The organism is Mangrovimonas sp. DI 80 (genome assembly GCF_001975575.1).
GTDB classification, from domain to species: domain Bacteria; phylum Bacteroidota; class Bacteroidia; order Flavobacteriales; family Flavobacteriaceae; genus Mangrovimonas_A; species Mangrovimonas_A xylaniphaga.
The window spans coordinates 1,153,431-1,211,101 of sequence record NZ_MSDT01000002.1 but is presented as its reverse complement, the minus strand read 5'-3'; the positions used below and the strand labels follow the sequence as shown (position 1 = coordinate 1,211,101).

The following is a 57,671-nucleotide window of genomic DNA, read 5'->3' as shown; positions in this document are numbered from 1 at the left end:
AACTAATGACCTTTTTAACCCTACTGCCTTTATTGTTAGCCTGTGGTGGTAACGACGACCAAAACGAATGCAATTACCTGCCCAATGTTGGTGTGAATGCGTCTTTGAATATGAACTTACCACAGTACAGCCAGTTGCAATTTCCAAGCAATCCTGTGTATGTGGGCAACCAAGGTGGTGTTGGAGGTTTTTTTGTGGTGAATACAGGTTTTGGATTTATGGCTTTTGATGCCGCCGACCCTAACCATGCTGTGAGCAATTGCTCCACTTTAAGTATTGATGGCATTGAAGGCGTTTGTGGCTGTACCGATGCCAACACCTATAGCTTAATTACAGGACAACCACTTTATAACTCCGAATTGCCCTGTGGCCTGAGGATGTATGTGGTAGAACAAAGTGGAAACATGCTGTACGTTTACAATTAAAATAATATCCTATCGAAATAAAAAAAGCCAAAACTGAAGTGTCGTTTTGGCTTTTTAGTTTTAAAAAGATACGTTTTTAGAATTTCAAGGTCATTCCCAACAAAAAGTTAGTGGTAGCCTGAGGATAATACCCAGCACCTTCAATGGTGGTTACTTGGTTTGGATCGGACCAAGTATCATCATAAGTGTAGTAATACCCATTAGACACATACTTTTCATTGAAAATATTGTTCACCAATCCCGTAAACAAAATAGATTCAAAGATTGATTTCGTTTTTAGCTCGTAAGTGATGTTGAAATCGTTTACAAAATAGCTGTCCAATTTTGAATTCTCAGCATCTGTATTCCCCATAAATTGTTCGCCTACGTATTTGCTCAATACAGACATTTGCAGGTTGGACATTGGTTGAAACACCAAAGCATTGGCCGCAATAAACTCTGGGGAGTAAGAGATGTTTGTTTTTCCTAAGTTGACCAATTCTCCATCTATGGAAGCAAAGGTTTCCTTGTTCTTATTGGAACTCAAAGTAAAGTTAGGCTGAATGGAAAACTTTTTAGACAAAGCCACCGCGGCTTCAACTTCCAATCCTAAACGATAACTATCCCCGCTATTGGTTCTGATTGGGTTCCCTACATCGTCCAAGTTACCCGTTAGTACCAATTGTTCGTTGTATAGCATATAATAAGCATTCACATTCAATCTCAGTTTTTGAGCGTCGTGTCTCCAACCCAATTCAAAATCGTTAAGCTGCTCAGGTTTTACAGTGGCATTGTTTTCAAAATCGTCTCTGTTAGGCTCTCTATTGGCTCTAGCATAAGAGAAATACAAGTTATTATAGTCATTCATCTTATAGGTCACTCCCGCTTTTGGATTGAAAAACGTATAATTTTCATCCACATTAAATGGAACTCTATCAGATGTCAAGCCCGATGTTGTGTAATCTACATTTCGAACTTGTAAATCTCCATAAAGGCTCAACTTCTCATTAAACCGATAGGTAGCCTTGGCAAACACACTAAAATCGCCTTTCTTTCCATTACCATCGTAATAATGGTCTCCTATCTCACTATCACTTGCATACTGTGCCCAAATAATTTCTCCAAAATGGTCACCATCGTAAAAACTATAAGACGTTCCCAAAGTCATATTTACAGCATCGTTTTTATAGTTGACATTGGCATTTACTACATAAAAATCATTATCCAACCAACGACGACGAATCAAATCTGTGGTATTGATGGTTTCACCTCCAATTTGAATTTCTGCCAAATCATAATCGGCAAAATCTTCGTCTTCCTTATATTGCTCAAAGAACCCGCGGCCATAAGTATAATTCAGTCCCAAGTTGGTAGACCAATGGTTATTGTAACGTTGGTTCCAATGCAGTTGGTAATGGTCTTGTTTGTAATCATCTACCTCATTGTCATAAAAATGCATGTTTCCATCGGCGTCAAAATACATTCCCGCCGTATTAAAGGTTCTGTCATTTTCCAATATGTCCAAATCCTCCAAACCATTCCAAGACTGGTAGGTTTTCTCCTTTCCTCCAAAAGCCAAGGCTTTAATCAAGGTATTCTCATCTACATAAGACCCTTGCAAAAAATAAGATTGCAAATCGGAAGAAGCTCTATCTATATATCCATCCGATTTAATTTTCGACAAACGCCCAGCAAACTCGAAGTGATCGTTCATCAATCCTGTGCTGAACTTCACCGTATGTTTGCGTGTGTTATAACTTCCGAAGGAATTGGAAATTTCTGCACTCGCTTCTTTCGAAACGGCATCGGTCAGCACGTTAATACTAGCTCCAAAAGCCCCAGAACCGTTGGTAGAAGTTCCAACGCCTCGTTGTAACTGTAAACTTTCTACTGAAGAAGCAAAATCTCCCAAATTCACCCAAAAGGTTCCCATCGATTCGGCATCATTATAAGGAATCCCGTTAATGGTCACGTTTGTAGATTGGGCATTGATACCACGTACACGAATATAGGTATATCCTATTCCGGCTCCTGCATCTGTAGACGTTACCACCGACGGCAAATAATTTAAGAGCACAGGAATGTCCTGACCTAAATTGCGCTTTTCAAGCTGCTCCTTGGTAACATTGGAGTGTGTGATTGGAGATGTAGCTTCTACCCTAACGGCCTTTACCAGAACCTCGTCCAGTTTTTCAACTTCGGTAGAATCTTTTGTTTGTTGTTGTGCTTTTCCGGTGACTGATAGCACCAAAAGTGTTAAAAAAAGAAATAGTTTTTTCATATCGATTAAAAAATCATAATCGAATAAAAAGAGGTCATTATTCTTTTGTTGTTTTACAATAGATTTTGAAGCAAATGCTTCTATTACCATACGTTAAAACTTAATACCTTACTAATGGTTAACCGGTACTAAATGCCTGCAGACATTTTTAACGCTTCATTCCTAAACAGCATTACCTGTTCTAGGTTCAATGGGTATGATCTCAGCCGATATTAGGCACCCCTTTTTGAGAACGCTGCAAATTTAGGGAAGAATAGAGAATTAACCTACCTAAACAGAATTATTTTCAATAGAGGTCTGGCGGTTTCCTAAAACTCTTTTTTTCAGACTGTTTTCGTTTGTCCTGAAGTCGCTTTTTCTTGACGCCTTTTGGAATTTTGGTCGGCACACGTTCCTTTTGCACCTCTAGAGCCTCCTCCATCAAGTTCAAAAACTTTTGGATGACAAGGTTTTTGTTTTTGAATTGACTCCGGCTGTCGTCACTATACAATACCAAAACCTGCCCCTTGTTTACCCTATTGGAAAGCGCTTCAAGCACACGCTGTTTTTCATCTTCCTCCAAAACCTTGGAGGCCATCACATCAAAAAATAGCTCCACTTTAGTAGCTACTTTATTAACGTGTTGCCCTCCCGATCCTGAACTACGAACCGCCTTAAAGGTCAGTTCTGAAATAAGTGCTTCCTGATTAATGTCCATTAAGAACTTGGTGTGGTGCTTTCAACAAATCGTTCACCGTTTTTACAGGGTTAAAGGTTATCAATGGCACCTCTACAAACACGGTGTTCCAATTGGCCATACTTCCATTCCAAAGTCCCGGAAGCTCCAATGCTTTAAGGTTTCTACCATTTTTGGTCTTTTCGGTAATAAAAGCCGCCGAAGGATCGACATATTTGGTCAAATTGAATTTTTCACCCTTATAATCCTTAACACTGCACACAATATCCACAGGGTTGAAATGAGTTGATTTCGTTAAAATGGATTTTTGAGCCTTGTCCTTCATATTGATTTGGGCAGATTCCACAATTTGAAGAGAAATTACCCCATCTTCATTCTTCACCCAAAAAGGCCCACCTCCAGGCTCTCCTTCATTTTTAACCATTCCGCAAATACGGATAGGACGGTTTAGTTTTTCCTGAAGGTACTCTATTTGATATTTAGACTTATATTTTTTGAATTCTGGAGAAATCTTGACATCCATTTTCTTGCTCAAGAATTTGGCAATTTCCTTAAGATCCTTCTCTTCTAGATTGTCTTCATCCAACTTTCTTAGGTAAGCAAAGGCCTGCTCCTGAAGCTCCATTAGAATTCCAGCTAACACCTTTTTATACTTAGCCACCTCTTCCTTGTATTTATAAACCACCACATTGTCAATATTCTTCATAAAAATGACGTCGGCTTCAAGGTCGTTTAGGTTTTCAATAAGAGCTCCATGCCCAGAAGGTCTGAACAACAAAGAGCCATCCTCTTCCCTAAACAATTTGTTTTTTGGGGTTACGGCAATGGTATCTGTAGACTCCTTTTGATATGAAAAGGAAATTTCAAACTTCACCCCTGTTTTAGTTTCTACCTTTTGTTGAATTCTCTCAAACTCACTTTTGAACTTGTCTTTATATTTTTCTGAAATGGTGAAGTGTAATTTTGCCTTACAATTATCAGACGAATACAGAGCGGTTTCAAACAAATGCTCTTCAAACGCTGTTGAAATCACCTTGTTTTTATACTCATGAAATGGCAACAGTCCCTTTGGATAGTTTCCGTAGTCCAACATATCCTCATCCAACATGGCCTTTACAAACAACCAAGCCTTTTCGTCTCTCGACTTTTTGTTGTAATCGGGATAAGTTTCCAAAAGCTTTGCCATGACCTCATCATAAAATGGGAACTTTTTAAGCCCGAGAAAAAACAGGGAAAGATCCTTTGCATCGGTATTGTTGATATAGGAATTTAAACTTTCAGTCTCAGGATCATAATCCTGCTGAAACTGAAATAAAAACTTGAACATTCTGGTAGCAGCTCCGGAAGCAGGCACAAACTTTAATAGCTCACTTGTATTCTTTTTATCTTCAAAAACCTTTATATAGGCCGCCTCTTCTTCTGCAGTAAGCTTAGTAATGCCCTTTCCAATAGTGGCCGCCGCAATAAGATGGGTAAACGGGAGTCCGTTTTTAAAAATTTTAATCTGTTGTTTTACTTTTTTAGGGGTGAGTCCCTTTTTTTCTATCTGTTCTAAATCTGCTTCAGAAAATTTCATCAAGTCTGTTTTAATAGATTATCAATATGCTTCACCGCAACGTTAAAGCGTTCCTCTTCAGAACCCTTAAGTAAAACATATGGTTTGTTATGTGTTCTTAAAGCCGTTTCAAAAGCTTGAAACATGTGCTCCCTTTCATTAGGTCTGTCACGAATGTCATCCGCTTCCCACGGTACATCAATATTAGTCAAAAAATAAAGATTATACTGATTCTTTCCAACTATTTTATTCAAAACTTCAGGACAAAAACCATCATAATACATTGAACTATAAACTTTTGTCTCCAATAAATCGGTATCGCAAATCAATAGTTTTTCCACCTTTGAAGTCAGTTCATTTTCTAGTTTTATTTGGCCAATAGCAATGGGAAGCACATCCTCTTCAGTGAGTTGTTCTCCCTTTTTCATTTTTTCTTCAGCATAACTTCTTGAAAATTCAGGAACCCAAAGCGTATCGTAATGCTTTGCCAAGCGTTGTGCCAACACCGTCTTCCCTGTAGATTCAGGCCCAAAAAGCACCACTTTTATGCAGTTTGAATCTTGTTGTCTAAGCTGCGCTTCCATTGGCGATATCCTTGAATTGCTAAAATTGTAAAAATGAGGTACTGTAACGATAACATCCCTAAACCTCTATAGGCATACAGCGGGACGGTAATTAGATCGGCGAATATCCAAAGGGTCCAATTTTCCAGTTTCTTGATAGCCATATACCACATTGCTGTAAAGAAAATTCCGGATGTAAAGATGTCTATATAATTGGGGAGCTCCAATTGGTAACCATAAGCCGTGTAGACCAAATAAGTTACCAACATTGTTAACAAAAACATACCAAGCCCAATAAGCTTCTCTTTTCTATTCGTTCTTGAAATTGCCACCACATGCTTGTCTTCCTTTTTTCTGGCCCAGTTCCACCAACCATAAATACTCATCACCGAATAGTAAAAATTCATCATCATGTCTCCCAAATACCCAGCCTTGTACAATAGAAAAACTGTGATTACCGTTGCCACCAAGCCTGTTGGATACACCAAGATATTTTCCTTTTGGGCATAATAAACACTTAAAATCCCGAAGACAAAGGCAATGGCCTCCAAGACAATGAACAGTGCAGGAGTACCCCGATAGGGATCTATGAAAAAATCAAAAATGTGGTTCATAGTCGTGACGGTCGGATTTCACAATTTTCATGTACAACAATCCTCTTTCTATCAACTCAAAAGCTTCCTTGATTTCGCTTGTCAGCAAGCCCATAACCTCATCATAATCGCCATACACTTGAGTGCTCAAAGGATTTTCCAGAACGGTAAGCCCTGAAGCTCGCAGTTTTTTTATAAAGTGAATAATAGCCGGTTCGTAGTTATCTTGAAGCGGTGTCAATGTTAGTTCTACTGAAATTTTCATGGTGTTTTAATTCCCTAATAGGATTTATTTAGAGTTATGTTTTTATTCAACCAAATCCGTTCAACGGTTTTGGTGTTTCTAGAATATTTTCTTTTTGCTGAAGTCTTTCAAAAAAGGTCTCATCTTGTTCGAAAGCTGTTCCAATCACTACCATATCGGCACCTGCATTATAGGCTTGAGTTAAGGCTTCCATATTTCTAATCCCTCCTCCAACAATCAAAGGAATCCTTAAATCCTCTTTTACTTTCTTGATAATATCGGCATCAATAGGATGTAAAGCGCCACTACCTGCTTCCAAATAGATCAATTTCATCCCCAACAATTCCCCTGCTTTGGCCGTATCTACAATACTCTGAACATCATTTTTTGACATTGGCAGAGTATGCGTCACGCGCTGAACGGCTGTTTCTTTCCCATTTTCAATAAGCAAATAGCCTGTAGGGATGATTTCCAAATTGGCCTCTCTCAACTTTTGAACCGCCTGCACTTGTTTCCCAATAAGGTAATCGGGGTTTCTTCCCGAAATTAAGGACAAAAACAAAAGGGCATCTGCCTGCTCTGAAATTTGGGAGACGTCACCTGGGAAAATAATTACAGGCAATAAAGTATGCTTCTTTATCTCTACCACCAAAATTGGCGTAACATGTTCATCAACTTCACTCCCGCCTACAAAAATATGGGTGGCGATAGATTTGTTAATCTTCTCCATCAAAGTGGCAACCCTATCCATTTGGAGTTTATCGGGGTCCAACAACACTGCCAACAATCGTTCGCCTGCGGCGCTTCTTCTTAAAATATCCTTATAAATCATCAGTTACGGAAGTGTATAAGCACAGGTAAATCCTTCAAACTCCAAAAACGCCACGTGATAGCGGCTCTTTTTGTTTTTATAATCAATCCAAGCCGTGGTTTCGCCGTCATTCATCATAAACGGAATCACCAAAGTGTGCTGCAAGAAACTCAATCCTGGGGTAGCAAAAAGCTTATACAAAGACTCTTTAACACACCAAATCACTGTAAGCTTATTGATATAATCGGCCTCGGTATTCTTCAAATACTTAAACTCATAATCCATAAACTTATGAGCTATCACCCCTATTTTTTCTCGTTGCTTTTCAATGTCAATCCCAACCACATCATCACTTACCACTACGGCAGAAAAGGTAAAAGAATGGGTTATAGAAATGTGCTTCCCATCTTTTAAATGAGGTTTCCCATTTTCATCATAAAATAAATCCTCATCAGTATAGCCAAACTCAGCTAGCAAATGACGAACGCTTAAAAAACCTCGCTGGTGCAATTCACTTTTCATGTTTTGTACACGCTGCAAACTTTCTGGTTTTAGGTTAACAGGCTGAAACAACTCCTGATAGGACTCTGTTATCTTCCAGATTTTAACAGAAGTTTGTGCACTAGGATTAAGGGTTTTATATAGAGGCATTTACTTTTCTGAAAGTTATTGATTATCTTTGCACCGCTTAAAAAGCAATGCCACTTTGGGTAAGCGAATTTAACCATTTTAGGGAGTATTGCCAAAGGTGTCATCTTATAACACTAGAAAAACATAAAACATGGATACAAAAACTGTGGCGTACGAGCCATTTAAGGTAAAAGACCTGTCATTGGCTGACTGGGGACGCAAAGAGATTGAATTGGCAGAAGCAGAAATGCCTGGATTGATGAGCTTACGTGAGGAATACAAAGAGTCTCAACCGCTTAAAGGTGCTCGTATTGCTGGATGTTTGCACATGACCATTCAAACGGCTGTTTTGATTGAAACCCTTCAAGCCCTTGGTGCCGAAGTTACCTGGAGTTCTTGCAACATTTTTTCTACCCAAGATCAAGCTGCTGCTGCTATTGCCGCTGCGGGAACGGCTGTTTATGCTTGGAAAAATATGACCGAAGAGGAGTTTGATTGGTGTATTGAGCAAACTTTATTTTTTGGTGAAGACCGCCAACCGCTTAATATGATTTTGGATGACGGCGGAGACCTTACCAATATGGTATTGGACCGTTACCCACATTTGGTTGAAGGCATCAACGGTTTAAGTGAAGAAACGACTACTGGAGTTCACAGATTGTACGAGCGTATGAAAGCCGGAACGTTGCCAATGCCTGCTATCAACGTGAATGATTCTGTAACCAAATCTAAATTCGACAACAAATACGGATGTCGCGAAAGTGCTGTTGACGCTATTCGTCGTGCTACCGATGTGATGTTGGCCGGAAAACGTGTTGTAGTTTGTGGTTATGGAGACGTAGGTAAAGGGACTGCCGCTTCTTTTAGAGGTGCCGGAAGTATTGTAACCGTGACTGAAATTGATCCTATTTGTGCTTTACAGGCAGCTATGGATGGATACGAAGTAAAACGTTTGGAAACTGTTGTTGGAAAGGCTGATATCGTAATCACTACAACTGGAAACAAAGACATCGTTCGTGGTGAGCACTTTGAAGCTATGAAAGATAAAACCATCGTATGTAACATTGGGCATTTTGACAACGAAATTGATGTTGCTTGGTTGAAAACAAATCATGGTGCAACAAAAGTTGAAATCAAGCCTCAGGTTGACAAATATACTATCAACGGAAATGATATTATCCTTTTAGCAGAAGGACGTTTGGTGAACCTTGGTTGTGCTACTGGACACCCGAGTTTTGTAATGAGTAACTCCTTTACTAACCAAACTTTGGCGCAAATTGAACTTTGGACCAACAAAGATGCTTACGAAAACAAAGTATATATGCTGCCTAAGCATTTAGATGAGAAAGTTGCCAAATTGCACCTTGCCAAAATTGGCGTGGAACTTACTGAGTTGAAACAAGACCAAGCCGATTATATCGGTGTACAAGTTGAAGGTCCTTTCAAACCAGAATACTACAGATACTAAGAGAATTCAAATTCTTATTAATAGAAATCCCAAGCCTCACGGTTTGGGATTTTTTTTGTTTTCTGCTGAAGTTTCAACTAAAAATATTTCCTGAAAAATCATTATATTCCTTAAACGTCATGGCATATCCAGAAGACAATATTAAAGTGCCTCGTTTTAGTGAGGAAGCAGGGTTTTACACCACTAAAAAACGCTCCAAGATTATGAGTCGTATTCGTGGTAAAAACACCAATCCAGAGCTGCGTTTCAGGAAAGCGCTTTGGCAAAAAAATGTCCGATATCGTGTGGATAGCAAAAGCCTACCTGGCAAACCAGATGTTTCCATTAAGAAGTATAACCTTGCTATTTTTATTGATGGGGAATTTTGGCATGGCTACAATTGGGACGAACGAAAAGATCAGATAAAAAGCAACCGCAAGTTTTGGATTCCCAAGATAGAACGCAATATGCAACGAGACTATCAAGTGAACCAAGCCTTGGAAGACATGGGATTTACCGTTTTCAGGTTTTGGGCACACGAAATCAAGACTAACCTGGACCAATGCATCAATGATGTTTTGGTCTATATCACTACAGGCCGGAATGATTGGTAGGCAAACTCAATAAATAAGACAAAAAAGCCCTTTCAAATTTGAAAGGGCTCATTATTAGTTTAGGTTTTGTTCTTGCTTGGGGTGGACCAAAGTCATTTCCTCAATTAAATGCGAGGCTCCCGCATATTTATCAATCACGAATAAAATGTAGCGCACATCCACCATAATGTTTCTACAAATTTCAGGACTGTAATAAATGTCACTCATGGTTCCTTCCCATACACGATCAAAATTCAAGCCTATCAAGTTGCCATGGGCATCCAAAGCCGGACTTCCTGAGTTTCCTCCTGTGGTATGGTTCGTCCCGATAAAACAAACTGGTAATTTTCCATTGGCATCGGCGTAATTTCCAAAGTCTTTTGTAGCATACAATTCCCGTAATCTTTCGGGAACATCAAACTCATAATCACCCGGCACATATTTTTCCATCACACCATCCAAATAGGTGATAGGATCATAATACACGGCATCCTTAGGTTCGTATCCTTTCACCTTTCCATAAGTTACACGAAGCGTACTATTGGCATCTGGAAAATAACGCTCATCCGGCATCACCTTCATCAAAGCTTTCATGTACAGTTTTTGATATTTATTGATTTCAGCATTCAAGGCATTAAAATCAGGATCTAAAGAGCTATAATATTCTTCAATAAAAGGTTTCGCATATTTATAGGCCTTGTCCTTATTCAGTTTTTTAATAACCTCCTTAGCATCTCCATCCAAAACTTTCATGGCCGATTTTAAATCGATGAAACTTGTGTTTTTATAAATGGATGCATCCACATTTTGGGCATACAAAGGCATGATGGCTTCAAAAACACCTTGATCTACATCTGCATTAAAATCCTTATAAATACTGATCAACTTATCTACAACAATATCTCTTGAACGATCAAAAGCTTCCTCACCTTTCGTTGCAGTGCGCTCCATTTGGTCCAATCTAAACATGATGTCCAAAAGCTCATTGTTACGCTTAAAAATCTCATTGAAATTCCCTCGCTTTACATTAACAGCTTCAATCTGCGCATATAATTGTTCCAACTGTGGCAAAACATTTCCATACTGTTCAACAAGGCCCTTCTCTTTTAAAAGACTTGTAAACTCTGCCTCCATATTGCGTTTAATGGCTACAGCATTACTCTTTTCCAAGCCTAGATTTTCTCCAATCCATTTTTTCCAATAGTTGGCAATTCTAGCTTGCTTTGAAGCATATTGAATTCTTATTTCGTCATTCTGTTTCATATACCCATCAATCACCTTTAATGCCGCTTCCCTAATAGCGATATTACTTGGGTTCACTTTTTTTACAATCTGCTCAACTGCCACTGCTGGTAAATACTCATTGGTGCGTCCTGGAAACCCAAATACCATAGTAAAATCATCTTCGGAAACCCCGTCCAAGGACACCGGTAAATAGTGTTTAGGCGTGTAAGGCACATTGTCTGCTGCGTATTTTGCCGGGCGATTATTTTGATCGGCGTAAATTCTGAACATAGAAAAATCACCAGTATGGCGGGGCCACACCCAATTGTCTGTATCGCTACCAAACTTCCCAATACTGTTTGGAGGCGTCCCCACCAAACGCACATCCTCGAAGCGCTCGGTTACAAACAAAAAGTACTGGTTTCCTTTATAAAAAGACTTGATTTTTGCTCTCTGCCAATCTTCTTTCTTCACGTCTTTGAGCACTTTGCTGCTGTTAGAATCGGTTAACGACTGTAATTCCTTGGCAGACATTTCTGCATTGGTTCCTGCCAAAACTTGCTCGGTCACATCATCAATTCTTACAATGAATTCTACATAAAGATCATTGTTTGGCAATTCTTCTTCCAAGCTCATAGCCCAAAATCCATTCTTTAAATAATCATTTTCCAAAGAAGAATGCACTTGAATTTGTCCATATCCGCAGTGGTGATTGGTCAAAATCAATCCTTTTGGGGAAATCACCTCAGCAGTACACCCGCCATTGAAATGCACCACGGCATCTTTTAAACTGGAATTGTTGACATCGTAAATATCCTGAGCCGTCAGTTTACTTCCTAAAGACTCCATTTCGGCTTCGTTCATTCCTTCCAAAAGTGACGGAATCCACATCCCACCTTGTTGGGCAGTGACTTGAAGCGTGATAAAGAGCAATAGTATCTTGAAATATTTCATAAGTAAGTTTTTAAGAGGCGCAAATTTAAGAAACCCTTTTGAAAACCAAGAGCTCTTTATCAAACCTTTAACGCAAGAACTCGCTTACAAAAAATAATAGCATTCACATTTATTTTAACTGAAAAAACAACAAAAACCTCGCATTGTTTTTTGGGCAGAATTATTACATTTACTGTATGCAGGACCAACTTAAAGTAGCTTTTATTCAACAGGAACTCTCTTGGGAAAATCCTAAGCAGAACCGCAAACGGTTTAAAGAAGCCATCGAAGGCATCAACCAAAAGGTAGACCTCATTTTACTACCGGAAATGTTCACCACCGGATTTACCATGAATGCCAAGGAACAGGCTGAAACCATGGATGGCAAATCTGTAGATTGGATGAAGAAACTGGCTTCAGAAAAAGATGCCGCCATTGTGGGCAGTCTGATTATTGAAGACAATTCCAAAATCTTCAATCGGCTATTGTTTGTTCACCCAAATGGAACAATTGAACATTACGATAAACGCCATACCTTTTCCTTGGCAGGAGAAGACAAAGTCTATGCTTCTGGAATGGAAAAACTTATTGTTGACTATCATGGTTGGAAAATTTGCCCTTTAATTTGCTACGACCTGCGCTTTCCTGTTTGGAGTCGCAACAAAGAAGATTACGATCTCCTCCTTTACGTTGCCAATTGGCCAAAACCCCGTATCGTGGCCTGGGATACTTTATTAAAGGCCAGAGCCATTGAAAATATGTGCTACACTGTGGGTGTGAACAGGGTTGGCGTGGACGAAAAGGACAATGAGTATTGCGGCCATTCTACAGCCTATGACATTTTAGGCAACAATATTTCTCCAATTAGACCAAATAAGGAATATGTTGGCATTATTACTTTAGAGCGTAACCACCTGAACTTTTACAGAAACAAACTGAAGTTTTTAAACGATAGGGATACGTTTTTAATCCAATAATGGAAACTCGATAATTGGATCCCAATTGGCCCTAGCATCCTTGATCAATTCAGGATAGTAACTGATACGTTCTGGTTGACGTTTTTGCAAATAACTCCCCGTATCCCATTTTTGGTTTCCGTTGGTATCAAAAATCACTCTTAAATAGTAATTCACCGGTTCAATAAACCTAAAGTCAAACACTCGGTTTTCGGTAGCGAATTGCTCATATTTCACCTCGCCCTTTTCGGTTGTTAACTGAACAATCACCGGGAACTTGGCATTCTGTAAAGTCACACGCATGTTGGAATAATCGGTGTAGTTTTTGGTCTTTACGTTGAAGTTTAGGGTATCATTAACATGACCAAAAAATCCCGTTAAGGCCTCTGGCAACATTTCAATGTTGTAATTGTTTGATTCTGTTTTATCAAACTTAAACGTATAGATATTTTTCAAGGTGTCGAATTCTGTTTTGTAAGCCACCTCCAAAGTATCCTTATCGGTAATTTTAATCTTTTGTTCATCAATATTCACAAAAGGCGTAGTGCCTTCAATGGCAAAATCCTCGTTAAAAGATATCGTTCCAGACTTCAGAGGCTTCACCTCCAGGCTGTCTCTTTCCAACTCTCTATATTTATGAATCAGGGTATCTGTATACTTGTCATTTCTAACCACAAATCGCGCCGAATCCATTTCCATTTTTGGTTTGTACCAATAATACAAGGTATCAGCTTTGGCATCTTTGGTGATTCTGGTTTCATAATCAGAAGGTGTTTCCTCCAATAGATCTATTTTCATGTTTTTGGCATTCCCCTCATAACCAAACGCTATTTTTTCACCAGCAATCTGCTTTGGTTTTATCGCTCTAAAATCCAATTCCTCAGAAAATAGTTTTAACGTATAAATGGTATCGTTTGGCACCTTTACAATCCCTCTATGAAATCCAATTTTATCAACCTTAGGTTCAAAGGTAAAGTTCCCATTTTTATCATTAAGGGCTACCATCATATACTCCCCTTCCTTAAGATTTTCCAAACTAAAAGTGGTTAAACTATCAAGTGTATTGGTGACATACTTAGGTTTCCTTTTATAGACTACAGAATCCGTATATGTAGAATCCATTTCATAAAGCATCACAGACACAAATGTATCTGGCTCTTTATTTTCAGCATCCAAAATCAAACCTTTAACCGACAGCGAATCGATATAGGTTCCAGTAGAAAACACATATTTGTAATATGGGTAAGGATTCTCTTCATTATTATCCACAATACTTTGCCCAAAATTGAAGGCATAGGTAGTATTGGGCTGAAGTGTATCCTTTATTTTAATCTTGATATACTTACTGGCAGATCCCAAAGGCGTGATATCCGGTTGGTATTCCATAGGAGGAGAAATGATCAACTGCTTTTGCATGTTTTTCACCTTGATGTACTCATCGAAGTAAATTCTAATCTCGGAAGCCTTAAAATTTGTAGAAAAATTTTCTGGAACGGACTTTACAATTTTTGGTGGATCCACATCTTTTTCTCCTCCTGTTGGCGTTCCTCTATTGGCACACCCCACAATACTAAGAATTACAGTAAATACCGCTAACGTTTTAAAACACTTTTGTAACATCCTAAGGCTTAATTTTTACGCAAATTAACAACTTATTTGGTATACAAACGGTATGCTCTCTTGAAAATTGTCGATTACAGGAAGCCTCAAAGTGTTTAGCTAATCGGTTATGGCCATAGTAGCCAAACTCAAGGACAGCCCTTCAATATTCAACAATACTTGGGCACAGGCTTCCACAGTAGCACCGGTAGTTATAATATCGTCTACCAACAACAAGTGTTTCCCGGTTAATTTGTGTTTTCCTGCAATTTTAAACGTAGAAGTATCGGTCTCCAATCGTCTCAATCTGTCCTTGAATACTTGCGTATTGGTGGGTGCTTGTTTCTGCAGAACTTCTGTATTGAAAGGTATTTGTAAAGCAGTTGCTATTTCTTGACCAAATTTATGCACTTGGTTAAAGCCCCGCTTTCGCATCTTAGCCTTATGAATGGGGACAGGCACAACCAAGTCTATATTTTGATAGGCCTCCAAACTTTTTAGTTCCTCTCCTAGCCATTTTCCTAAAAACGTCCCAACCTCCTCTTGACCGCGATATTTTAGGTTGTGTAATATTTGCTGAACAATCCCTTTTTTGGAAAAATGCAGTAAAGAAGTTGCTTGTTGCAAAGGCACTCTTCCATAGAGCACATTTTTAATACGCTCATCTCCATTGAAATGAAAATTTGTAAGAGGTAACTGATGCCGGCATTCCAAACAAATACAGGCTACATTATCACCCAAATGGTCACTACAACCCATACAAACCTTCGGAAAGAATAAGTTTAACAAATTTTTCATCACTTCATCGATAAAAATAATATAATCTTAACATTAAACTATATTTTGGAAGCGATAAATAGCGAATTAATAATGATAGTTAACCCTCAATTTTTTAACTACAGATTAATTATTGGTTCATTAATTATTGCTTTAGCTGTTTTAACTGTTTACAGTTTTACAAGTCACCAATCCATTAGAGCTAACGAGCAATTTTTAGAGAGTGAAAAACACTTAATGGAAAACGAACTATCTCAAATGATCTTGAGATACGACGACATTATAGGGTCCAATAATTTAATGTCCTCTCAAGTAAAAGAGGCTAAAAGAAATGCAGAACTTACCTTAGATTCTCTTCGAGTCCTTCGCAGCGACCTATCTGTCATCTCTAAATTCAAACATCAGGTTACCCTGTTAAAAACCAGAAACGATCACCTGTTCAGGGCCATCGATTCTCTTAAGGATGCCAATTTGTTACTGCAGCGTGAAAAGTTGTTAGCTTATAATGAGCTAAAGAAAGAGCGCAGTACCAACAACAGCCTGAAGAAGGAAAATAAAATTTTGAGTGACCACATTAAAAAAGGTTCCCTGCTAACCGCCAACTCTTTTGAAGCCAAAGCCTACAAAAGCTTTTTGGGAAGAAACAAAGAGACTCAAAAAGCAACAAAGGCCGACCGTATAGAAGTAAATTTCACTCTAGCTGAAAATGCACTGGCCGAAGAAGGCGAAAAGGAACTGTACATTCAAATTGTAAACCCTCAAAACAATGTGTTAGCAGATAAAGGCTCAACCTTCTTTGGGGATTCCTCATTAATTTACAGTACCAAAAAAACCGTCAACTATCACGGTGACGTTATGGACATTACCGTCGATATTGAACCTAACAATAATGAAAAACCACTTTCAAAAGGCACCTATTTTGTGAATGTCTTTCACAAAGACAGAAAACTGGGAGCCACACAAGTTACGTTACAATAATCCTTAAATATATTTTGAAAAACCGCTCCCATAATCAGAGCGGTTTTTTATTTTTGCAGCATGGCAAATCAAGACGATCAATTTAAAAAAGTAATATCGCACGCAAAGGAGTACGGATATATATTTCAAAGTAGTGAAATATATGACGGATTGAGTGCTGTTTACGACTACGCACAAAATGGTGCTGAACTAAAGAAAAACATACGCGACTATTGGTGGAAAGCCATGGTACAGATGCATGAAAACATTGTAGGTATCGATGCCGCAATTTTTATGCACCCAACAACCTGGAAAGCGTCTGGGCACGTCGATGCCTTTAACGATCCATTGATAGACAATAAAGATTCCAAAAAACGATACAGAGCCGATGTTTTAATTGAAGAGTATTGCGCTAAAATAGAGGCTAAAATCGACAAGGAAGTAGCCAAGGCTGCAAAGCGTTTTGGAGAAGCTTTCAACAAAGAAGAATTTATCTCTACCAATGCTAGAGTTTTAGGGTACCAAGAGAAAATCAACAGCATATTGTCACGCATGGCAAAATCTTTGGAAAACGAAGATTTGGCAGATGTTAAAGCACTGATTGAAGAACTGGAAATTGCAGATCCACTAACAGGTTCCAAAAACTGGACAGATGTGAAGCAATTCAACCTTATGTTCGGGACCAAGCTGGGTGCTTCGGCAGAAAACGCGATGGATTTGTATTTGCGTCCAGAAACGGCACAAGGGATTTTCGTTAACTTCCTAAACGTTCAAAAAACGGGCCGTATGAAGATTCCTTTCGGGATTGCGCAGACAGGAAAGGCGTTTAGAAATGAAATTGTAGCAAGACAGTTCATCTTTAGAATGCGTGAGTTTGAACAAATGGAAATGCAATTTTTCATCAAACCGGGCACTCAAAAAGAATGGTTCGACCACTGGAAAGAAGCTCGATTGAAATGGCATTTGTCCTTAGGCCTTGGAGCGGATAACTACCGTTACCATGATCACGAAAAATTAGCACATTATGCCGATGCTGCTACCGATATAGAATTTAAGTTCCCATTCGGATTTAAGGAATTGGAAGGGATCCATTCCCGCACAGATTTCGACTTGAAACAGCACGAAGAGTTTTCTGGTAAAAAACTTCAATATTTCGATCCTGAAGAAAACGCCAGCTACACACCTTACGTATTGGAAACATCCATTGGTTTGGATCGTATGTTCTTGGCCGTGTTCTCAAATGCTTTAGAAGAAGAAGAGTTAGAGAACAATACTACTAGAACAGTATTGAAATTACCTGCAGTTTTAGCACCTACGAAAGCGGCTATTTTGCCATTGGTGAAGAAAGACGGTTTACCAGAAGTTGCAAGACAAATTGTAGAAGACTTGAAATGGGATTTCAATGTGGTATATGATGAAAAGGATGCCGTTGGAAGACGCTATAGAAGACAGGACGCCCTAGGAACTCCATTTTGTATTACCGTAGACCACGATACTTTGGAAGACCAAACAGTTACCATCCGTCACAGAGATACTATGGAGCAAAAGCGCGTGAAAATTGAGGAATTAAGAGATCTCATCAAGCAAGAGGTTGATGTTAAAAATTGGTTGATGAAGATGTAAATTTCATCTCTCTTATAGAATAAAAAAATCCCAACCGAATGGTTGGGATTTTTTTATTAAAAATACGCTTTCAATTGAACCGTCCCTGTATGGATGGTTTTAGAGGTTTCAGTTTTACGTCCAAAATAGTTAAGATTAAGGTCTAAAAATTTGGTCAGCTTCTTTTGAGCCAAAAGCGTCCAAGTAAAGTTCTTCCCTGGCTGCAACCCTTCCAAAATTTGATATGATACCGGTGTATTCAAATTTCCTTCAAAAGTATTTTGAAACATATTAAGCTCTCCAGTTAAAGATACCTTTTGGGCCTTGTTATAAGTAAAAGACATTCCGTAATTGTTTTGTGACAACGTTTCCAATCCACCAATAATATTTTCTTTGGTCGTGTATTGGTAAAACACATCAAATCGAGCATTTTCATTGAATAAATACGATAGTTTTGGATGACACCTTACCTCTTCAATCTCATAATTCCTACTAGAATAATTTTCACTTAAACTTTCATTGGTCCCCAAACTATTCTGAAAGTTAAACAACCAACTCTTGGCAAACTTATGGTTAAAGTTGAGCTGATGGCTTTTCAATTTATTCTCTTGAAACCCTATCGATAAAACTGTCCTATTTCTGTTATTTAAAAAAGTATATGAAGTTGTATAACGCTGCTTGCCACGATTAAAAAACAATACATTCCTGATACTTTGGCTCAAGGCCAAAAGATCATCCTCTTCCGTTACAAATGGATTTAAATTGAACTCCCCGCCTTCCCTTCTGTTTTTTCCATCTATTAAAAAGGAAGTCTGATTGTAGAAATGAGACAGAAACTTCTTTGTTCCCTGCTCCTCAACAGACCATTGCGCAGGATTTAAGGTCAAGGTCTGGCTCAATCTGTTTTGGTGGGTCTTTACAAATACTTGGTTTGGCAACAACACCCTGATGAATTCACCTTCATCCTGAAACTGGGCTATTTCAAATTCGTTGAGTTCCTGCACCCCATTGTCATTATAATCAATCCACTTATAACTTCCCTGCCCTGGCTCCACTTCTACATAGGTAAAATCTTGTTGAGGCAAAGTCCCCGAGTTGGTTTCATAAATGGTATTCCAAAGCACGATTTGATTAAACAACTTTTGATTGAACACCACCCTAGAGTTTAAAGATTGCTCATCTTCAATTTCAGCATCCACCGATTTTAAATTTCGATAATTGACATACACCCCAAGGTTGGTATTGGTATTTTGGATGAGTTTTGATTTGAAATAATAGGTATTGGAGTGGCTCACTTTTGTAATACTGTTATCTCTTAAACTATCATTGACACGATGTTTATAGCCCAACTCCACAAACACCTGTGTACTGTCCCCAACACCTGTAAAAACTTCATAAGCTGTAAAACGCTGACTCAAATTAGTAAGCTCATCCGTAGCACGTTCACGTTGCTCATTATCTTCCATCGCAAATTTGCCTCCCACCCATTGCTTATAAAAACTATAGGTAACACGGTTAAAACTTCTTAAGAACGTAGATGTCGTCAAGCTACTCCTATTATCCAAAAAGCTAGAATTTGAATAAATACTCCACTTATTCAAATACAAGTTGGCAAAAACATTATGCTTATTGCCATTAAAATTTTCAGAGAAATTTAAGTGCTCAAACCTATAATTGGCCATGCCTTTTTTAGAGTGCAGCAATTCCACTCCGGCCGTTAATAGACTTTGATTTCCCAAAGGATCTTCCAAATTCCAGTCTCTATTAAATTCAGCGTAGTACAACCGCTGAATGGTCTTAAAATTCTTTTGGATGATATCCCCATCAACAAACACATTTAAGTTCCACAAACTATCTGTTTTCACCAAAGCCTGTTTCACTTTCAACTTCGCCGCAAAACCATCATTATTGTCATCGTCCAAAGTAGAAAAAAGGTTTTCATCATTTTTGCTCCCAGCTACTTCAAAATAAATATCGGTTTTATCCGTAGGTTGATAGGAAGCATTTACTACAGCCAATTGCAATTTGGTTGGAGCTATCAGTTTTACAACTGGCTCATAATTTCCTTGTGGCACACCATTTATCGGTGCAACGTATTCATAAATATTAGAGATAGCATCGCTACTCACCAAAATATAATTGCCTTGATTGTTCCCAACCAAAGTAAACTTTACGCTGTACAGTTCATCCTCAGGATTGCTCGAGAATACATAAATTTCTTCTCCGTCAACAACGGCCTTCCTATAGAGAATTCTGTTCTCACTATAGGTTTCGGGAATGGCAGAGGGTGCCACCATCAATGAATTATCGTCTCCTGCGTTGGACAAAATTTCCTTTTGATCGTCGGACAAGTTTTGCTGCAAAGGCTGATTTTTAGCATCTACTTCGGAATAGACAGAAGCTCCTATTTTAAGCTTTTCGGTTTCATGGGCACCACCACCGAACACTATAAACCTGGAATAATTGCGCTCACTGAATTGATAATCGACCGTGATACGCATTTCCGAAGTAATAGGATAGGTAGAATTGAAAATAATCTCTCCCGCATTGTAATCTATGATATAATCCTTGTTTTCACCCCGCTCCACAGGCACTCCATTCACATACACCGTTTCACTTCCTGACACTATCAACACAAACAACTCATTATTGGGGCCTCGCAATTTATAAGGCCCTTGATTTCCTTCTTCTGCCGTAAATTTACTCGTCGTAAATTGCCCTCTCACCAAAGCCCCCGAACCAAACAAATTGGTTTTTGAATTGGGATGTTCCAAATTTGCATTTACCAACAAACCCTGAACCCGCTTACTAAAATTTCCAAAATAGGTATTGGTGGTTCCTAAATCGATATCTCCCGCCCTGATGTTCCATCGGTCGCTCATCAGTTCAATAAATACCTGATCAAATTCATCCAAACGTTGGGAATAGCCACTTTCCTGCAGAGGAATATTAGCATCTTGAATAGATGCCCTTAGAGATACTTTATCACTCAATTTTCCAGAAATCTGCAAATCCAATTCACTATTCAACACCGAATTCTGATTGTTCCCAATCGTTACTCCACGAGAAATACTCCCTGAAGTAGACAATCCTTCAAAAGGCGTAAATGTTTTCTCCACAGTAGACTGCTGCAGTTTGTACAGACGCTGCATGTCTTTGGTATCTTCAACGATGATTTTGTCATCCAACTGAAAATAACGCCGTGTCATAAAATCAGGGAACCGCAAATAGTCTACAACAATAGTATCCGTTTCAATTGGCTTTTTAAACACCAATAAGGCTTTTGAAAAATCGATGGAATAAAAGGACGAATCTACAAGAGTGTTCTGTTTGGTTTTCACCAAAAACCTACTGGAATTAATACTCACCGTATCAATTTGAACGGTATCGCGAACAGCCAGTTTTTTAGTCCTGTAATGTGACGGAAGTTCCTGCGCAAATGCACAAAACGACAGGAACAAACATATAACACTTAGCGGTATTCTCATTACGGGATTTAAACTTCCTTTTCAACAGTTGTCAAACTTTGGTCTTACATATCACCTTTAAGACCGTAGTATTTCATCTGATACTAAAACTTCATAAGATAAAAATTATTTTATCGTTAAAAGCTCCATAAAATAATGGCGTAAAAGTACTGTATTATTTATTTTAGCTGAAATTTGCCGTTTCTTAAATCGCATCTGTACAAAACAGAACAAATGGCAGCATTCTATTTAATTTACAATCATATATGAAAATCATTTCTTACAATGTCAATGGCATCAGGGCAGCTATTAACAAAGGATTTATGGACTGGCTCAAAAGTGCAAATCCCGATGTTATCTGCCTTCAAGAAATAAAGGCTATGGAAAGTCAATTGGACCTCGATCTTTTTGCCGAAGCGGGCTATACTCACAACTACTGGTTCAGTGCGCAAAAAAAAGGCTATAGTGGCGTTGCCATTTTAAGTAAAATTGAACCCGACCATGTTGAATATGGCACGGGAATTGAGTCTATGGATTTTGAAGGCCGAAACCTGAGAGCTGACTTTAATGGGGTTTCTGTAATGAGCATGTATTTACCTTCAGGAACCAACGACGATAGGTTAGCCCACAAATTTGAATATATGAACATGATTCACGAATATTTAGATAAGTTACGCGAAACCCACCCAAACCTAATTGTATGTGGCGATTACAATATTTGTCATGAGGAAATTGATATCCACAATCCTAAAATGAAGGGAGTTTCTGGTTTTTTACCTGAAGAACGCGAATGGTTGGGACAGTTTATCGATAGCGGATTTATAGATGCCTTCAGACATTTGCACCCAGAAAAACAAGAATACACTTGGTGGAGCTATAGAGCCAATTCCAGAGCCAACAATAAAGGCTGGCGTTTGGATTACAGCATGGTAACCGAGCCTTTACAAGAAAAAATCAAAAGAAGCGTTATCCTGTCAGAAGCAGTTCATAGCGACCACTGTCCAATTTTATTGGAAATAGAAGCTTAAACCAAATTTTATTACTAAACAACATTTAAAAATTTATCCCGTATGCTTAAAAAAATTTCAGTTGTTGCCCTTTCACTTATGCTGGCCACTTCCTGTGTTTCCAAAAAAATCTACACCGATTTGGAAGACAAATATGCCGAATTGAAGAAAGAGAATCGCGATTTGGCTGACCAAAACAGCAGCCTTTCGGAAAGCTTGAACAAGACCAAAAACGATCTTGACAGATTACAAAAAGAATATGATGCTGCCGTAGCACAGCGTGACGCCTTAAAAAGTGACTACGAAGCTACCAAAGCCAACTTATCCAACCTGAAGTCGTCTTACGACGCCCTTGAGAAAAACAGTTCTTCGGAAATTGCAAAGAACGTACAGAAAAACCGTGAGCTTCTGGCACAATTGGAAGCTAAAGAACAGGCTTTAGCCAATGAAAATGCCCGTTTGGAAAAACTAAAACAAGAATTAGAAGCCCGCTCACAACGTGTAGCAGAATTGGAGCGAGTGATTGCTTCCAAAGATGCAGCCATGGGACAACTTAAGGATGCCATTTCCAAAGCCTTGACCAACTTTGAAGGCAAAGGATTAACCGTTGAGCAACGTGGTGGAAAAGTTTACATTTCTATGGAGAATAAATTATTATTCCAATCAGGAAGCTGGGCCGTAGGCGCCAATGGTAAAGAGGCCGTTCAGCAGTTGGGTAGCGTATTGGCGGAAAATCCAGATATTGCTATTTTAATTGAAGGCCATACAGATGACGTTCCTTATCAAGGCAATGGGCAATTAAAAGGAAACTGGGATTTGTCTACAAAACGTGCCACAGCCATTGTAAACATTTTAAGAGAAAACCCTTCCATCAACCCAGAAAACTTGACGGCTGCCGGACGTGGAGAATTTGCGCCAATTGCTTCCAATGACACTCCAGAAGGGAGAGCAAAGAACAGACGTATTGAAGTTATTCTAACACCTAAATTGGACGAAATCTCCAAACTGTTGGAGGATATCTAAACCAATAACATTAACATAGTTTTAAAACCTTTCCCTGCTTAGCGCGGAAAGGTTTTTTTTATCTTTAACCTTCTTTTTTTCAAATACAAAACAGCAACTTACAATGATATACACCACATTACCTCATACCGATATAAAAGTTAGTAAAATTTGTTTGGGCACCATGACTTGGGGCAACCAAAACACCCAAGAAGAAGGTTTTGCCCAAATGGACATAGCTTTGGATAAAGGCATCAATTTCTTTGACACTGCCGAAATGTATCCTGTTCCTGCAAGCCCTGAAACACAAGGATCGACCAGTACGATTATCGGCAACTGGTTAAAGGAACGGGGAAATCGCGACAAGGTGATTATCGCTAGTAAAATTGTAGGCCGCCCTAGTGATTATACAGCCCATATTAGAACTACAGGACTTCAGGGAGATTCCATTGATGAAGCCGTAAACAATGAATTAAAACGGCTTCAAACGGATTATATAGACCTGTATCAAATTCACTGGCCAGAACGTGAAACCAACACCTTTGGAACTCGTGATTACAAACACAATCCCAATGATGCATGGGAAGACAACTTTAAGGAAGTGCTTCATAAATTAGATCTTCAAATTAAAGCTGGAAAAATCCGGAATATTGGATTAAGCAATGAAAAGGCTTGGGGAACCATGCGCTTTTTGGAAGAATCCAAAAAGAACAGCTTACCTAGAATGAAAACCATTCAAAATGCTTATTCCCTTTTAAACAGAACTTTTGAAGGCGATTTGGCAGAAATCTCCATGCGGGAAAATATTGGCTTATTGGCCTATTCACCAATGGCTTTTGGAGTGTTGTCTGGAAAGTATATCAAAGGTACGGCAGCCGACAATGCTAGATTAAAACTATTCCCTAGATTCTCTAGATATAGCAGCGAACAATGTACCGAAGCTACAAAACGCTACCTAGAAATTGCTGAAGACAACAATATGACATTGGCCCAAATGTCGTTGGCTTTTGTAACCCAACAACCTTTTGTAACCAGTAATATTATAGGTGCTACCAGCTTAGAACAACTTGAAGAAAATATCGGAAGTATTCATGTAAACTTAAATGATGATCTTTTAAAAGCTATCAATGACGTGCATACAGCAATGCCAAATCCTGCTACTTAAACATATCATCATTAAAAACAAAAAACCCCTTCCAAAACTGTTTGAAAGGGGTTAATTTTTTGATATTATTTGATTTCCTTACCATTTTTATCATAAAAATGATATTCAAGATACGTGTAAGCATCTCTGGGTAATACTTTTACCCATTTTTTATGTTCTAAAAACCATTTAGAACGTATTGAAGGAAAACCTTTGGTTAAAAAGGCTGCTATAAAAGGATGTGTGTTTAAGGTCACCTTTTTGTAGTCTTTTTTGAAAATACGTTCCATGTCTTGGGTAATCTTCTGCACAATTTTAATTGGTGCTTCTATTTCGTCTCCAGCACCATTAGGATTTTCTTCCTTGGTTTCAATATTGCGCTCTGGGCGTACGCGTTGTCTGGTAATTTGTACCAGCCCAAACTTACTAGGAGGCAATATTTTATGTTTTGCTTTATCATCCTGCATTTCATCGCGAAGATGATTATAAAGTTTTTTACGGTTCTCTGCTTTCCCCATGTCAATGAAATCCACTACGATGATCCCACCCATATCGCGCAAGCGCAGTTGTCGGGCTATTTCTGATGCTGATATTAAATTGACTTCTAAAGCAGTGTCCTCTTGATTTTTTTCTTTGTTGGAGCGATTACCACTGTTAACATCTATAACGTGAAGGGCTTCGGTGTGTTCAATTACCAAATAGGCGCCCTTGGCCATAGATACTGTGCGTCCGAAAGATGTTTTTATTTGACGCTCGATACCATACTTTTCAAAGATTGGCACGCCATTTTTATACAACTTTACAATAGACTCTTTGTTAGGTGCAATTTCTTGCACATAATCTTTAATTTGACCGTACATAGCTTCATCATCTACGATAATGCTAGAGAATGAATCGTTAAAAATATCCCTTAAAATAGAGGATGCCTTGTTCATTTCTCCCAGCACTTTACTTGGATGATGTGCTCTGTTTAATTTTTTACACATGGCCGTCCACCTGTTGAGCAAGTTTTGCAGATCCTTGTCCAATTCGGCAACCTTTTTGTCTTCGGCTACGGTACGTACAATTACTCCAAATCCTTTTGGCGTAATGCTTTTTACCAAGCGTTTCAAACGGTCTTTTTCCTCTTTGGATTCAATTTTTTGTGAAATTGAAATGCGATCTGAAAACGGCACCAACACCAAATAGCGCCCTGCAATAGACAATTCTGAACTGATGCGGGGACCCTTGGTGGAAATAGGCTCCTTTACAATTTGAACCAAGATGGATTGGTTGGCTTTTAATACATTTGAAATGCTGCCATCCTTATCGATATCCTTTTCAAACTGAAAGTTTTTGAGTAAAAAATCGGTGTTTTTTCCTGTGCTTACACGTTTTACGAATTTTAAAAGCGAAGGAAGTTTTGGACCCAAATCATGATAGTGCAAAAAGGCATCTTTTTCATAACCCACATTCACGAATGCGGCATTTAGGCCCGGAACAGCTTTTCTAATTTTGGCTATAAACACATCACCAACCGAAAAGTTATTGTCTTCTTCATCTTTATGTAATTCAATAAGTTTTCCATCTTTTAATAAGGCAAAATCAACAATATCGGAACCTGATCTAATAATCAATTCTTTATCCATACTGTAAATTTATATCCACCCCAAAAAGCTTTGGAGGCAGATGGATTATACTTTTAATTTTTGACACAGAAAGTATTTTCCGTTAAGTCCATGCAAGCCAAAGTACTAGCAAAATGGGCATGAACTAAATATCAAAGAACGTTACATTAAAAAATGAAAAAGTAGTTAAAAAACTACTTTTTCATTTTATTTCTTTTTGTGACGGTTAGCGCGTCTTCTTTTTTTACGCTTGTGCGTTGCTACCTTGTGTCTCTTTCTCTTTTTACCACTTGGCATAAAATTGTATTTTAAAAATTAATATTTAGGTTAAAAAGTTAGTTAACTTCTACGTTTGTTTTTACGCCTTCTACAAATACTTTTGCAGGTTTGAACGCTGGGATATTGTGAGCAGGAATTTTGATAGTTGTATTTTTAGAAATATTTCTTCCTGTTTTTTCTGCTCTAGTTTTGATGATGAAACTTCCAAAACCTCTTAAATATACATTGTCTCCATTCTCTAAAGAAGCCTTTACTTCTTCCATGAAAGTTTCTACTGTTGCTTGCACGTCGCCTTTTTCCATTCCTAATTTGTCGGAAATCTTCGCTACTATATCAGCTTTTGTCATCGTATTTAATTTTAGGGTTATTATTAATTATTAAGGGATGCAAATATAGGAATTTTAATTTCAATATTTCAAACCTAATTAATTAAAATTTAAGCTTATAAAGGATTATTTTCGCAAAAATTAAAAATTTGAAATGAATTTTAAGGAGAAATTAACTCACTGGTACTCAATAAATAAACGAAGTCTTCCATGGCGAAAAACAAAAAACCCATATCACATTTGGCTCTCCGAAATTATTTTACAACAAACCCAAATCAAACAAGGATTACCCTATTATGAAGCTTTCGTTAAGGAATTTCCCACCGTATTCGAGCTTGCCAATGCCAACGAACAGGAGGTTTTAAAACTGTGGCAAGGCCTGGGGTACTACTCAAGAGCTAGGAATCTTCATTTTACAGCTAAATATATTGCCAACAACTTGCAAGGTATATTCCCTAACAACTATAAAGGGCTGCTACAATTAAAAGGTGTTGGCGATTATACGGCCAGCGCCATCGCCTCCATTTGCTTTGACGAACCCGCTGCTGTGGTAGACGGAAATGTATATAGAGTACTTGCTAGGCACTTTGGCATTCACACTCCTATTAATAGTACAAAAGGTATCAAGGAATTTAAAGAATTGGCAACCTCACTACTTGACAGCCACAATCCTGCGGACTATAATCAGGCCATCATGGAATTTGGAGCCATACAATGCAAGCCCAACAATCCAGATTGTAGCCAATGCGTCCTGCAGGAAAGCTGTGTGGCACTTCAAACCAAAACGGTAACCGAACTCCCTGTAAAGCTAAAAAAAGTAAAGGTTAGCAAAAAACATTTCAACTTTTTGGTCTTGATATCTTCTAAAGGAGAAACCATTTTTAAAAAGCGAACGGGAAAAGGAATTTGGCAAAACCTCTATCAATTTCCTTTAATAGAAACCGAGCAACCTTTAAAATCTTCAACTTTTAAAAAGCACCCGCTTATTATAGATTATTTTAAAGAAATGGATTTTGAATTCTCCTTATATAATAAGGACACGATTGTACACAAACTCTCTCACCAACATTTACACACCAAGTTTTGGATTGTTGAAATAGATCAATTACCAGAAAAGGGTCTTCCAATTTCGAAGCTGAAAGAGTTCCCCGCACCAATACTGATTGGCAACTTTTTGGATGAATTTCGATTCCCATTATAAAGACTCACAAATTTTTCTTACTTTTAAGAAAGTCATTGAAAAATGGTTAATTTTGCTAATACAAACACACAAATTATATGTCTGGAACCTTAAATAAAGTGATGCTTATTGGGCATTTGGGAGATGAAGTAAAACTACATTATTTTGAAGGAGGCAATTGTGTGGGCCGCTTCCCTTTGGCAACCAATGAGACATACACCAACAGACAAACCAACGAACGTATCACCAATACCGAGTGGCACAATATTGTGGTTAGAAACAAAGCCGCAGAGATTTGCGAAAAATACCTAACCAAAGGTGACCGTATTTATGTGGAAGGCCGCATCAAGACCAGAAAATGGCAAGATGAAAAAGGTATGGACCGCTACTCTACGGAAATACACTGTACCGACTTTACATTTCTAACCACAAAAGGCGAATCCCAGAATTCGGGATCAAGCCAGCAGCCGCAAATGCCACAAGCACAGCCAATGGCTCCAGATACAATGGACGACAATGACGATCTTCCATTTTAATTTGTTTAACTAATCTCTTTTGAATTGGACCCTGAACCCCCGAGTTTCATATTACCTTTAATTTCCATCAACGTTCCCTTAATTTCTGGAATTGTACTGCTTGTTGTTTTATTAATATGTTCCGCCCTTATTTCTGGGGCAGAAGTCGCCTTCTTTTCTTTAACCCGATCAGACATCGATAACGGTCTAGAAGAAAAACCCAACACTTTTAAAATTATTTCCAACCTTTTGGAACGCCCCAAAAAGTTATTGGCCACCATTTTGGTTGCCAACAATTTTATAAACGTGGGTATTGTAATCCTGTTTGCCTTTTTGGGCGAACACCTATTTGCTTCCATTGAAAGCTATTGGATGAAATTTTTCTTGGAAGTAGTTGTGATTACCTTCCTAATTTTATTGTTTGGAGAAATCATCCCTAAAATATACGCTAGCAGAAACAGGGTAAAGTTCTCCACTTTTATGAGCATTCCGCTCCAAGTTTTGGATGTTATTTTCACCCCCATTACTTTGCCAATGCGTTACATCACCATTGCCATCCACAACAAATTGGGCAAGCAAAAATCCAATTTAAGTGTGGATCAATTATCACAGGCTTTGGAACTCACAAGTGAACAAGACACCACTCGCGAAGAGCACAAAATTTTACAGGGAATCGTTTCCTTTGGAAATACCGATACCAAACAGGTGATGAAACCCAGAATGGACATTTTCGCCCTTCAAACCGATCAAAAGTATAGTGAAGTCATTGAACAAATCACAAAAAATGGTTACTCCAGAATCCCTGTCTACAAAGATAGTATCGACTCCGTTATCGGGATTCTATATGTAAAGGATTTACTCCCACACATAGACAAAAAACAGTTTGACTGGACAACGTTACTCAGAGAGCCGTTTTTTGTTCCTGAGAACAAAAAATTGGACGATTTAATGTTGGAATTCCAAAGCAAAAAAGTGCACTTAGCAATTGTGGTTGATGAGTATGGTGGGACATCAGGCGTTATTTCTTTGGAAGATGTTATCGAGGAGATTGTTGGCGACATTAGCGACGAGTATGACGACGATGATTTGTCATACACCATTATTGACGACAAGAACTATTCCTTTGAAGGCAAAACCCCTTTAAAGGACTTTTACAAAATCATCAAGATAGATGACGAATCTATTTTTGAAGACCATAAAGGCGAAGCCGAAACCATCGCCGGATTTGTTCTTGAAATTTCTGGGCTGTTCCCTAAGCGCAACAGCAAAATAAATTTCAAAAACTACGTTTTTACCATAGAGGCTTTAGATAAAAAACGCATTAAGCAAGTAAAGTTTACTATTTTAGACGCCTAAAAGTTCCTTTTTAGGATAATATCATATTAAAATGAAGAGATTAGCAGCAGTTATTTTGGCAGGACTTTGTCTATCATGTGCAGAAGACCCAATTCCAAAACCAAAGGCTTTTTTACGTTTAGATTATCCCCAAGCCAATTACCATACGGTACAGACTGCATTGCCTTTCTCATTTGAACAAAACGAAATAGCTGAAGACATTGACAATATTAAGGTAGATAAATCCAAAAATACTTTTGGTTTGGACATTCAGTATCCAGAAATGAAAGGGACCATTTACCTAACCTATAAACAAGTGAACAAGGATAATTTGGAATCCCTGATTAAGGATGCCCAAAACCTTACCCAAAAACATGTCGTGAAAGCCGATGAGATTATCGAACAACCTTACGAGAACAAATTACATAACGTTTTCGGGATGTTTTACGAAGTTGGAGGCAATGCCGCCAGTCAATCGCAATTCTATGTTACAGACAGCGTAAACCACTTCCTAACAGGTTCTTTGTACTTTTATGCAAAACCAAATTACGATTCCATTTATCCTGCTGCCGTGTATTTAAAAAACGACATTAAGCATATCATGGAAACCATTACTTGGAATTAATTATTTATAGAAAAAAGAAAAAGCCATCAACGTGTTGATGGCTTTTTCTTTTATTATGCTTAGCTAGAATTTCTACTCATTCAAAATCCATTCTCCACCTTCTTTAATAAGGCTCATGGTTTCAACCGCATTACTTCCATTGTAAACATCATAGCTCAACACATATTTCTGTCCTTCTTCGGCCGTAGGGTCAACCACATTGGCCATAAGGTCTGTTAATACCGTAAACATCATATCGTCACTCCAAGAAGTACCTCCCCCTGTTCTATTAAAGTTACCATAATTTGCCAAATTTCCAGCGGCCGCCTCAAATCCAGGCTCAGACGCATAGGTGGTGGCAATATAATCGTAATCAGCCCCTGTTAAAGTATATTGGATTGTATTATCTGGCACCCATTCCGTTCCATCAAAACCAAATTGCAAACTAGATTCAACTGTAGACTCATGTCCTGTCCAAACCCCATCAATTACCGTATATAAATTCCCTCTTAACTGCGGACCTGACGAACTCGAAGAATAGTCATAAATCACAAAAAGCTGCTCCTCCTCTTGGCCGTAAGGGAAATTAATACTCATAAACGTTGGCAAATAATTATTTGGTGGAATTGAACTTCCAAAGGTATTGTTCTCTCCTGGTTGCCCTTCACCTTCTCCCATGGCATCAAAATCGGCAGAACTTAAAAAATAAACACCTTCCATTGGAGTCCACTCATCTCCCGAATACATAAAAAACTCACCTTTTGAATTATATTCACCTGAAACCCCTAAAGCTTTTACAAGCAACTGGTCCACCTCCCAAGAGGCCGCATCGTCTGCTGTAGATTCATATTTTAAAGCTATATGGATGGTCTCCCCGTCATACGCCGACAAATCATAATCTTCAGAAAGTATAAAATCCCAATTATTTCCAGCTGGCGCATCTGCAAAATCAATGAGTTCCCAAGTTGCTGCCATCACGTCTCCTCCAGTTGTATAATTTGAAGAAACTAATACTGATAACAATGACACATCATCAGCATAGTTAATGGCTTGTCTAATTTGTACTCTAATATCTGTTTCTCCAGACAAATCCATTTCTGGAGAAATTAACCAATCTTCATTTACGATAGAGCCACCATCATACCCACTCATATAGGCATATTCCACTCCTCCAAATGATGCAGGTTCCCATACTTGACCATCTCCAGCAACACTTATGTTTTCAAATCCATCAAGTGACCCGTTAAAATTATATTCAAACAAGCTTGCAAAACCAACTTCAGGATCCTCAAAGTATTGTCTGTATCTAGCCAATACTATTTGTCCTTCAGTAGGTGCCTCAATTTGGTTTTCCAAAACAGATATTACTTTCGAGGTAGCATCCACATTAGGGTAATACCCAAAAGCATCACTTCCTGAAGCGGCGTAATCTGCGATTGTTAATTCATACTCATCTGCCCCTGTAAAATCGCTTACTCCTTCTGCATTCCCAATATAAAGGTTATAGAATACATTAACAGATGACCCTGTGTCCAAATAAGGGTACAATTCTGCCAAATACGGAGGCAACAATTCCCGAGCTTCATCTTCGGAATTGAAACTTCCGTATTGCAAGTCCAACTCATCGTAATCATCATCCGTCAAAGTCAATTCTATCGATTCAACAACTCCAACTGCATTTTCTCTTGCTTCATCGTGAAGGTCATCCATGGGGTTACAAGAACATACGATTGCCCCTAAAAAAATTGCATATAAATAAAATACTCTTTTCATCGCTTTTCTTTAAAAATTAAGTTTTAATCCTATACTGTAAGTTCTACCTGCACCATAGTAAACTAAAGCACTAGCAGCTGTTCCATCCACATCATTAGAATCTGATATATATTCTGTATTAAAAACATTATTGATCTTTCCATTCAATACGGCCTCAAATGATCCCATATCGAAAGCATGGCTCACACCCACATCAAATAGTCCATAGGCTGGTGTTTCCCACGTATCAGGAAGATCAGCACTTCCACGACTAGTAACCAAATAGGAAGAATACATATTCCCCGCATAATTATAATCCAAATAGATTCTAGATCTATCTGCAAACCTATAATTAGCCCCTAAAGCAAAGGTTGTTTGAGCTGCATCACCAACTTTCAAATCTTTTGCAAACACATCAACCACATCTATCTCCTCACCGTCTTGGTCTCTAATAATGGCCGATACATCACTTTTCCATTTCCAATCACCTATAGAAGCCATCCCTGTAAAGGTCAAGTCATCAGAAAATCTATAACGCAAATCAATTTCGATCCCCTGGTGTAAAGCATCCATTCCCGTTAAATTATAATAAATTCTGTCTGCCTCTGGAGTAGCTCCTGGATAAGATCCATTGATTGCTTTGTCCAACCAACTGGTACGGTACAAATTCACATTTGCAGACAACTTTTCTGCTCTAAACCCATACCCTACTTCCACACTAAAGACCTTTTCATTTGTAGCATCCTTATTGGCATCCAAAGTATCCTCATCCAAGAATACCGAAATCACAAAAGGTGCCTTTGAAAAATATCCAACATTAACAAACACATTGTTATTGATATCCAAGTTGTAGTTCCCTCCTCCTTTCACACCAAAACCAAGAAAATCCACATTGTCTGAAGTTCTGCTACCGGTGATCTCACTGTTCATAAACTCTTTTTTCTTGTAGTTAGAATTAGACACATCCGCAGCAAGGAAGAAGTTTAAGTCATCCGTTAATTGGTATTCAGCTTGACCAAAAAGGCCATATCTAAGCACAATACCATCATAATCCTTATTATACCGATCTCCAACTTTTAACGGCTTGCCATAAGCAAAGGTATCCGACTCATTATCCAGGAAAAACTGCCCTCCAAGTAAATCATCTACCTCGTACCAGTGAGACCCAATATAGTAACGCGTATCCAATCCTCCCGAAATTGTCAAGTTATCGCTTAGTGAATTTTTGTAGGTAGATAAAATCCCATACCATTCGTGAGAGTTTCTCGATGAAGAAATAATATCTGTAGAACCAGCAGCTCCATTAGCGATATTTTCATCCACAATTCTATCAAAATCTATAGGCTGTAAACCAGAACTACCCATTCTATAATCATTTGATCCAATTTTATTACCTTCATCTCTACGTCCTCCCCCGCTTCCAAAAGAAGCATAAAGCGCAGTTGATAAAGCAGAATTATCATTGATTTCCCATAAATGATTTAAGGACAATTGTGGTTTGTGGTAAAAATTAAAAGATTGATGATAAACCTTCCCGTTTTTATATCCCCAATCTTTATTGGCTCTTCTAGGTCCTGACTCGGTAGCTTGCAACTCTGAAATAGTAGATCTATTAAAACGTTGCCCATGCTCTTGTTGAGCTCCAAAGGCACTAAAGGTCAATCTATTCTTTTCATTCAACTGTTGAGACAAACTCACAAAGTAGTTAAAACCAGAAAATTCAGTACCATCAACATAACCATCTCCTGAGATTTTGGCAGCACTTACCGTAGCAGCAAAACCTTTTGAGGTTAACCCCGTGGAATATGTCATACCATACTTTAAGTACCCATTATTACCAATACTTGAAGCAATATTTCCTCCAGCTTCGGCATCCGTACTTTTTGTAATAATATTAATGGTTCCCCCAACAGATGGCACAGCCACCTTTGAAGCTCCCAAACCACGCTGCACCTGCATAGTTGATGTTACATCTCCTAATCCAGCCCAGTTAGACCAATAGACCCTTCCATTTTCCATGTCGTTAACTGGAACTCCATTAATCATAACAGCAACATTTTCTGAATCAAATCCCCTTAGGTTAATCCTTCCATCTCCATAACCACCACCAGCTCTTGTGGCATACACCCCTGGCGTTGATTTTAAAATTTCAGGAAATTCCTGGGTACTCAGTTTTAAGGCAATTTCTTCTGCCTTTACCGTAGAAACTGCCACTGGCGTTTTCCTATCTACAGCCACGGAAGCAATAATTTGGACTTCCTGCAACCCAACCTCGCTAGACTCCAAAGTAATAACTCCAAAGTCCTGATCACCACTAAAGGTAATGGTCTGGGTGGTATACCCTACGTAGGTAATCACCAATTCTCCCGAACTTGCTTGTGTAGTAATTGTGAAATTTCCATCAAAATCGGTGGTTGTCCCGTTTGATGTCCCCTTTTCAATGATGTTTGCACCTGGTAATGGTTCGCTGAAGTCTGAACCGATGATTTTACCTTTGATAGTGCTTTGTGAGAACAGCGCCGAACTACATAAAAATACAGCAGCTGCACATAGTAACTGGTAAATGTTTTTCATGTTTAATTGTTGAAATTTGAATTAGTCTTGGCAAAATTACTTATTAAGAATAATCAAATATTACCTTAACATTAGTAATTAAGCACCTGAAAGTTAACGATTAATATCAAACCATCAACAATTAAACACGAAAGCTGTTAAAAGTTTTTTAACATTTGTTAAGAAAGTTTTTTATAAAACTCCAAAAGGTTTTGCGTGGAAGCATCGTGGCTATTAGCATTTCCTGTAGCATTGATGTCTTCCAAAATAGTATTGGCAAGTTGTTTTCCTAACTCCACACCAAATTGATCATAGCTAAAAATATTCCAAACAACCCCCTGAACAAAAATTTTATGCTCATACATCGCAATCAATTTTCCAAGGCTTTCTGGCGTTAATTTCTCAATTAGTATAGATGTTGTAGGCTTATTACCTTCAAAGACCTTAAACGGCACCAAAGCACCCGAAGCACCTTCTTCTTTCACCTGTTGCTCTGTTTTACCATTTAGCAAGGCTTCTGTTTGCGCCAAAAAGTTGGACATCAATTTATCCTGGTGATCTTTATCTCCATGTAATGCTTGAGCAAACCCAATAAATTCGGCTGGAATTAATTTTGTCCCTTGGTGGATCAATTGGAAGAAAGCATGTTGCGAATTGGTTCCCGGTTCTCCCCAAATGATTGTTCCTGTTTGATAGTTCACAGGATTCCCGCTTCGATCGATACTCTTTCCGTTACTCTCCATGATCCCTTGCTGCAAATAAGTCGCAAACTGATTTAAATATTGAGAATAAGGAATCACCGCCTCGGTTTCAACACCGAAGAAATTATTATACCACACACTCAACAGTGCAGATATCACGGGGATATTTTTATCAAAACTGGCAGTTCTAAAATGCTCATCCATTTTATGTGCTCCCAACAACAACTTGTCGAAATTCTCAAAACCAACAGAAAGACTAATAGACAGTCCAACCGCACTCCATAAAGAGAAACGACCACCTACCCAATTCCACATTGGGAAAATATTGCTTTCATCAATCCCGAAAGCCTTTACACGCTCTATATTGGTAGACACCGCCACAAAATGTTTAGCAACGGCTTCTTCAGGAGCATTGATCAGGAACCAGTTTCTGATGGTGCTTGCGTTAGACAAAGTTTCCTGAGTAGTAAAGGTTTTTGACACTACCACAAACAAGGTTGTTTCTGGATCTAAGTGCTTGATAACTTCATTCACATGATCTCCATCAACATTACTTACAAAATGCGTCTTTAGGTGATTTTTATAATACGTAAGGGAATCTACAACCATAGCAGGTCCCAAATCAGATCCACCGATTCCTATGTTCACGATATCGGTAAACGCCTTCCCTGTGTACCCCTTTAACTCTCCCGAAACGACTTGATTGGTAAAAGCCTTCATCTTTTCCTTTACCTCATAGATTTCGGTCATTACGTTTTCACCATCCACCAAAACCTCGGCAGTTTTTGGAGCTCTTAAAGCAGTATGTAGAACCGCTCTACCTTCCGTTTCGTTAATAACATCACCTCCAAAATACTTAGAAATGGCATCTTTAAGATCTACTTCCTCTGCCAATTTCAGCAAAAGCTCAAGAGTTTCTCCTGTAATCCTGTTTTTTGAAAAATCTACGTAGAAGTCTTCCCATGAAATGGTCATATTATTTGCCCTTTCTGAATCTTGAGCAAACCAATCTTTCATATGAGCATTTTTAACGGTTTCGAAATGCTCTTTCAGCTGCTTCCATGCCTCTGTAGTCGTAGGGTTTATTGCTTTTAATGCCATTTTTATTTTACTTGTGTAATTAATGTTTCTTCCGCCAACAATTCTTCATCTTCCTGAAGCCCTTCAAATTGAATGGCATCCAAACGAGCTCTAATTGGCGTAATATATTCCATGTATCTTGTTTTCAAACTATCCGAAATAGGCTTGGCCTCAGGCAATTTTTCCCTAAGAGGATCCACTTGCCTACCATTTTTCCAAAAACGGTAGCAAACGTGAGGCCCTCCAGTATTACCTGTCATACCTACCCAACCAATAATATCTCCCTGTTTTACAAATTGCCCCTTCTTAACGTTTTGGGCCTTCATATGAAGGTACTGCGTTTCGTAAGTGGCGTTATGCCTAATCTTCACATATTTTCCATTACCACCACGTCTTGTAGACTCGGTTACGGTACCATTGGCTGTTGCCATAATAGGCGTCCCAATGGATGCCGCAAAGTCCGTTCCTTTATGAGGTTTTACTTTATACCCATAATAAGCGATTCGGCGGTTAAGATTATATCTAGAAGAGATTCTTCCAAACTGAACCGGCGCTTTCAAGAAGGCACGTCGCAAGTTTTTAGCCTCATCGTTGAAGTAATCTACGATACCCTTAACAGTATCGGTTTTAAATTGGAAGGCATAAAAAGGCTCATTATTATGCTCGAAATAAGCCGCCTTTATTTGATCTACCCCTACATAAATACTGTCATCTATATATTTATCGGTATAAATCACCTTGAAACGATCTCCTTTTTGCAAACGTCTAAAATCGATAGTCCAAGCGTAAATTTCATCTGCCATTTTATAGGCCAATCTTGGACTCAAGCCTTGGGATTCCAAAGTTTCGGAAATATTACTATCTATAATTCCTGTAGCTTCCTTTTCCACATACTTGATAGGTTTTCTGTTGGTATAGGCATGAATAGAGTCTTTGAAATTAATCACCACATATTCCTCCTGATTAGGTTGGTAAATAAAACACTGCGGTAATTCTAGGGAATCTTTGGAACACAACAAGGTATACGGTTTCCCTACCTGAAGTCTTCTTGCAATATCGAAGCTATCCTTGGCGCTCTCTACAATATTGTAAATAAGAGGATATCCAATTCTATTACGCTCCATGATAGCTCCAAAACTATCCCCATTTTTAATGGTATCGCGCTTTACAATAAACTCGTTAAGATTGAATCCGAACTCGTGAATTTCTGCAGGTTCAACAAAAGTTTGTAACGGCTCAATTTTCTCTTCTTTCACCTTTTTATCATCCTTACATGATAAAAATGTCACACACACAAATAGTGCTGTTAATAATCTTGTTTGCATTAAATTATATCAATTTTAAATATTCTCTCCCCAGTTATCCAACTCCTCCTGCGACCATAATTCTGGAAAAAATATACGCCTTTGATATTTGGGGTGCATATATTTCTTCCAGTCACTTCCTCCTGTTGCTTCTCCGTCTCCAAGACCACTTTCAATATAATGCCTTGCGGTATTGTAATGCGCCATTACCCATGTGATATTGACTGTATAGTCAAAATGTCTCATGGCCTGCACGAGATTTTCATCCTTTTGAGCTTCCATTGGCAGCTCTTTAAATCTAGTCCAAAGGTTTTTGGTATTGTAACTCTCCATAAACCTCAAGAAATCATCCTTATAGCGCTTTTCAAAATTAACTAAAAGCGTCGACTTTTTCCCTGTTTTGTAATCCTTTCCCGCCGCTTGCCAATACAAATGCTCAAAAGCATGGGTATATGGTGTATTTCTGTCTATGGTGGCACGGAACCTATAATCGATCAAATTGATCAACTCTGTTGAAGCAAATTCTATCATACGGTACTGCGCACTTTGGAAACCACTGGCAGGAGTCAACGTATGGCGGAACTTCATGTATTGCTCCACTTCCATACCTTCTCGCATGATATTGAAAGAAGTGGTCAACATATCAAAATAGCGACTAACGCGCATTACCTTTTCTGCAAAGAAATCGGCTTTTAACTCTTTACATTCGGCTACCTGCTCAATTTCCCACAAAATCATTTTGAACAAAAGTTCATTGATTTGGTGATAGGCAATAAACACCATTTCATCTGGCAATTGCGTGCGCTGGATTTGGAGCCCCAAAAGGGCATCGGTTTGGATATAATCCCAATATGTAATGGGCTTACTGTAAAGCAGCCCTTTTAAATGGTCTTCGGTATTTTGGTTGATGGATTGGAACTTTTGCTCTAGTTCCTCAATGACATTATCAAATTTATTTGGGTTGGCCATATGTTAGTTAGTCAAATTGAATTTGGAAGGAGTGTTTCAAGCCTCTGAAGGATTCCAGTTCTGCCCGCAACGATCCCACTGCCAAATCTGCTTTAATTTTTAATGGGATCTTGTTTTCGTCTGCACTCACCCATAACGTTAAACTTTCTTGTTCTTTAAACACCCTTCCTGCCATTACGTACGGCCTGAATTTAAGTGTCTTTACTTTTCCAAAATCTGTCTCGATAGTTTCTCTTCCCAAAAACTTGAGCTTGAACACATAGTTTTCTTCATCAAAAAACATGTTCAGTTTCACTACATCTCCAACCTTTATCTTATCGGTATCGTAATTGTTGCGCAAATAATAAAACGCAGACACCATGTCCTGAACATCTTTTTCTGTAGCAAACACTTGTCTCCCGCCGTTTTTATAGTTTTTGACATGCGCTTTGCTTTCATTGTGATCAAACTTGATTTCAATATCCTTGGTATGTCCACCTTCGTCAATCTTCCTTATGAACTTATACGGCGCACCGGTTTCCCTATCGAAATAACTTTCGTAATGGTCGTCTACTTTAAAAAACCAACCTATGGCTCCTGTAGTCCATCCTTTACCTACTACATGATATACTTCTTTACCATCCAGCATTTTTTCATGCACCTCAAGTGTTGCGTTACCAGCCTTTAAAAAGCCACTGTAACTCATCTTAAACTTGAACCATTCGCCTCCGCCAAAAGCCGTTTTGTCCTGAGCCGAAGCAATTTGCGCAAAGAAAAGAAAACTGAGAAAAAAAAGATTAAATTTCATGTTAAAAGTATCTTGTCCTCCTAACTTTTGACAAATCATGAGGCTGTTTAAAAAGCTGACAAACAATTACTGTTCCAAATGTATAAAAAACAAAAAACTCCATAGTTGCCTTATGGAGTTTTTTAAAACGTGGAACGTTAAAAATTTGTTATAATGTACCTCTCTTTTCCTGCTCTCTTTCGATTGATTCAAAAAGGGCTTTAAAATTTCCAGCTCCAAATCCGCGAGCTCCCATTCTTTGGATAATTTCGAAAAACAAGGTTGGTCTATCTTCAACCGGTTTGGTGAAAATCTGCAACAGATATCCTTCTTCATCGGCATCGATCATGATTCCCAAACCTTTCAAGGTTTCGATATCCTCACGAAGCTCATGACTGAACTCTTCCAACCTTCCAGGAACTGCGCTATAATATTCTTCCGGTGGTGTTGATAAGAATTCCACACCTCTAGAACGCAAATCAGTCACTGTTTTGATAATGTCATCTGTAGCTACCGCAATGTGCTGCACTCCTGATCCTTCATAAAAATCAAGATATTCTTCAATTTGAGAACGTTTCTTTCCTTCGGCCGGCTCATTGATTGGGAATTTGATGCGACCGTTACCGTTACTCATTACCTTACTCATCAAGGCTGAATATTCCGTATGGATTTGTTTGTCGTCAAACGAAAGGAAATTCACAAAGCCCATCACGTCTTCATACCACTTTACCCAAGTGTTCATTTCACCCCAACCAACATTTCCTACCATGTGGTCTATGAATTTTAAACCTGTTGGCGTTGGATTATAATCCGATTCCCATTTTACAAATCCAGGCATGAACTGTCCATTGTAGTTTTTACGCTCCACAAACATGTGAACCGTTTCTCCATAGGTATAAATACCAGCTCTTACTACTTCACCGAATTCGTCCTTTTCAACGGTTGGCTCCAAATAGGATTTTGCACCTCTTTTAGTAGTCTCTTCATAAGCACTTCTTGCATCTTCGACCCAAAGCGCCACAACTTTCACACCATCTCCATGCTTTACAATATGCTGGTTAATTGGTGATTTACTGTTCAACGGCGTGGTTAAAACCAATCTAATTTTATCTTGAAGTAGCACATAACTCACCTCATCTCTTGAACCAGTTTCCAAACCTTTGTAGGCATATGATTGAAATCCAAAAGCAGTTTTATAAAAGTGAGCCGCTTGTTTGGCATTACCCACATACAACTCAACATAATCAGTTCCTAACAAAGGCAAAAAGTCTTCTGCCCCCTCAAATATTTTTTCCAGTCCGTATTCAACCGACTTAATTTCTTTACTCATAATCTTTATTTTTTTTAGTGTTCCAACCAAGATTTAAAATAATCTTCGTCTGCTATTTTTAATGCTTCTTCTGTTACTTTCAACGGTTTAAAGGTATCAACCATTACCGCCAATTCATCTGTTTTTTCCTTCCCGATACTACGTTCGGTTGCTCCCGGATGCGGTCCATGGGGAATCCCAGCGGGGTGCAATGAAATATGCCCCGCAGCAATATCATTTCTACTCATAAAATCACCATCGACATAGTACAACACCTCATCGCTATCAATATTGCTATGGTTGTATGGCGCTGGAATGCTTTCTGGATGATAATCATACAAACGCGGCACAAAACTGCACACCACAAAAGCATCGGTCTCAAAAGTTTGGTGCACCGGTGGCGGCTGGTGTATCCGTCCGGTTATAGGTTCAAAATCGTGAATTGAAAAAGCGTACGGATAGCAATAGCCATCATAACCAACTACATCAAAAGGATGTGAGGCATACACCATATCAAACATATCATCTTGTTTTTTCACTTTGATTAAGAAGTCACCCGATTCATCGTTGGTTTCCAATTCTTCAGGACGCCTGATATCACGTTCACAGAAAGGCGAATGCTCCAACAATTGCCCAAACCAGTTACGGTAACGTTTAGGTGTGTAAATAGGACGACGAGACTCAACAATGAACAAGCGGTTATCTTCCGTATCAAAATCTATTTTATAGATAATGCCTCTTGGCACCAACAGATAGTCTCCGTATTTAAAGTCAAGATTCCCGAGATGGGTGCGTAATTTCCCTGTTCCCTTATGGATGAAAATCAATTCATCTGCATCGGTATTCTTATAGAAATATTCTGTTGTAGATTGCTTTGGAGCCGCCAAAATAATACTACAATCACTATTGGTTAACACTGTTTTTCTGCTTTCCAAATAATCGTTTTCCGGCTTCACTTGAAACCCTCTAAAACGATAGGATTGCATATTGTTTTCTCTAGCAATTTTTGGAGCAACGCTATATTGATTTTGAATAGCTTTGACCTGAGTTGGTCGTTGTTCGTGATAGGAGTTGGTGGACATCCCATCAAAACCTATAGTCCCAAAAAGCTGCTCGCTATACAAACTTCCATCTGGCTTTCGGAATTGTATATGACGTTTTGGGGGTATTTTCCCTAGTTTATGATAAAAAGGCATTGTTAATAATTTTTTAAGTTGAAAGTAAAAAGTAACAAACAGCATAGCCGCTTGCGCAGAAGGCACAAAACGCCTACTTACTCAGGATTTCTCTTGATAAGAAAATGAAGATGCGCCAATAAACCTGTCCAAAAATGTGTCACTTAAAATTCTTGTTTAATATTTATCAGGAGCGTTTTGCAACCTTATAGTTTTCTCTTAAAACCACACGGTCTTCTGCAAATATCGTAAAATTTTTGTAGATTTTTAATAAATCATGAAGAGCTTACAACGTCAGAGCATTAAGTCAAATTTTATACCACTAAAACCAGAACCCTAGATTGAAGAACCAATAGTCCCTTTTGGTATCTGGCGACCACGTATATTTGGCTTCAATAGGCCCTAAAAAGGTCTCAAAAGAATACCCTACAGCAAAGCCTGTATAGTCTGGAGTAGTTAACCATTCGCCTGTTTCAAAAATATTATCTTCTACATTGCCAATGTTAGCGGCTAGCAAAAAATGGTTCTTTTTAAAAAACTCATAATCCAATGTAAATGTACTTTTCACGAAGCTATTCCCTGTAATTGACATAAAATCGTAGCCATAAAAGGAAACGAAATTATTTATGAAATTATTGGCATAGCCGCCCAATCCGAAATCCATCGAGTTAGTTGTATTCTCTCCTATTTTGAATCCTCCCTGCTCCAAAATAGTCATGGATAGGCCATTCGCAATCTTAAAGGCATAACCAATATCCGCCTTGGCAATGGAAAAGGGCTCAAAATTCTCATTAAAACTGGAAGCATAGAAATACCAATGGATATCACCATTGAAATAGAAGCCCTTTTTGGGAAAATAGCGATTGCTATACGTATCCAATTTAATATTACCATAAACACTTAAATAATCAGTGTTTTCAAATAAATAATCATCATCATTATTAGTACTAAACTGATTCACCAAAGTTTGAGAAGTTATCCTTAGGTGCTTATGCTCCGCCCCTGCAATTAAGGCAAAATCCTTTCGGAACAGCGTCTGAACATAAAATTGCGAACTAAAATCCCGAAGGTCCACATCAACCTTATTGACATTACTGACTTCTTCCTCAAAAGTCCGAAATATTAATTGTGAATTGACATCTCTATCAAATTGATTGAATCGCGTCCGCAATCCCACACTCCAATAAAATCCTCTATCAATAAAATAGTCCAAGTTATAGCGAATATTATCGCCTAGAACCACATCAAAAGACAGTACATCATTATCAAAAAGAGCGCGCTTTCGGGTAAGATTCACTATTGCCGCACTTTTATATAGTTCATCATAATGCAATCCCAAACGGAAAAAAGTTGTAGTTTCATTTTCCTTAATAGTAGCCAACAAATCATAGCCTTCTATACCGTTTGATTTCTGAAATCTGTACTCAAAAGTGTCAAAATTATTGGTTGCCATCAAATTGTTCACACCACTACTAAAATCGGTATAATTCACAGTGGTGTTACTTTTAAGCTTCAATTTCCCCAAAACATAAGCTCTGGTATACTTTTGATACCCTTTAATTTTGATGGAATTAATCCTGATACTATCTGGACTTTTCAAGAACTTGGTAGTAGATCTATTTGAAGACCCGACTTTTTTGGCCAATTCAACGAGAGGGCCAAGTTGCTCCCTTGCCGCACTCTCTCCATTTTTCACAATTCGCTGACCTTCACTAAACGAGATCACCGAAAAATCCTTGATATCAGGTTTGATGTAAATATCAGTTTTCTCCGACTTCCAAACCATGTCATTAATGGTCCTGTAATTATTAATCTGCAGTAAAATATCAGGCGCAGAAGTCAGTTCCTCCCTAGTTGCCAAATCATCCTGAACATCCACCCCTATAATTACATCCATACCTTTGGCCTTCAACTCATCAATAGGATAATTATTGGTCACTCCTCCATCTATCAACAACTGATCATTTATAATTACCGGTTGAAACAAGGACGGAAAAGCTCCACTAGCCGTAACCGACTGCGCCAAATTACCTCGTTCCAAATAGACAGCCTTTCCGGTTTCCACATTGGTAGCCGTACAAAAAAATGGGATTGGCAACTTATCAAATTCCTTGACATCGCTTACAGGAAGCGTTAAATAAGTCAATAAATTATAGACATTTTGCCCTGAGGAAATGGCCGATGGCAACTTCAACTTGAATTTATTAAACGGTAAGGTCACGGCATATTTCTCGGAATTGTCCCGCTCATAGAAAGTTTTGGATTCCCTAGGTAAATAATCGGTAATCACCTCATCAAAATTGACACTTCCAAAAATGGAATCCAACTGCTTTGCCGAATACCCCGAGGCATACAAGGATCCTACAATGGCTCCCATACTGGAACCTGCTATATAATCAACCTTCAGCCCAATACTATCCAATACTTTTAGCACACCAATATGGGCAAATCCCTTGGCCCCACCACCACTCAACACCAAACCTATTTTCAAAGAATCCTTTGCAGGGGTTTCTTGAGCAAACCCAACTCCCGCAAACAATAGGAAAATGGCAATGATGGCTAGAAAGTGTTTCATTTGTTTACATAATAGGCCTTTATTTTCTGTGCCTTGGAAGGTCCAACTACCGAAGTGAGATCCTCTAGAGAAGCTTGGGAAATCCGTTTTACCGATTTAAAGTGGGTCATCAACTCCACTATGGTTTTCTCCCCAATACCTGGAATGGTTTCCAACTCCGTATTAAGGGCATTTTTACTTCTTCTATTTCTATGATGCTCTATCCCAAAGCGGTGCGCTTCGTTTCGTAATTGTTGAATGACTTTTAGGGTTTCGCTTTTTTTATCTAAATATAAGGGAATTGGATCTTCTGGGTAAAATAATTCTTCCAAACGCTTCGCAATTCCGATGATTGCAATTTTTCCGCGTAAACCTAAGATTTCCAAACTATTAAGCGCCGAAGACAATTGTCCTTTTCCTCCATCAATAATGATCAATTGAGGCAGTGCTTGCCCTTCGTCCAAAAGCCTTTTATAACGCCTGTGAACCACCTCTTCCATAGAAGCAAAATCATCTGGACCTTCTACCGTTTTTATATTGAAATGACGATAATCCTTTTTACTTGGCTTGCCGTTTTTAAATACCACACAAGCGGCCACTGGGTTGGTCCCTTGAATATTGGAATTATCGAAACATTCTATATGCCGTGGTTCTTCATGCAATCTCAAATCGACCTTCATTTGTGCCATGATACGGTTGGCATGTCTATCCGGATCTGTGATTTTAACTTGTTTAAAACGCTCCATTCGGTAATACTTGGCATTTCTGATGGAGAGATCCAAAATATGTTTTTTATCTCCCAACTTGGGAACCGTTACTTTTATAGTTTCGCCAATATCAATTTTAAAAGGAACATAAATCTCTTTGGAATTGGAATTGAAGCGTTGCCGAAGCTCGGTTACGGCCAACCCCAAAAGTTCCTTGTCGGTTTCTTCCAATTTCTTTTTGATTTCCAAAGTATGAGACCGAATGATGGAACCGTAGGATAACTGAAGAAAATTGACATACCCATAGCCTTCATCGCTCACTATTGAGAACACATCTACATTACTGATTTTTGGGTTGACAACCGTAGATTTTGCCTGATAGTTCTCCAGTACTTCAATCTTTTCCTTTATTTTCTGTGCCTCTTCAAACTTCATATCTTGCGCCAAAGCCTGCATTTGCTTTTTAAAATGAGACAGCGAGTCCTTAAAATTCCCTTTTAAAATCTCTTTTATCGAAGCGATATTGGCATGGTATTCTTCTTCGGTTTCATACCCTTCACATGGCCCTTTGCAATTTCCCAAATGGTATTCTAAACACACCTTGTATTTGTCGGCTTCAATTTTTTCTTCAGCTAAATCGTAATTACAGGTTCTTAATTGAAACAAGCCTCTAATTAATTCCAACAAAGTAGATACCGTTTTCATGCTGGTATAAGGCCCAAAATATTCTGAACCATCCTTTATCACCCTGCGAGTTGAAAACACTCTTGGAAAACGCTCCTTCTTGATACAAATCCAAGGATAAGATTTATCATCCTTGAGCATCACATTGTATTTGGGCTGATACTTTTTAATCAGGTTATTTTCCAACAGCAAAGCATCGGTCTCCGTATCGACTACAATATGTTTGATACTGGCAATCTTTTTTACCAGCACTCGGGTCTTCCCATAATCATGCTGTTTCGTAAAATAAGAACTGACTCTCTTTTTAAGGTTCTTTGCTTTCCCAACATATAAAATCTTCCCCTCAGCGTCGTAATATTGGTAGACTCCCGGCTGATTGGGCAAGGTTTGCAACTGAATTTCAAGTGAAGTTTGGCTCATCATTCAAAGGTAACTATTTTCATGGTTTTCAATCGGCAGCCAAAATGTTAATTGCCCTAAAAATTATCTTGGCAAAGCTAATTTTGAAATCAGTAATTCACTAACTTCGTACATTTATATTCAGCAATGAAAACACAAACCATTGGCCGCATAGACAAGATTGATTTCCCTGAACTACAACTATTTGAAGTTGATGTTAAGGTAGACACTGGCGCCTATACTTCTGCCATACATTGCTCAAAAATCATCGAAAAAAACAACAGCCTAATCTGTACATTTCACAGTGACGGCCATCCAAACTTTAGCGGTGTCGAGGTGAGCTTTAATTCCTATTCAAGAACCAATGTAAAGAGTAGCAACGGTTTCAAGGAAAACAGATTTAAAATTAAAACCGATGTCATATTTTTTGGTAAAACCTATAAGATTAACTTAACTTTAAGCACCAGAGACGACATGAAATTTCCAGTTCTTATTGGCAGACAGTTTTTAAGCAAAAAATTTCTCGTTGATGTAGACCAGAAGAACGTATCTTTTAACGCCAGTAAACGCGCATGAACATAGTAATTCTATCTAGAAATTCTTATTTATATTCTACCCAACGGCTTATTGAAGAGGGCCGAAAAAGAGGGCATCAGGTTGAAGTGATCGACCCCCTGAAATGTGACATCATTATTGAAAAAGAAAAACCTACCATCTTTTACAAAGACCGTTATTTGGATTATGTAGACGCCATCATCCCAAGAATTGGCGCCTCTGTCACCTTTTACGGTTGTGCGGTGGTACGTCAATTTGAAATGATGAACGTGTTCACCATTGTAACCTCAGACGCTATTCAACGCTCACGGGACAAACTGCGCAGTTTACAGCGCTTGAGCAAAGCCGGAATCGGCATGCCAAAGACGGTATTCACAAACTATTCCAGAGATGTTGAAGAAGTTATTGAACATGTAGGCGGAACTCCTGTAATCATCAAGCTACTTGAAGGCACTCAAGGTTTAGGTGTTGTTTTGGCTGAAACCAAAAGCGCAGCTGAATCTGTTTTGGAAGCTTTCAATGGATTACAGGCCAGAGTAATTGTTCAAGAATTTATCAAGGAAGCCAAAGGGGCTGATATTAGAGCTTTGGTTGTAGATGGACAGGTAGTTGGCGCCATGAAACGCCAAGGGAAAGAAGGTGAATTCCGCTCTAATTTACACAGAGGAGGCACCGCCCAAATCATCAAACTTAATGATGCCGAACTTAAGTTGGCTATGCAAGCCTCAAAAGCATTGAAACTTCCTGTTTGCGGTGTTGACATGCTTCAGTCGGCCAGAGGACCTCTATTATTGGAGGTGAACTCTACCCCAGGGCTGGAAGGGATTGAAGAAGCTACCGGAAAAAATATTGCCCGCGCCATCATAACTTATATAGAAAGGAACCGATAGATGACCTACACCCAAAAAACAATCATTTCCATACTTGGCAAAGACATTAAAGCGGGTGAGCGTTGTGAATTGAATTTTGGGGTGGCCAATCTGCATACCACTTCCAGCATCGATGTGCCCGTTATCATTGAACGCTCCAAAAAACCGGGGCCGGTTGTTCTTTTTACGGCTGGCATCCATGGAGATGAAGTGAATGGTGTGGAAATCATTAGGCAGATTATTGCCAAAGGCATTAACAAACCTAAATGCGGAACCATTATTTGCATTCCTATTATCAATGTTTTTGGGTTTATCACCCTAAAGCGTGAATTCCCTGATGGCAGGGATTTAAACCGTGTATTTCCCGGAACGAAAAAAGGCTCTTTGGCTAGTCGTGTGGCACACAAACTTGTTAGCGAGGTAATTCCTGATGTAGATTTCATCATGGATTTCCATACAGGTGGAGCCGGAAGGTTTAATGCACCACAAATACGCATTACCAAAAACAATCCTCAACTGGATGAATTGGCCAATGCATTTGGGGCACCTTTTATATTGTATACCAAAAACATCAAAAAGTCCTTCAGAAATACATGTAGCAAACTAGGCAAACCTATTTTGTTGTTTGAAGGTGGAAAATCTACCCATATAGATATCAATATTACCAATACTGGGGTTAATGGCGTAAAACGCGTGTTACACCATTTAGGCATGTTATCTACTAAATTCAAGGTATCCAAGCCAAAAACGCAAACCGTCACCATTTTGGATAGCAGTTGGCAACGTGCCAACTATTCTGGAATGTTCAAACCTTCCATCGCCTTGAACACAAAAGTGACCAAAGGCGATATCATTGGCAACATTACAGATCCCTATGGTAAATTCAACCATTTCGTAAAAGCCATTTATTCAGGTTATGTTATTAATGTGAATGAATTGCCTATCGTCTATCAGGGGGACGCCCTATTCCATATTAGTACCAAATTAAAAAATGACCAAGCAAGAATTAAGAACCCTATATAAATCGAAGCGAGAGGCGCTTTCGGAGGATGATATTGACCAATTGAGCATAGAAATTGCCAATCAGTTATTGAAGATGGATATTTGGAACTATTCTTTCTATCATCTTTTTTTGAGCATTGCATCGAAGAAAGAAATCCAAACCGATTTTATCCTGAACATTCTTTCTGGAAAAGATAAAAACATTGTTATTTCAAAAAGCGATTTCAAATCGGGTACTATGACCAACTTTTTATTGACAGACAACACTGTAATAAAAGTGAACTCATATGGTATTCCTGAACCTCAGGACGGCATTGAAATTGCCAATGACAAGCTAGACGTGGTATTTATCCCTTTATTGGCTTTTGACGACAACGGACAAAGAATTGGCTATGGAAAAGGGTTTTACGATCGGTTTTTGGTCAACTGCAAACCTGATGCACTAAAAATTGGACTGTCATTTTTTGAGGCAGAACCTTCATTCGACGACATGCATGAAGCAGACATTCGCTTAGACTACTGCGTTACACCAAGAAACATCTATACGTTTTCTAGCTGAGTCGTGTCCTTCTCCTTTTCTACTTCTTTTTCTACATCCAAAATTTCCAATTCATCTGAAGACTTCGGGAACGCTTTTTTGTTGAAGACAATGAGAATGCCTATTCCCGTACTAATGGCCATATCGGCAATATTAAACACAGGCTCAAAAAAAGAAAAGCTCCTTCCTCCCACAAAAGGAAACCATTCTGGATAAATTCCACTATAAATAGGAAAATGGAGCATATCCACAACGTTGCCATGAAACAAACTGGCGTAACCACCTTCAACAGGCAGAAAAGTGGCCACCCTATTGATGCTATCGCTAAAGATGACGCCATAAAAAACCGAATCGATGATATTGCCCAAGGCACCTGCAAAAATCAAGGCTACGGCCCAAATTAGGGTTTTGGAAGCTTTCTTTTGGATGGAAGACACCAACCAATAGCCAATACCAAAAACAGCCACAATTCTAAACAGTGTTAAACTCAACTTAGCTGTTTTATCTGAAATAAAAGATGCAAAATCACTGATTTTAGTTCCCCAAGCCATTCCATCATTTTCCACAAATGCAATATGAAACCATTCAAACACCTCTATACGATCCCTAAGTTCAAAATGGGTTTTAATGTATAGTTTGCTTATTTGATCGGCAAGCAAGATTAAAATAATTAAGAGGAATGCTTTTTTTAATGACATGGATTAGAATTGATGAAACACAAAAATAGGATTTATAAATTGATTGTGAACACTTAATCAATTTTGAACATCCTAGAAATAAGACATAAAAACAAACGCCCTGTATATACAGGGCGCTATTCTAAAAATATAAGTTTAGTTATTGCTGCATGTTTTTTGCCTCAATACTTAATGTAGCGTGCGGCACTAACTTAAGGCGCTCCTTACTGATCAACTTGCCCGTTACGCGACAAATACCATAAGTTTTGTTCTCAACTCTAATAAGGGCATTTTTTAAGTCCCGGATAAATTTCTCCTGTCTGATGGCCAATTGAGAGTTCGCTTCCTTACTCATGGTTTCGCTACCTTCTTCAAAAGCCTTAAATGTCGGCGAAGTATCATCGGTTCCATTATTAAGGTCATTCATGTAAGCACTTTTCAAAAGCGCTAAATCATGTTCGGCCTTTTCAATTTTATCTAGAATCAATACTTTAAACTCTGCCAAATCCTTATCGGAATACCTGTTGTTAGTTTCTACTGCCATAATCTTATAATTTTTCAATAAACAGTTTGGTATTTACATCATCAAAGGCTATCTCAATCCCATCGGTTACAATGTCTAAAATTTCCAATTGATCTGTTAACGTCTCTGTTTTTATATAGTCAATATTTTGTTTTACCGCATTACTAATCTGTTCATCCTTTTGCAAGTGGACTGCAATCCTGTCGGTAAGCTCAAATCCTGAATCTTTTCTTAGGTTTTGTATTCTGTTTACCAACTCTCTGGCGATACCCTCTTTTTTCAATTCCTCATTGATTGTAACATCCAACGCAACTGTTAAAGCACCTTCGTTTGCTACAAGCCAACCTTCGATGTCTTGTGAGGTAATTTCCACATCAGAACGTTCTAATGTAATACTTTTTCCATTAATTTCAACATTTACCTCCCCTGTTTGCTCCATATTTTTTATATCCTCAGACGTAAATCCACTGATTATCTGAGCGATGGATTTCATATCTTTTCCAAAACGAGGACCTAAAACCTTGAAATTAGGCTTGATCTGCTTCACCAAAATCTCAGAAGCATCTTCCAAAACTTCGATTTCCTTTACATTTACTTCAGAAGTAATCAAGTCTGCAACCGCCAAAATCTCAGTTTTTTGTTGCTCGCTGTTTACAGGAACCATGATTTTTTGCAATGGCTGACGCACTTTTATCTTTTCCTTGGCACGTAATGACAAGACCAAAGATGAAATAGTTTGTGCACTCTCCATTTTACGCTCCAATTCCTTATCTATAAAAGCAGGATCGCTTACAGGGAACTCCGCCAAATGTACACTTTCAAAGTTTTCTTTTTGTGTCACTTTTGTTAAGTCCTGGTAAATTTTATCCATGTAGAATGGCGCAATCGGCGCTCCAAGTTTCGCCAAGGTTACCATACAGGTGTACAAGGTTTGGTAAGCCGAAATCTTATCGGATTGGTAGTCGCCTTTCCAGAAACGTCTTCTACTTAAACGCACATACCAGTTACTCAAGTAATCCTGTGTAAAGTCTGAAATTGCTCTGGCCGCCTTTGTTGGCTCATACTCGGCATAATACTCATCAACCTTTTGAATCAAAGTATGTAATTCAGACAAGATCCAACGGTCAATCTCTGGTCTTTCTTCCAAAGGAATATCCGTCTCACTATAGGTGAAGTTATCCAAATTGGTATATAAAGTGAAGAAAGAATAGGTATTGTAAAGTGTTCCGAAGAATTTACGTTTTACCTCTTCTACGCCTTCAATGTCAAATTTCAAATTGTCCCATGGATTGGCATTGGAAATCATGTACCAACGCGTGGCGTCTGCCCCATAATTGGCCAAAGTTTTAAATGGATCCACGGCATTCCCTAAACGCTTGGACATTTTCTGTCCGTTTTTATCCAACACAAGTCCGTTGGACACAACATTCTTATAAGCCACCGAATCAAATACCATCGTTGCAATGGCATGAAGGGTATAGAACCATCCACGTGTTTGGTCTACTCCTTCCGCGATAAAATCGGCAGGAAAAGAGGTATGGGCATCAATTTTCTCTTTGTTTTCAAAAGGATAGTGCCACTGTGCATATGGCATCGATCCAGAATCAAACCAAACATCTATCAAATCGCTTTCACGCTTCATTGGCTTACCAGAAGCCGACACCAAAGTGATTTGGTCCACAATGTTTTTATGTAAATCTAATTTTGCATAGTTAGCATCATCGTTGTTACCTACTTCAAAATCCTTGAAAATATCTTCCGCCAAAACGCCAGCATCAATAGCACGTTTCATTTCAGCTTTTAATTCTTCTACAGAACCAATACAGATTTCCTCCTTGCCATCTTCAGTTCTCCAAATTGGCAATGGAATTCCCCAATAACGAGAACGTGACAGGTTCCAGTCATTAGCATTTGCCAACCAATTTCCGAAACGCCCTGTTCCTGTAGCTTTAGGCTTCCAGTTGATGGTTTCGTTCAATTCAAACATTCGCTCCTTCACATCGGTCACCTTGATAAACCAAGAATCCAAAGGATAGTACAAAATTGGTTTATCAGTTCTCCAGCAGTTAGGGTAACTGTGTTTGTATTTTTCAACCTTAAAGGCTTTGTTCTCTTCTTTTAAACGGATGGCAATCTCAACATCTACCGAACGCTCTGGCGCTTCACCATCGGCATAATATTCGTTCTTCACATATTTCCCAGCATGCTCACCCATTTCTGGTCTGAACTTCCCTTGCAAGTCCACCAACGGCACCAAATTCCCTTGCTCGTCCATTACCAACATTGGCGGCACTTCTGGAGTCGCTTGTTTAGCTACCATGGCATCATCGGCACCAAAAGTTGGCGCGGTGTGTACAATTCCTGTACCATCTTCCGTGGTCACGAAATCTCCCGAAATCACTCTAAAGGCATTCTCAGGATTGTTATGTGGCAACGCGTAGGGCAATAACTGCTCATAGGTAATCCCTACTAAATCTGCTCCCTTAAATTCCTTAATCACACGATAAGGAATCTTTTTATTTTCTTTTGAATAACTATCAATATCTGCTTGAGATTCGGCAACTATGTACTTCCCTGCGAACTGTTTTCCAACCAACGGTTTTCCAAGCACCACTTTGATAGACTCAAAAGTGTATTGATTAAACGTTTCAATCAACACATAGTCAATTTTTGGCCCAACAGTTAAAGCCGTGTTACTTGGCAAAGTCCAAGGTGTAGTCGTCCAAGCCAGGAAGTGAATATCTCCTTCGTTTTGCAAAAACTCAGGTAATGACTCTGCTTTAGCTTTAAATTGGGCTACGATTGTGGTGTCCGTTACATCCTGATAGGTCCCCGGCTGATTCAGCTCATGGGAACTCAACCCAGTTCCTGCCTTTGGAGAATACGGCTGAATTGTGTAGCCTTTGTATAATAAATTCTTATTATAGATTTCTTTCAACAACCACCATACACTTTCCATGTATTTTGGTTCGTAGGTGATGTATGGGTCATCCATATCCACCCAGTACCCCATTTTTTCGGTAAGGTCGTTCCACACATCCGTGTAACGCATCACCGCCTTACGACAAGCTGCATTATAATCTTCTACTGAAATAGTTTTTCCAATATCCTCTTTGGTAATTCCCAATTCCTTTTCAACACCTAACTCGATTGGCAATCCATGAGTATCCCATCCAGCCTTTCTTTTTACCTGAAACCCTTTCATTGTTTTGTAGCGAGGAAAGATATCCTTGATAGCACGTGCCAAAACGTGGTGTACTCCAGGAAGACCATTTGCCGACGGAGGCCCTTCAAAAAACACAAAAGGTTTTGCGTTGTCTCGAGACGTGACACTTTTTTCAAAAATGGAATGTTCTTTCCAGTAGGCCAACATTTCATTGCCTACTTTAGGTAAGTCAAGACCTTTATATTCAGGGAATTTCGTACTCATATTGTCATTAATTCTTTTGGACCTGCGAAATTAATGATTTTTAGAGAAATAGCCGTGCTATTTGGAGGAAAATGGTCACCTTGAAAATGCCTCTTACACAATAAAGCCTACCAAGTCTTCGATTTTGGAAAGTAACTGAATTTTAATAGCCGTTTTTTTCAGTGAAATTTTATTGTATTTCGATACGAAAATGGTAGAAAATCCTAGTTTCTCTGCTTCAAGAATGCGTTGTTCCACACGTTGCACCGGTCTAATTTCACCAGAAAGGCCAACTTCGGCCGCAAAACAATAGTCTTTTGGCAGCGCTTCATCTTCGTTTGAAGACAAAATGGCTGCAACCACCGCAAGATCAATTGCAGGATCATCAACGGTGATGCCTCCCGTAATATTTAAGAAGACGTCTTTGGCCCCCAACCTAAAACCGGCGCGTTTTTCCAAGACCGCCAATAACATATTGAGACGTTTGGCATTAAACCCCGTGGCACTACGCTGTGGCGTCCCATAAACCGCAGTACTTACCAAAGCCTGCACTTCAATCATCAAGGGGCGCATCCCTTCCAAAGTAGCTGCCACGGCATTACCAGAGAGTTCATCATCCTTTCTAGAAATAAGAATTTCCGATGGATTACTAACTTCCCTTAGACCTGCTCCCTGCATTTCATAAATCCCCAATTCGTTAGTGGATCCAAAACGGTTTTTATTGGCCCGCAAAATTCTAAACACATGGTTTCTGTCACCTTCAAACTGCAACACTGTATCCACCATATGTTCCAAAATTTTAGGACCGGCAATATGTCCATCTTTGGTAATATGTCCCACAAGAATCACTGGTGTAGCCGTTTCTTTAGCAAATTTGATGAGCTCAGTTGTGCATTCCTTAATTTGGGAAATACTTCCTGCAGAAGATTCTATATAATCACTATGAAGTGTTTGAATGGAATCTACCACCACAACATCCGGTTGCAAATCTTCGATCTGTTTGAAGATATTTTGCGTTTTGGTTTCAGTTAAAATATAGCAATTACTGGCGACTGGATTGATGCGTTCGGCACGCATTTTTATCTGTTTTTGGCTTTCCTCTCCAGATACATAAAGTGTTTTATAAGGCAAGCGCAAGGCCATTTGCAGTAGGAGTGTACTTTTCCCAATTCCAGGTTCCCCACCCAAAAGCGTTAAGGATCCAGGCACCAAGCCACCTCCCAATACCCGATTAAACTCCAAATCAACAACATCAATCCGAGCGTCTTGTGAAGCGTCAATTTCATTGATAAGCAAAGGTTTTGCCGCACGTTTTACCGAAGCTGAAGCAGGTGATTTCCAATCACTCTTTTCAGGAGTTTGAAGCACCTCTTCTGCTATGGTGTTCCACTCCTTACAAGCAGTACACTGCCCCTGCCATTTTGAATACTGGCTTCCACAATTCTGACAATAAAACGTAGTTTTTATCTTGGCCATCTCTAGAAATTTAGGCTAAAATAAGGAATAAATCTCCGCAAAAAAACAATCCCCAACACAAGGTATTGGGGACTGCACATAATTGAGTGATTGGTATTGGTTTCTATATTTTTAATCTTCTCCTTCCTCCTCTACTTCTTCTGCCACAAACTTTAAATCTTCCACTTTTGACAAGATAAAATCTTTGTCTATATGCGCCATGTCATTCAACTGTAAAGCCGTTTCATACAACTTAACCGCCTTTTTGGTTTTCCCCATTTTTTCGGCATACAATGCTAAATAATATGTTCCCAAAGAGGAATTAGGATCCTGCTTATCTGCTAATTTCCCAATTTTCTCTAATGATTCCACATCCTCGCGTTGCTCTGCTACAGCCACAATTTTTTCAAATTCTTCTTCGGTAATAGGCTTATAAATTCCAAAAAGTTCTTCAATTCTTTTGTAGCGATCTACAATGTAATCATCCAAAGTTCCTTCATAAGGGAATACTTTTTCTTTAAGCTCCTTTTCATCCAAAGGCTTATACAATTCGAATATTTTATCCAAGGCTTTTGAAATTCCTCCTGTCACCAACATATAGTGTGTATCTCCTTTGAACTCGTCAAAATAATAAGTCAATGAATTGTTTTTTGCTCCCTGAAGGTTAGCATTTACCTCACGAATATTATCCTTTAATGGGGCTAAATCATGATCACTGGTAACCATGTAATAGAAAATTTCCTCGTCAATCCACTTCAAGCGGCTCACCACGTTTTCCTTCATTTCGCCCTTAAAATCAGGACTTAAATTTACATAGGCATGAAACATTGGATCTGAACTCAACAAGAATGAGTTGATAAAGTTCCCCATCACGTTATGACCTACGGCCACTCTAAACTTACTAGTATTGTACTTGCTATCAATGTACGGTAACAATTCTTCTGACACGAATCTATAGAATCTCTCTCCAGATTCAATTGGCATTCCAGTTACTTCATCATGGTAACTATCGTAAAATCTCTGCTTACCTTGCTCGATTCCAACGATGATAGACTTGGGCATTTCATCGAAATAAGTTTGAAAAGCCACTTGCCCAGCAACGGCTTCAAAAAGGTAATCCCCATCAAAAACCACAATAACCGGGTGTTTTAAAGGGGAACTTGGATCGTAACCTGCTGGAAGTTTGATTTTTATTTCACGAGTAGTATTTAGCTTTCTAGATTCAAACTTTTCTCGGGTAACCTGAGCAAAACTAACACTAAAGGAAAGTAGTGCTAAGACAAAAAGTAGATTTCTATTCATCGTTTAGTAGGTTTGGATTAGGATAGTAAACATACCAAAAAAATAGTTAACCTGCTAAAAAAAATCGATGAACTGCAATTATTTGTATTAATTCTGGTCTTTGATGTCGTAAACCTTCTCCAAAAGCATGTCTTTGTCGATGTATTCGGACTCATTCAACAACAATCCAGATTGGTAATACTGTAAAGCCTTTTTCAAGTCGCCATACTCCTCATAATACATACCCTGATAATAGGCACTAATCATAGAATCTGGGTATTCCTTTTTGGCCAGTTTGGAAACATTTTTCAAAGATTCCATATCGTCCTTTTTCTTGGAAGCCGCAGCGGTAGCCTTTAAATCGATTTCCACAACCTTTTTCTCAAAACCATAGAACAATTTAATATCGTCATATTTCTTCATCAAATAGTCATAAGGAGAGCCTTCGTAAGTAAGCATTTGCTCTGAATATTCCTTTTTATTGATGGGTTTGTACAAAGAAAATATCTGGTTCATGGCCTTTGGAATTGCCAAACCTACCAAAGAATAGTGGTTGGCATCATCAAAATTATCAAAACGGTAATGCAACTTTGGGTTTTCAATACCACCCAAAGTCTTATCCAGATTGACAATACTTTTGTTCAAATTCCCTAAATCGTTTTCCGCAGTGGCCAAATAAAAGAAAGTATCAATAGGAATATTGTTCAAACGTTGCTCCAAACGACTGGCCATTTCAGGCGCCAAATCTGGACTAAACTCTACAAAAGCCCTAAAAATAGGATATTCCTTGAACACATAATAGTTCATGAAGTTAGCACTTAAATTATGTCCAACGCCAATTCTAAATTTGGAAGCTTTGTATCTACTTTCGATATAAGGAATCAACTCTACCCCAACAAACTCAAAAAATCGTGCACCTTCATGCGCTGGAAAATAAGTTTCGTCATCATAAAAGAAATCCACCTCTCTAGTTGACGCCTGATTGATCCCCACCACAATACATTTTGGCATTTCCCCCCAATAGGATTGGTAATTTACATTACCAATAACTGGTTCAAACAGATAATCCCCATCAAAAACGATAATGATTGGATACTC

General features: G+C 38.6%; 47 protein-coding genes and 1 riboswitch (2 of these 48 cut by a window edge). Of the genes, 17 read left to right on the top strand and 30 right to left on the bottom strand.

The annotated features are described in order from the left end of the window. Positions 1-425: the 3' portion of a hypothetical protein gene (locus tag BKM32_RS05880; protein ID WP_076662932.1), read on the top strand. The gene continues 7 nt to the left of window position 1, outside the view; the window shows 425 of its 432 coding nt (coding positions 8-432); the start codon falls outside the window, past its left edge; the stop codon is at positions 423-425. Positions 426-501: 76 nt separating this feature from the next. Here BKM32_RS05880 and BKM32_RS05875 read toward each other — a convergent pair whose 3' ends face one another. The 8 genes from BKM32_RS05875 to BKM32_RS05840 all read right to left on the bottom strand — a co-directional run bounded on the left by BKM32_RS05875 (position 502) and on the right by BKM32_RS05840 (position 7,778). Next, the gene (locus BKM32_RS05875) at positions 502-2,685 is read right to left on the bottom strand and encodes a TonB-dependent receptor (RefSeq protein ID WP_076663067.1); all 2,184 of its coding nucleotides are present in this window, start codon (positions 2,683-2,685) and stop codon (positions 502-504) included. Between the two features lie 142 nt (positions 2,686-2,827). Further along, positions 2,828-2,919, bottom strand: a riboswitch (TPP riboswitch). Between the two features lie 52 nt (positions 2,920-2,971). Then, positions 2,972-3,382 (bottom strand): alternative ribosome rescue aminoacyl-tRNA hydrolase ArfB, encoded by a 411-nt coding sequence (arfB, locus tag BKM32_RS05870; protein ID WP_083702101.1) that lies wholly within the window; start codon positions 3,380-3,382, stop codon positions 2,972-2,974. Then, positions 3,372-4,937 (bottom strand): DUF4301 family protein, encoded by a 1,566-nt coding sequence (locus BKM32_RS05865; protein ID WP_076662931.1) that lies wholly within the window; start codon positions 4,935-4,937, stop codon positions 3,372-3,374. The genes arfB and BKM32_RS05865 overlap by 11 nt, the downstream gene beginning before the upstream one ends. Beyond that, entirely contained in the window at positions 4,937-5,500 is a 564-nt protein-coding gene (locus tag BKM32_RS05860; protein ID WP_076662930.1) for an AAA family ATPase, read from the bottom strand. The genes BKM32_RS05865 and BKM32_RS05860 overlap by 1 nt, the downstream gene beginning before the upstream one ends. Next, the gene (pnuC, locus tag BKM32_RS05855; protein ID WP_076662929.1) at positions 5,461-6,093 is read right to left on the bottom strand and encodes a nicotinamide riboside transporter PnuC; all 633 of its coding nucleotides are present in this window, start codon (positions 6,091-6,093) and stop codon (positions 5,461-5,463) included. The genes BKM32_RS05860 and pnuC overlap by 40 nt, the downstream gene beginning before the upstream one ends. Next, positions 6,077-6,337, bottom strand: coding sequence for a thiamine-binding protein (locus BKM32_RS05850; RefSeq protein WP_076662928.1), 261 nt, complete (start codon positions 6,335-6,337; stop codon positions 6,077-6,079). The genes pnuC and BKM32_RS05850 overlap by 17 nt, the downstream gene beginning before the upstream one ends. A gap of 46 nt (positions 6,338-6,383) precedes the next feature. Further along, positions 6,384-7,148, bottom strand: coding sequence for a geranylgeranylglyceryl/heptaprenylglyceryl phosphate synthase (locus BKM32_RS05845; RefSeq protein ID WP_076662927.1), 765 nt, complete (start codon positions 7,146-7,148; stop codon positions 6,384-6,386). 3 nt (positions 7,149-7,151) lie between these two features. Continuing rightward, entirely contained in the window at positions 7,152-7,778 is a 627-nt protein-coding gene (locus BKM32_RS05840; protein ID WP_076662926.1) for a 4'-phosphopantetheinyl transferase superfamily protein, read from the bottom strand. Positions 7,779-7,908: 130 nt separating this feature from the next. Between BKM32_RS05840 and ahcY the strand changes: the two genes are divergently transcribed. Both ahcY and BKM32_RS05830 read left to right on the top strand, forming a co-directional pair. After that, entirely contained in the window at positions 7,909-9,225 is a 1,317-nt protein-coding gene (ahcY, locus tag BKM32_RS05835) for an adenosylhomocysteinase (RefSeq protein ID WP_053976894.1), read from the top strand. A 119-nt stretch (positions 9,226-9,344) separates the two neighbouring features. Beyond that, complete coding sequence (locus BKM32_RS05830; RefSeq protein ID WP_076662925.1) at positions 9,345-9,818, top strand: very short patch repair endonuclease; 474 nt, start codon at positions 9,345-9,347, stop codon at positions 9,816-9,818. A gap of 54 nt (positions 9,819-9,872) precedes the next feature. On the opposite strand, the gene BKM32_RS05825 is transcribed toward BKM32_RS05830, so the two are convergent. Continuing rightward, positions 9,873-11,975 (bottom strand): S46 family peptidase, encoded by a 2,103-nt coding sequence (locus BKM32_RS05825; protein WP_076662924.1) that lies wholly within the window; start codon positions 11,973-11,975, stop codon positions 9,873-9,875. Between the two features lie 176 nt (positions 11,976-12,151). On the opposite strand from BKM32_RS05825, the gene BKM32_RS05820 reads away from it, so the two are divergent. Next, complete coding sequence (locus tag BKM32_RS05820) at positions 12,152-12,931, top strand: amidohydrolase (RefSeq protein ID WP_076662923.1); 780 nt, start codon at positions 12,152-12,154, stop codon at positions 12,929-12,931. Here BKM32_RS05820 and BKM32_RS05815 read toward each other — a convergent pair. Both BKM32_RS05815 and BKM32_RS05810 read right to left on the bottom strand, forming a co-directional pair. Then, complete coding sequence (locus tag BKM32_RS05815) at positions 12,920-14,530, bottom strand: Ig-like domain-containing protein (RefSeq protein ID WP_076662922.1); 1,611 nt, start codon at positions 14,528-14,530, stop codon at positions 12,920-12,922. The genes BKM32_RS05820 and BKM32_RS05815 overlap by 12 nt on opposite strands. 99 nt (positions 14,531-14,629) lie before the next feature. Continuing rightward, on the bottom strand, positions 14,630-15,307 hold the full coding sequence (locus BKM32_RS05810) for a ComF family protein (protein WP_083702100.1): 678 nt from the start codon (positions 15,305-15,307) through the stop codon (positions 14,630-14,632). A gap of 72 nt (positions 15,308-15,379) precedes the next feature. Here BKM32_RS05810 and BKM32_RS05805 point away from each other — a divergent pair, with 72 nt between their 5' ends. Continuing rightward, entirely contained in the window at positions 15,380-16,264 is an 885-nt protein-coding gene (locus BKM32_RS05805; protein WP_053976885.1) for a hypothetical protein, read from the top strand. Between the two features lie 60 nt (positions 16,265-16,324). Continuing rightward, entirely contained in the window at positions 16,325-17,866 is a 1,542-nt protein-coding gene (locus BKM32_RS05800; RefSeq protein ID WP_076662920.1) for a glycine--tRNA ligase, read from the top strand. Between the two features lie 56 nt (positions 17,867-17,922). Here BKM32_RS05800 and BKM32_RS05795 read toward each other — a convergent pair whose 3' ends face one another. Continuing rightward, entirely contained in the window at positions 17,923-21,333 is a 3,411-nt protein-coding gene (locus BKM32_RS05795; protein WP_076662919.1) for a hypothetical protein, read from the bottom strand. Between the two features lie 245 nt (positions 21,334-21,578). Between BKM32_RS05795 and BKM32_RS05790 the strand changes: the two genes are divergently transcribed. The 3 genes from BKM32_RS05790 (at position 21,579) to BKM32_RS05780 (ending at position 24,486) form a co-directional block, all read left to right on the top strand. Continuing rightward, the gene (locus BKM32_RS05790) at positions 21,579-22,340 is read left to right on the top strand and encodes an exodeoxyribonuclease III (RefSeq protein WP_076662918.1); all 762 of its coding nucleotides are present in this window, start codon (positions 21,579-21,581) and stop codon (positions 22,338-22,340) included. Between the two features lie 42 nt (positions 22,341-22,382). Then, positions 22,383-23,342 carry an OmpA family protein gene (locus BKM32_RS05785; protein ID WP_076662917.1) on the top strand — a complete coding sequence of 320 codons (960 nt, stop codon included), beginning with the start codon at positions 22,383-22,385 and terminating at the stop codon, positions 23,340-23,342. Positions 23,343-23,445: 103 nt separating this feature from the next. Continuing rightward, positions 23,446-24,486 (top strand): aldo/keto reductase, encoded by a 1,041-nt coding sequence (locus tag BKM32_RS05780; protein WP_076662916.1) that lies wholly within the window; start codon positions 23,446-23,448, stop codon positions 24,484-24,486. A 65-nt stretch (positions 24,487-24,551) separates the two neighbouring features. Here BKM32_RS05780 and BKM32_RS05775 read toward each other — a convergent pair whose 3' ends face one another. Both BKM32_RS05775 and BKM32_RS05770 read right to left on the bottom strand, forming a co-directional pair. After that, on the bottom strand, positions 24,552-26,093 hold the full coding sequence (locus tag BKM32_RS05775; protein WP_076662915.1) for a ribonuclease E/G: 1,542 nt from the start codon (positions 26,091-26,093) through the stop codon (positions 24,552-24,554). 314 nt (positions 26,094-26,407) lie between these two features. Next, complete coding sequence (locus BKM32_RS05770) at positions 26,408-26,698, bottom strand: HU family DNA-binding protein (RefSeq protein ID WP_053976877.1); 291 nt, start codon at positions 26,696-26,698, stop codon at positions 26,408-26,410. A gap of 133 nt (positions 26,699-26,831) precedes the next feature. Here BKM32_RS05770 and mutY point away from each other — a divergent pair, with 133 nt between their 5' ends. The 4 genes from mutY (at position 26,832) to gldD (ending at position 30,332) form a co-directional block, all read left to right on the top strand. Then, positions 26,832-27,878, top strand: coding sequence for an A/G-specific adenine glycosylase (gene mutY, locus BKM32_RS05765; protein WP_076662914.1), 1,047 nt, complete (start codon positions 26,832-26,834; stop codon positions 27,876-27,878). A 77-nt stretch (positions 27,879-27,955) separates the two neighbouring features. Further along, positions 27,956-28,393: a single-stranded DNA-binding protein gene (locus tag BKM32_RS05760; RefSeq protein WP_053976875.1), complete on the top strand. Its 438-nt coding sequence runs from the start codon at positions 27,956-27,958 to the stop codon at positions 28,391-28,393. A gap of 24 nt (positions 28,394-28,417) precedes the next feature. Further along, the gene (locus BKM32_RS05755) at positions 28,418-29,728 is read left to right on the top strand and encodes a gliding motility-associated protein GldE (RefSeq protein WP_076662913.1); all 1,311 of its coding nucleotides are present in this window, start codon (positions 28,418-28,420) and stop codon (positions 29,726-29,728) included. Positions 29,729-29,759: 31 nt separating this feature from the next. Further along, a complete protein-coding gene (gene gldD / locus BKM32_RS05750) occupies positions 29,760-30,332 on the top strand; it encodes a gliding motility lipoprotein GldD (protein ID WP_076662912.1) in 573 nt (190 codons plus the stop codon). Between the two features lie 72 nt (positions 30,333-30,404). On the opposite strand, the gene BKM32_RS05745 is transcribed toward gldD, so the two are convergent. From BKM32_RS05745 to uvrC, 10 genes are all read right to left on the bottom strand, one after another. Next, positions 30,405-32,084, bottom strand: coding sequence for a choice-of-anchor J domain-containing protein (locus tag BKM32_RS05745; protein ID WP_076662911.1), 1,680 nt, complete (start codon positions 32,082-32,084; stop codon positions 30,405-30,407). 9 nt (positions 32,085-32,093) lie between these two features. Beyond that, entirely contained in the window at positions 32,094-34,637 is a 2,544-nt protein-coding gene (locus BKM32_RS05740; protein ID WP_076662910.1) for a carboxypeptidase-like regulatory domain-containing protein, read from the bottom strand. 158 nt (positions 34,638-34,795) lie between these two features. Further along, positions 34,796-36,418, bottom strand: a complete 1,623-nt coding sequence (pgi, locus tag BKM32_RS05735; protein WP_076662909.1) for a glucose-6-phosphate isomerase — start codon at positions 36,416-36,418, stop codon at positions 34,796-34,798. 2 nt (positions 36,419-36,420) lie between these two features. Continuing rightward, positions 36,421-37,722, bottom strand: a complete 1,302-nt coding sequence (locus tag BKM32_RS05730) for a peptidoglycan DD-metalloendopeptidase family protein (protein ID WP_053976869.1) — start codon at positions 37,720-37,722, stop codon at positions 36,421-36,423. A gap of 15 nt (positions 37,723-37,737) precedes the next feature. After that, positions 37,738-38,670, bottom strand: coding sequence for a tryptophan 2,3-dioxygenase family protein (locus BKM32_RS05725; protein WP_076662908.1), 933 nt, complete (start codon positions 38,668-38,670; stop codon positions 37,738-37,740). 7 nt (positions 38,671-38,677) lie between these two features. After that, positions 38,678-39,457, bottom strand: coding sequence for a DUF3108 domain-containing protein (locus BKM32_RS05720; RefSeq protein WP_053977105.1), 780 nt, complete (start codon positions 39,455-39,457; stop codon positions 38,678-38,680). Positions 39,458-39,605: 148 nt separating this feature from the next. Further along, positions 39,606-40,766, bottom strand: coding sequence for a 4-hydroxyphenylpyruvate dioxygenase (gene hppD, locus BKM32_RS05715; protein ID WP_076662907.1), 1,161 nt, complete (start codon positions 40,764-40,766; stop codon positions 39,606-39,608). Positions 40,767-40,780: 14 nt separating this feature from the next. Then, positions 40,781-41,941 (bottom strand): homogentisate 1,2-dioxygenase, encoded by a 1,161-nt coding sequence (locus BKM32_RS05710; RefSeq protein ID WP_076662906.1) that lies wholly within the window; start codon positions 41,939-41,941, stop codon positions 40,781-40,783. A gap of 301 nt (positions 41,942-42,242) precedes the next feature. Continuing rightward, positions 42,243-44,495, bottom strand: a complete 2,253-nt coding sequence (locus BKM32_RS05705) for a patatin-like phospholipase family protein (RefSeq protein ID WP_076662905.1) — start codon at positions 44,493-44,495, stop codon at positions 42,243-42,245. After that, on the bottom strand, positions 44,492-46,285 hold the full coding sequence (gene uvrC, locus BKM32_RS05700; RefSeq protein WP_076662904.1) for an excinuclease ABC subunit UvrC: 1,794 nt from the start codon (positions 46,283-46,285) through the stop codon (positions 44,492-44,494). The genes BKM32_RS05705 and uvrC overlap by 4 nt, the downstream gene beginning before the upstream one ends. Positions 46,286-46,411: 126 nt before the next feature. Between uvrC and BKM32_RS05695 the strand changes: the two genes are divergently transcribed. From BKM32_RS05695 to BKM32_RS05680, 4 genes are read left to right on the top strand one after another with little or no spacing between them, the layout of a single operon-like run. Next, positions 46,412-46,840: a RimK/LysX family protein gene (locus BKM32_RS05695; protein ID WP_053976863.1), complete on the top strand. Its 429-nt coding sequence runs from the start codon at positions 46,412-46,414 to the stop codon at positions 46,838-46,840. Continuing rightward, a complete protein-coding gene (rimK, locus tag BKM32_RS05690; RefSeq protein ID WP_053976862.1) occupies positions 46,837-47,709 on the top strand; it encodes a 30S ribosomal protein S6--L-glutamate ligase in 873 nt (290 codons plus the stop codon). The genes BKM32_RS05695 and rimK overlap by 4 nt, the downstream gene beginning before the upstream one ends. Beyond that, complete coding sequence (locus BKM32_RS05685) at positions 47,710-48,711, top strand: succinylglutamate desuccinylase/aspartoacylase family protein (protein ID WP_076662903.1); 1,002 nt, start codon at positions 47,710-47,712, stop codon at positions 48,709-48,711. Beyond that, positions 48,680-49,249 carry a 5-formyltetrahydrofolate cyclo-ligase gene (locus BKM32_RS05680; RefSeq protein WP_076662902.1) on the top strand — a complete coding sequence of 190 codons (570 nt, stop codon included), beginning with the start codon at positions 48,680-48,682 and terminating at the stop codon, positions 49,247-49,249. The genes BKM32_RS05685 and BKM32_RS05680 overlap by 32 nt, the downstream gene beginning before the upstream one ends. Here BKM32_RS05680 and BKM32_RS05675 read toward each other — a convergent pair. The 6 genes from BKM32_RS05675 to BKM32_RS05650 form a co-directional block, all read right to left on the bottom strand. Further along, positions 49,231-49,926, bottom strand: coding sequence for a lipoprotein signal peptidase (locus BKM32_RS05675; RefSeq protein WP_076662901.1), 696 nt, complete (start codon positions 49,924-49,926; stop codon positions 49,231-49,233). The two genes, BKM32_RS05680 and BKM32_RS05675, sit on opposite strands and share 19 nt — an antisense overlap. A gap of 139 nt (positions 49,927-50,065) precedes the next feature. Continuing rightward, the gene (locus BKM32_RS05670; protein ID WP_053977104.1) at positions 50,066-50,449 is read right to left on the bottom strand and encodes a TraR/DksA C4-type zinc finger protein; all 384 of its coding nucleotides are present in this window, start codon (positions 50,447-50,449) and stop codon (positions 50,066-50,068) included. A 4-nt stretch (positions 50,450-50,453) separates the two neighbouring features. Next, positions 50,454-53,858: an isoleucine--tRNA ligase gene (gene ileS / locus BKM32_RS05665; RefSeq protein WP_076662900.1), complete on the bottom strand. Its 3,405-nt coding sequence runs from the start codon at positions 53,856-53,858 to the stop codon at positions 50,454-50,456. Between the two features lie 93 nt (positions 53,859-53,951). Next, positions 53,952-55,313, bottom strand: a complete 1,362-nt coding sequence (gene radA, locus BKM32_RS05660) for a DNA repair protein RadA (protein ID WP_076662899.1) — start codon at positions 55,311-55,313, stop codon at positions 53,952-53,954. 111 nt (positions 55,314-55,424) lie between these two features. Then, positions 55,425-56,594 (bottom strand): alpha/beta hydrolase-fold protein, encoded by a 1,170-nt coding sequence (locus BKM32_RS05655; protein ID WP_076662898.1) that lies wholly within the window; start codon positions 56,592-56,594, stop codon positions 55,425-55,427. An 87-nt stretch (positions 56,595-56,681) separates the two neighbouring features. Next, positions 56,682-57,671: the 3' portion of an alpha/beta hydrolase gene (locus tag BKM32_RS05650; RefSeq protein ID WP_076662897.1), read on the bottom strand. It continues 153 nt past the right edge of the window; the window shows 990 of its 1,143 coding nt (coding positions 154-1,143); the start codon falls outside the window, past its right edge; the stop codon is at positions 56,682-56,684.

Bases quoted from the DNA above. Each gene is read 5' to 3' on its own strand.
- BKM32_RS05670 (WP_053977104.1), bottom strand. From the start codon at position 50,449: ATGGCAGTAGAAACTAACAACAGGTATTCCGATAAGGATTTGGCAGAG.
- BKM32_RS05865 (WP_076662931.1), bottom strand. From the start codon at position 4,937: ATGAAATTTTCTGAAGCAGATTTAGAACAGATAGAAAAAAAGGGACTC.
- BKM32_RS05710 (WP_076662906.1), bottom strand. From the start codon at position 41,941: ATGCCTTTTTATCATAAACTAGGGAAAATACCCCCAAAACGTCATATA.
- radA (WP_076662899.1), bottom strand. From the start codon at position 55,313: ATGGCCAAGATAAAAACTACGTTTTATTGTCAGAATTGTGGAAGCCAG.
- uvrC (WP_076662904.1), bottom strand. From the start codon at position 46,285: ATGAGCCAAACTTCACTTGAAATTCAGTTGCAAACCTTGCCCAATCAG.
- BKM32_RS05655 (WP_076662898.1), bottom strand. From the start codon at position 56,594: ATGAATAGAAATCTACTTTTTGTCTTAGCACTACTTTCCTTTAGTGTT.
- BKM32_RS05780 (WP_076662916.1), top strand. From the start codon at position 23,446: ATGATATACACCACATTACCTCATACCGATATAAAAGTTAGTAAAATT.
- arfB (WP_083702101.1), bottom strand. From the start codon at position 3,382: ATGGACATTAATCAGGAAGCACTTATTTCAGAACTGACCTTTAAGGCG.
- BKM32_RS05760 (WP_053976875.1), top strand. From the start codon at position 27,956: ATGTCTGGAACCTTAAATAAAGTGATGCTTATTGGGCATTTGGGAGAT.
- BKM32_RS05745 (WP_076662911.1), bottom strand. From the start codon at position 32,084: ATGAAAAGAGTATTTTATTTATATGCAATTTTTTTAGGGGCAATCGTA.
- BKM32_RS05725 (WP_076662908.1), bottom strand. From the start codon at position 38,670: ATGGCCAACCCAAATAAATTTGATAATGTCATTGAGGAACTAGAGCAA.
- BKM32_RS05695 (WP_053976863.1), top strand. From the start codon at position 46,412: ATGAAAACACAAACCATTGGCCGCATAGACAAGATTGATTTCCCTGAA.
- ahcY (WP_053976894.1), top strand. From the start codon at position 7,909: ATGGATACAAAAACTGTGGCGTACGAGCCATTTAAGGTAAAAGACCTG.
- ileS (WP_076662900.1), bottom strand. From the start codon at position 53,858: ATGAGTACGAAATTCCCTGAATATAAAGGTCTTGACTTACCTAAAGTA.
- pnuC (WP_076662929.1), bottom strand. From the start codon at position 6,093: ATGAACCACATTTTTGATTTTTTCATAGATCCCTATCGGGGTACTCCT.
- BKM32_RS05795 (WP_076662919.1), bottom strand. From the start codon at position 21,333: ATGAGAATACCGCTAAGTGTTATATGTTTGTTCCTGTCGTTTTGTGCA.
- pgi (WP_076662909.1), bottom strand. From the start codon at position 36,418: ATGGCATTAAAAGCAATAAACCCTACGACTACAGAGGCATGGAAGCAG.
- BKM32_RS05785 (WP_076662917.1), top strand. From the start codon at position 22,383: ATGCTTAAAAAAATTTCAGTTGTTGCCCTTTCACTTATGCTGGCCACT.
- BKM32_RS05790 (WP_076662918.1), top strand. From the start codon at position 21,579: ATGAAAATCATTTCTTACAATGTCAATGGCATCAGGGCAGCTATTAAC.
- BKM32_RS05740 (WP_076662910.1), bottom strand. From the start codon at position 34,637: ATGAAAAACATTTACCAGTTACTATGTGCAGCTGCTGTATTTTTATGT.
- BKM32_RS05845 (WP_076662927.1), bottom strand. From the start codon at position 7,148: ATGATTTATAAGGATATTTTAAGAAGAAGCGCCGCAGGCGAACGATTG.
- BKM32_RS05810 (WP_083702100.1), bottom strand. From the start codon at position 15,307: ATGAAAAATTTGTTAAACTTATTCTTTCCGAAGGTTTGTATGGGTTGT.
- gldD (WP_076662912.1), top strand. From the start codon at position 29,760: ATGAAGAGATTAGCAGCAGTTATTTTGGCAGGACTTTGTCTATCATGT.
- BKM32_RS05675 (WP_076662901.1), bottom strand. From the start codon at position 49,926: ATGTCATTAAAAAAAGCATTCCTCTTAATTATTTTAATCTTGCTTGCC.
- BKM32_RS05705 (WP_076662905.1), bottom strand. From the start codon at position 44,495: ATGAAACACTTTCTAGCCATCATTGCCATTTTCCTATTGTTTGCGGGA.
- BKM32_RS05800 (WP_076662920.1), top strand. From the start codon at position 16,325: ATGGCAAATCAAGACGATCAATTTAAAAAAGTAATATCGCACGCAAAG.
- hppD (WP_076662907.1), bottom strand. From the start codon at position 40,766: ATGAGTAAAGAAATTAAGTCGGTTGAATACGGACTGGAAAAAATATTT.
- rimK (WP_053976862.1), top strand. From the start codon at position 46,837: ATGAACATAGTAATTCTATCTAGAAATTCTTATTTATATTCTACCCAA.
- BKM32_RS05775 (WP_076662915.1), bottom strand. From the start codon at position 26,093: ATGGATAAAGAATTGATTATTAGATCAGGTTCCGATATTGTTGATTTT.
- BKM32_RS05840 (WP_076662926.1), bottom strand. From the start codon at position 7,778: ATGCCTCTATATAAAACCCTTAATCCTAGTGCACAAACTTCTGTTAAA.
- BKM32_RS05850 (WP_076662928.1), bottom strand. From the start codon at position 6,337: ATGAAAATTTCAGTAGAACTAACATTGACACCGCTTCAAGATAACTAC.
- BKM32_RS05825 (WP_076662924.1), bottom strand. From the start codon at position 11,975: ATGAAATATTTCAAGATACTATTGCTCTTTATCACGCTTCAAGTCACT.
- BKM32_RS05680 (WP_076662902.1), top strand. From the start codon at position 48,680: ATGACCAAGCAAGAATTAAGAACCCTATATAAATCGAAGCGAGAGGCG.
- BKM32_RS05875 (WP_076663067.1), bottom strand. From the start codon at position 2,685: ATGAAAAAACTATTTCTTTTTTTAACACTTTTGGTGCTATCAGTCACC.
- BKM32_RS05860 (WP_076662930.1), bottom strand. From the start codon at position 5,500: ATGGAAGCGCAGCTTAGACAACAAGATTCAAACTGCATAAAAGTGGTG.
- BKM32_RS05805 (WP_053976885.1), top strand. From the start codon at position 15,380: ATGATAGTTAACCCTCAATTTTTTAACTACAGATTAATTATTGGTTCA.
- BKM32_RS05820 (WP_076662923.1), top strand. From the start codon at position 12,152: ATGCAGGACCAACTTAAAGTAGCTTTTATTCAACAGGAACTCTCTTGG.
- BKM32_RS05720 (WP_053977105.1), bottom strand. From the start codon at position 39,457: ATGAAATTTAATCTTTTTTTTCTCAGTTTTCTTTTCTTTGCGCAAATT.
- BKM32_RS05730 (WP_053976869.1), bottom strand. From the start codon at position 37,722: ATGCAAACAAGATTATTAACAGCACTATTTGTGTGTGTGACATTTTTA.
- BKM32_RS05830 (WP_076662925.1), top strand. From the start codon at position 9,345: ATGGCATATCCAGAAGACAATATTAAAGTGCCTCGTTTTAGTGAGGAA.
- BKM32_RS05770 (WP_053976877.1), bottom strand. From the start codon at position 26,698: ATGACAAAAGCTGATATAGTAGCGAAGATTTCCGACAAATTAGGAATG.
- BKM32_RS05685 (WP_076662903.1), top strand. From the start codon at position 47,710: ATGACCTACACCCAAAAAACAATCATTTCCATACTTGGCAAAGACATT.
- BKM32_RS05815 (WP_076662922.1), bottom strand. From the start codon at position 14,530: ATGTTACAAAAGTGTTTTAAAACGTTAGCGGTATTTACTGTAATTCTT.
- mutY (WP_076662914.1), top strand. From the start codon at position 26,832: ATGAATTTTAAGGAGAAATTAACTCACTGGTACTCAATAAATAAACGA.